Raw genomic sequence first — 52,871 nt, 5'->3', positions numbered from 1 at the left:
ACATTCTCATTCCAGATATCGGTGATCGCCCGCAAGCTGTCGTCGACGCTGTTCAGGTAGCAGCTGATCGGGAGGCCGCGGCCGGTGCCGCCGTTCGACAGCACGGGCGTCGCCGGCATGAACCACAGCTTGGAAATATAATCGTAGACGCGTTGCGCATGGCCGGCGTCGTCCGAGTAAGCGGCGGCGACGCGGGCGAACAGGTCCTGGTAGGATTCGCCGGGCAGCAAATAGCGGTCGCGCAGCGTTTCCTTGCCGAACTCGGTCAGCCGCGAATCACGCTCCGAATCGGTGGCGACGTCGAACTTCTTGGCATCGACGGTCTTGCTGTCGCGCTTGGTCTCGGCGTGCGAGACGTCGTCGGAGCTTACTTCGCTCGTGGTTGCAAAATCCATCGTACTTCCCCGTTCCTGCGGCCGTTCGATGACGGCTTGTTCTACTTCTGTTCGACTCGGTGCCATGGCCCCGAACCTACTCCATTTTCAAGCGCCGCGGGGGTTTTTCGTGGCCCGTTTCCCCGATATCCACAGGGCACGAGCGGGCGCATACGGAAGATAGTCATCTTCCGTCCCAACCACAATAGATTGAGTAACCCCCCAACGTTGAAACCAGATATTGTGTCTAAACGGGGCTGGGACGCAAGATATAAATTAATGCGATGTGAAAATTTATGAGCCCCCAGAGAGGGGCTGTGACCTTTGAGTCACGAACATTGGGAGACCCGTTGCGGTGAGCCACGGATCGCTCGGTTAACGGTCCATCCGCGAAACGATCGGCCTTACGGCGCGATCACCTTCAGCGCGCCTGGCCGGATCCGGAATATGAGCGGCGGCTTGATCGCCAGCGTTTCGCCATCCAGCGCCACGGTGACCGCCGAGCGGGCGCTATCGACGGCAAGGCTGGAGACAGTGTCGAGGCGTACCATGTCGTCGGGCCGCGGAATGCCAAGCAGCGCGCGCATGACCGCGGCGAGGAATCCGGGAACGCCCTTCTTGCGCATCACCATCACGCATAATTGCCCGTCATCGAGCCGGTCGCGCTGGCCGGCGGCGGGAAGCGCCAGCTGATAATCATTATTGCCCACGAACAGCAGCGGGGTATCGATCCGGGCTTCGCCGCCATCGGCGCCGATCCGCAGCCTTTGGTGATGAAACCGGGTGAGCGTCCTCAATGAGGCGACCAGCATCGCCAGCCGCTTCGACCGGCCAAGCCGCTGCTGCTGAAGCTCGCGGTCCATCACCATCAGCGGATAGAGGCCGATCGCGGCATTGTTGACGAAGATGCGGCCATTGACCTCGGCGACGTCGATCGCACGCGCTTGCCCGCCGGCAATTACGTCGACCGACTTGGCCAGATCGAATGGAATGCCGAGGTCGCGCGCCAGATGATTGAGGGTCCCCAGCGGCAGGATGCCGAGCGTGGCATCCGTCCCGGCCACCGCCTGGGCCGCGCTGCTGACGCTGCCGTCGCCGCCGCCGACGATGATCAGCTTGCTCCCGGCCTTGACGGCGGCCTCGACGCGGTCCGCGATCAGGTCGCCGTCGACCGCGTCGACCTTCGCCTCAATACCGGCCGCGCGCAGGGCCGCCGCGACCTCGTCGAGGCCGCATCTGTTGCGATTCAGGATGACGGACGCTTCCATTCAGGAAGCGGAAACTCCTATGCGGCCGGTCCGATGCAAAAGGCCGCCAGCTTATTTCCATCGGGATCGCGGAAATAGGCGCCGTAGAAGGCCTGTGGCCCTTCATCGCCGCGCACGCCGGGAGGGCCTTCGCATGTCCCGCCCAGTTCCAGCGCCTTGCCGTAGATCTGGTCGACCTTGTCGCGGCTGTTCATCGCGATCGCAGTCATGTTGCCGTTGCCGGCCACCGCCGGCTCCTTGTTGTTGGGGGTGGTGACGGCCAGCCCCGGCTTGTCGAAACCCGTGCCCCACATGGTGAAGCCTCCCGTCTCGTCGCCGAATTCCATGATCCGCTTGGCGCCGATCGTGCTGCCCAGCAGCTCGTCGTAGAAAGCCCGCGCGCGAGGCATATTGTCGCTGCCCAAGGTGACGTAACCGATCATGCGAGTCGCTCCCTTCGTCAGTTAGAGACGGAACATAGCAGGAACGATTGGGCTGGCAAGTCGGCGAATTGGCCTTGTGAAGCCTAGTTGGCGGCGACCGGCGTATCGCCGCCTTTGCACTCGCCGACCCGCTTCGCCTCGACCTTCATCGTCATCACCATGTCGCCGGACTCGGTCGCGGCATTGTTGGTGCTGGTCATGGTCAGCACATAATTGTCCGGCGAATAGGTGCCGGCCATCGCCATGGTAGTGACCGCCTGTTCATGCTTGCAGATCAGCTTGAGGTCGATCTTGCCGTCGCCCCAGTTGAAATGCTCGTAAGTGCAATTCTTGTCGGCCCCGGTGAAGAAATCCTCGCGCGGATTTTCGGCCTGCTCCTTGCTCAGGCAGACATTGTGCACCTGCGCCGTGCCCATCGCTCGCTGCATATATTCCCTGGCTTCCGGCGGCATTCCCGGCGCCTCGATCTTGAGCAGGCTGACGGTCTGCTCCCACTGGCCGGGGCGAACGAAGCTGCCCTTGCCGGCGGCGTCGCGCATCTTGGCGGCAACCTCGGAGGGCTTGGCATTGTCGGCCTTGACCTCGGGATCGGAACCGCACGCCGCGAGACAGAATAAAGGCAAAGCCAGGATCAAGCGCTTCATGCCATTTCCCCCTGTTGGCCACGCCGGACAGGCGCCGGGCCTCGGCCGTGCAGCATATGGCAGTTGGGCCTCATTGCAATCGTCGCCGAACCAGCGCGTGCAAACCAGACTTGCTGAAAAACGATAAATAACTTATCGTTTATCAATAAGTGATTCGGGAGTTACCGTAATGAGCCGCTCGTCAGCCCTGCCTGTCGCCTATGTCTTCCTGCGCATCCTGATCGTCCTCAACTGGCTGTTCGGGGCGTGCGTGCTGGGCCTGCTCGCCTTCACCTTCATCAATCAGCCCTGGACGATGCGCGCATTGGGCGTGGCCGGCATGTCGGATGCCGCAACCGTGATGTGGGCGATGCGCGGCATCGCGGCACTCGGGGTAGCCGCGGTCCCGCTAAGCTACATGATCCTGAAGCGGCTGCTGGCAATGGTTGAAACGGTCCGCGCCGGCGATCCGTTCGTGGCGGCCAATGCATACCGGCTGCATGCGATCGCCTGGCTGCTGGTGGCAATGCAACTGATCAGCATAACCATCGGCGGTATCGGCAAGATCATCTCGACGCCCGAGCATCCATTTCACCTCGACGCCGGATTCTCGATCAACAGCTGGCTGGCGATCATCCTGACCTTTGTGCTGGCCCGGGTCTTCGCCGAAGGCACGCTGATGCGTGAGGATCTGGAAGGGACAGTTTGACATGGCGATCGCCGTCAAGCTCGACGATCTGCTTCACGACCGGCGGATGACGCTGACCGAGCTTGCCGAGCGGATCGACATCACGCTTGCCAACCTGTCGATCCTCAAGACCGGCAAGGCGCGTGCGATCCGCTTCTCCACTCTCGAGGCGATCTGCGCCGTGCTTCAGTGCCAGCCCGGCGACCTGCTCGAATTCCAATCCGACTAGCTTGAGCGATCAGGGCCGGCCGACCCTATCGGCCGATTCCCCCGGCCTTCATCTCGGCAGGTGAGACATAACCGTCCTTGTCGGCATCGAGCCGATCGAAATTGACCAGCGTGGACGCGCGATATTCAATCTGGCTGACCTGGTTATCCCGGTTTGAATCCATGCGGGTCAGCATTTGCTGGGCGCCGGCGGTCGGCGGTGGCGGGGTAAGCTTGGCAAATTCCGCCTGGCTGAGCTGGCCGTTGCGGTCCGCATCCAACTGGGCAAACAGGGAGCGGTTGCGCGACTGGGCCTGGGCTATGGCCTGCAGCTTCTGGAATTGATCGATTTCGATGCGAGACAATTGCCGATTCTTGTCCGCGTCGATCTTGTTGAATTCGGTGTCCATCTCTCGGATGAACTGAGCCCGGGCGATCGGCTGCTGGACGGCCGGAGCAGGTGCCGGCGCAACTGCCGCTTTTTGCTGGCTGTGCGCCGTGCCGGCGGACATTGCGCCGAACAGGGCAATCGTGACCCAGGTCGTTCGTGACATGGTCATCCTCCCGCTCAATTGGTCCGAAGACTAATCCGACAGGCGCGAATTTCAAGGCAAGGGCAGACCCAAAACGGTCAGGCAACCGAGCGCCCATGGCCGCATGAATCGCGGCGTCATGCAAGTGCGGCAACGATGCGGGAAGCGATCCGACTCGGCCTGGCGATGCGCCGGCATCGGCGGCGTCCGCTATGGGATTCCGGAAGGCCAAGTGGTTGCGGTTCGTCGCACTATTTCGCCATTCGGCGCATCCAATCACCAATCACCGCAACATAGGCCGCTTTCCCTCAATCCATATCCATTTTGCTCACCAGGAGAGTCATTCGCCTTCCTGTTCACGCGGCGACCAATAGTGGCTGGCCGACGTGGCCACGGAGGAAAATTCAATGATTAAGCTCGGCAAATCTTTGCTTCTGTGCGCGTTGCTGGTCTCGACCGGCGCTCATGCCACGGTCGCCCCGGCGGCCAAGCCGGCCGCGCCGGCGCTCAAATTTGCTGCCAAGTCGGTCGCGCAAGCGATCGCTAGCACCAGGGCCGTGATCACCGGCAACGGCCTCAAGCCCGCCACCGTCGCGGTCGCCCCGAAGAGCATCCGCCTGATGAACGGCCTGAAGCCCGCCACCGTCGCGGTCGCCCCGAAGAGCATCCGCCTGATGAACGGCCTCAAGCCCACCACCGTCGCGGTCGCTCCGAAGAGCATCCGCCTGATGAACGGCCTCAAGCCGGCCACGGTCGCGGTCGCTCCGAAGAGCATCCGTCTGATGAACGGCCTCAAGCCCGCCACGATCGCGGTTGCCCCGAAGAGCATCCGCCTGATGAACGGCCTGAAGCCCGCCACGGTCGCGGTCGCTCCCAAGAGCATCCGCCTGATGAACGGCCTCAAGCCCGCCACCGTCGCCAAGGCTGCCGCGGTCCAGGTGAAGGCTGGTGCAATCCAGGCCAAGCCGGCCACGCTGAGCCTGGTCGAGATCCGGCGTGCCGAAGAGCTCAACCGCCGCTTCCCCTGCGGCTTCTCGCCGATCGACTAACCAGCAATCGTAACCGATCAGCGAGTGTGAGGAGGGCGTGGCCGCCAAAAGCGGTCACGCCCTTTTCGTTGCGGGCGAGCGATCAGTCCTGAACCGAACGCGCAATTCGTCGCGTCATCGCGCCGTTCGTCGGTCCGGCATGTTGACCGCTGAGCGCCGATTACGTTCCAGCAAAGTAATGAACATCATGGCTCAACCCGATCGCCGGGATCGCCCGACAAGATTGGCGTCGCAGCTGGTCCAGCTGCGCCGATGGAGAGCGGAAGTCTTGCCGGGCGGCCTCAACAAGGAACCGTCCTGGGAGATATTGCTGATCCTCTATGCCGGCAGGGCATTGCCGTCGCCAACCGTGACCGAGCTCACCCGTTCGACCAATGCCACCTTCAGTACCGCGCTGCGCTGGGTCCATACGCTTAAGGATCGCGGAATGGTCGAGCTTACTCCGGGCGGGCGCGGCACCAATCGCATTTTCGTCAAGCTGACCAGCCGCGGCGAGGCGCTCATGACGTCCTGCCTCGACGGGTTTGGAATGTCCGAGATCGCCGCCGACGCGATTCCGGCGGTTTGAAATCTTGTTGAGTTGAAGGAACCACTGCCAATGAATTTGAAGCTGCAGCCAGTGATGCTCTGCATGACTGCCATATTTTCCCTCGGCCTTTCCGCCTGCGATCGGAGCAAGGCCGCGTCGGGGAATTTGTCCGACAAGCCCGACCTTGCCGCCGGTGCTGCCGAGGAAGGCTCGGCGGGCTCGCAGGTCAGTAGCGTTGTCGGTGAAAGGGAGCTTTCGCTGGCCGCGGGCCCGGATGTTTGCTTCCGCGCGGCGGCGGAGCAGCTTGGCGCGGACACCAAGGTTTCGGAGATCACGTCATTCTTCAGCGCCGGCAAAGACATCGACAGCAATGCCCGGGAGCCGGAGGGCATGATGACGATCTGCACGGTCGAATATCAGGATCCCAAGGATCCGCGGAAACTGGTCAGCGTCCAGATGGATGTCAGCAGCGGGACGTTCGGCGATCCGCAACCGGTCGATATCACCGTGGCAGGCGGGGACGCGGCGACGTTCAAGCTCGAAGATTATCTCATCCCACTGTCGCAGGTGAATGCGGCGGAGCTGAAGTCGGTCATGGCTGCCCAGAAGGCGAAGCTTGGCGGAGTCTACAGCCGCTACGCCTGGTCGGGGGTTCGGCTGTCCGCTCCCGGCGCCTTCAACAGCACCCACACCTTGCGCCTTGATTTGACGGGCCGCCTTGCAGCCAACGACATCAGGCAGGAAGGCTATGCGTCAGTTACGACCGACGGCAAGACGATCAAGACCAACAATCTGATGTAGCTCAGAGCATGGCCTCAAGCGATTTGAAGTCGGCAATGCCGAGCGGGATGGCGATCTCCTTCTCCCAGATCGCGTCAATCCTCTCGGCGACGGAGGCGGGAATCTCGGACTTGTGATCGCCGTCGGTTCCGGGGCGCACCTGGGCCCTGTCGTTTCCCAGCATCCTGCCCGCTGCCATTTGCGGGAGCAATGCCACGTCGAAATGGTCGACATGTTCCAGCATGTAGGCGCGGCTGGTCCGTTCAAGCGTCAGGTCCAGCAATACGTCGTCAAGCGCTATGCCGGCGAAATCGGCCATCCGCTTAATGCATGCTGCCCGATCGCGTACTAAGTCGGCATACGAGAGCAGCAATACGTTCGGTTCGTGCCTGACGGCCCACCAACTTTTGAGGTGCCGCCAATATCCCTCTCCGCCCGGGCCGCCGCCCAACACCCAAGCCTCGAAGAAATCCTCCAGGGAAATTGCGCCGGGTTCGATCATGAAGCCGACCATGAAATGGTACATGGAAACGAAGGCGTCCTTCGGATCCCGCAGCGAAACCACATATCGCGCGCCCTTGGGTATCGTATCGTAGCTCAAGTGGCTCTTGAATCCGCGGGGAGAGGCACGTTGCGGCGCGTTCAGGTCGACACCCACCAATTGCGAAGTTTCGATCCACGGAACGACGCGCGAGATATCGTCGAAGTCCATGTCGCCGCGGGTACGCAAGGTGTGGAACATCCATACGCCGGTTCGCTGATTATGGCGAGGTCCGGGCGCCTGGCGCGAAGTCATTGCGGAGTGTTTGAGCTACCCGCATCTGACCGCCCAGAAAACCATTCATATTCAATGATATGATTGGTGACCCCTACGGGAATCGAACCCGTGTTTCAGCCGTGAAAGGGCCGATAAATAGGTGCTTGCCTGTGATCGGTCGTAAGCCTACGTTTGGCAACCCTCAGAAAACAGCCAGAAACCGTAAGCTATCGTAAGCAATCGTAAGCCAGCGGATATTAGGGAAATTGAGGGGGACGTCTTTGAAGGAGCGATTTTGTGGCGAGAACGGTGAAGGATGCGAGGCTAGACAGCCGGGCCGCGCGGGAGCGATTGGAGCCGCGCAAGAAGCCCTATTATCGATCGATCGAGAGCGGTCGACATGTCGGCTATTACAAGGGGCCGCGTGGCGGGACGTGGTTCGCCCGCACCGGGGAGCCGGGCAGCTACCGAGAGAAGCGGCTAGGGACGGCAGATGACGTCCTGGACGCCAACGGCACCGACGTCCTCAGCTTCGCTCAGGCTCAGGCCGCCGCTCGCGATTGGTTCGACAAGCTGGCGAACGAGGCCGACGCTCTAGGCGAGGGAGCCGCGTCGACCGTGCGCGCCGCCGTGGAGCGCTACATCAAGGCGATGGACGCGCGGCTCACCAAGCGAGAGGGCCGCGCCGTGAAGTCAGGCGCGTCGCAGAAGCTAAAGCGCCACGTCCTCGACAACGACGACTTCGCGGACAGGGAGCTTCACACCCTCACCGTCGCCCTGCTTCGCGGCTGGCGATCCAAGCTATCGGTTGCGCCGGCCACTCGCCAGCGCGTCACCAACGACTTGAAGGCCGCGCTCAATGAGGCCGCTCCCAGCGCCGCTCTGAAACTCGTCATCAAGGAAGGCTTGGCTTCGCCCAAGGGTGAGAGCCACGAACCGGCTGAGGAAGCCGCCGACGCGAGCAAGCTCCTAACCGACGACGAGACGCGCAAGCTCCTGAAGGCGATCCACGACAGCGACCCGGACGGCGACCTTTACCGCCTGTCCCTGCTAATGGCCGCGACCGGAGCGCGCTTTGCCCAGCTGCGTCGATTGACCGTTGGCGACGTACAGGCCGCCCGGCTTCGCATCATGGTTCCCGCTTCCCGCAAAGGCCGTGTTGGCAGCGCCCAGCGCGCCGCTGTCCCTGTCCCCGTCGGCCAAGACGTGATCGACGCCCTGCTTCCTATCACCAAGGGCCGCAAGGCGAGCGAGCCGTTGCTAGAGCGCTGGCGTCATGTTCAGGTGAAGGGCCAGCTCTGGGAGCGCGAGAGCCGTGGACCGTGGCAGTCAGCCGCGGAAATGTCCCGGCCGTTCCGAGCCGCCGTCCAGGCCGCCAAGCTGGGCAGCGCCATATCGGCATACAGCTTCCGTCATAGTTCGATTGTCCGCGCCCTGAAGGAAGGCTTGCCGGTTCGCCTTGTCGCCCAGCTGCACGATACCAGCGTGGCGATGATCGAGCGCAACTACACCCGCTTCATGGCCGACGCCCTTGAGGACCTAGCCCGCCGCGCCGTTGTGCCTATGGCCGCGCAGCCGACCGGCGAGAACGTGGTTCCGATCCGCCGCGCCTGATGATGAAGGAGAGAACATGACCCGATATTTAGTCAGATGGGAAATTGTAGTGGATGCCGACAGCGCCGAAAACGCGGCCCGGAAGGCGCTTGAGGTTCAATTCGACCCCTTTAGCAAGGCCGTCGCCTTCGACGTCACGGACGAGCAGGGCGACGTTCAACACATCGACCTTGCCGAAATAGACGGCTGGGACGACGCAGACTGACAGGGCAAGCCGCATAGGAGCCAATTAGAAGCGATTTGGGAGGGGTGAGGGCCGTCGCGCTACATGGGTAGCGGGCGGCCTGCCCATTGAATCCCATGACTCGCTTCCGCTCGATTGCGGAGTCATCGACAGGCAGGGCGAGGGGTGGCGCTATTGGCCGCCAAGTCCTGAGGCCGGTAGTACAGCCACACCCGCTTTTGCGCCCGGCCAGGATGAGCAACTTTCAGCCAACGATTAGGCCAGTGATGCGTCACCTTGACCTTCATGCGCGCTAATTCGCCCTTGCCGACTAGCCGCCTAAGGCGTGAGGCGACCTTGCCGGATGAGAGGCGCGTTGCTTCCTCAATGGCGCGCGCTCTGAACGGGCCGGGCATAGCCGCCACGCCAGCCCGCACTCTGTCGAGAACGTATGGCTCGCTGATCCAGCCGTCTAAGTGATGCGTCTCGCCCGCCATGTCCCAGCCCCTAGAATTGCCGCGCATTGAGCGTCAGCTTTTGGAGCGCCAATTAGCTCCACTGCCACATTATGTTAAATCCTGCGCATCTGCCAGCGTCTCTTTCGCTGCCTCTCTGCTTTCCACTGGCAACGATCCACCTAACCGCCCTGTCCCCCGATCAGCCGCGCCGATCCGCTTGGCCGGCTGGCTGTCCCTTTTCCCTCGCCCTCGCTCTCGATCGACACCCTTTAGCTCTCCTCTCATTCCCGGCCATGCCCCGCATCCTCTATCCCGAACAATAGCAGGCAGGGGCGGGGGGGAGTCCTAACGACCCCTCCCCCTACCTATGTATGTATATAGGGGAACGGGAACGGGAACGGTTACAGAAATCCTTGTAAAACAAACACATGGGTCAAAAGCGGCCAAAGTCGTCCCCAAGCAGCCGGGAACGAGAAACGGCGGAAAACTACCATTCTTGTTCGAGCGTTCCCGAGGGCTCCATTCCCGCCGGGAACGATGACCGGGAACGGCGGATTTCTGCCAATAATCGGCTTATTCGGGGCCAAAAGCGGCTCTCGTTCCCGAGCGCGTCCCCGACCGGGAACGGCTCAACCCCGGCCGCAATGACGCGGCGAAACGGCCTGCGCGACAGTTACGTTCCTTTAACGATTTCGAAACATTTCATTGTGCAACCGATCCGGGCAGAAGAAGGAATCCGACAATATGCGTAAGTTGATTTTGGCCCTGGCGTTGGCCAGCGCGTCCGTGCCTGTCTTTGCCGACACCGGCTTCGACTTCGACACAGCCAAGCAGGGTGTCACTGATAGGTATAGCCGCGGCGTCATCACTAAGCAGCGCGACGACGAGCTGGTCACCGTCACCGTCACTCCAACCGGCGAGCAATGGGGACGCTTCATTTTCTCCGTGGCCGTGTTCAACAAGGCGGGCCAGCCGATCACCGTCGGCTCGGAAAGCATCACGGCGCAGCTGCCGGATGGAACCACAGTCGCCTCCTTGCCTGAGCATGAAGTCCTGAAGATCGCGAACAGCCGCGCCAATTGGGCCAAGTTCGGAGCCGCCATGGCAGGTGCCATGGCGTCGGCCAACTCCTATGGAAGCTACAGTGGAAGCACCTACGGCTCCGGAAGTGGCAACGTGTACGGCTACGGAGGCTATGGGCGATACACTTACAGCGGAAGCAGCTACACGAGTGGGACCTATTACGATCCGACGGCGGCGGCCATTAAGCAGCAGCAGACAACCTATCAGATCAACAACATCCAAGCCGGCCTGGACAATTTGGTTGCCAATGTAGGTAACACCTATTTCGAAACGACGACGATTGATCCGGGAACCGGGTTTGCCGGGCAAGTGATGATCGACAAGCTGAAATTCAGGAGAGCTGGCGGCGACAGTGCCAAACGCAAGGAGTTCATTGTCGTTGTGACCTTGAACGGACGGCCATATCAATTTCCCTTCCACGTGGAGGGCTAAACTGAGGGAAGGGTGCTGAATGAAAAGCAAGTTAATCGCACAAACACAGCTTGGTAGGGCCTTCCTGGTGATTCAGATCCTCGGAATAGGCATGAAAGGAACCATCCGGATGGAAAACCCAACAGGCCAGTACGGCGGACGGCTCTCAGTCGCCTAGGCGAACCGGCTCGCCTTGTTCATGAACGTATAATGCATCGAAACTCGTAACCCACCGACCAACTAAGATATTCTTTTTGTATTACGGTTGCTTCTCGTCGCTCAGCTCTCCCATCTTCGTCTCCACTATTAGGCTGCCGTAAACCGAGCATCTCCCGATTACGGCAAACCGGAGTGCCATGACAGCTTACCGAAGCTTAAAGCGGCTCAGTGGCGGGGGATCGTTGAAAGCTCGCCCCTCCGCTCGACCGGACACCGGCCCGCACGTTCCGCATCATGAACCCGTTTTGGGTCGAAACTCGTCAAAAGCGTGCAGTCTAGTTACCGCATCAACGTGCGTTGTAAGGAGACTTAGTCACCGCCATACCGCCATCCGCACTGCAGGTGACGATCACTGAACCATCGGTTGTCGGGAAGCGCGCCATTTTTAGCGCCCCCGTCTCAACAATTGATACCGGCTCGACGCCTAGCTCGTTGGCCGTCCTCTTAATTGTGGCGGCACAATCATCCATATCCATCCGAACCGTGGCCGTTTTAACGTCGGAATTCCCACCACCAACGGCCAACCCAACAATAAGCCAGACAACAAGAAGGCCTAGGCAGCCGATCCCTAGTTTCTTGGGCAGTGAGATGTCTGAAAGGGAGAAGCCCTTTCCATCATAATCACCGTCATGTGCACTCTGCGAGTACCTGGACATATTGTCGTTGATAAGGCGTAATGGCCTGCCAATCAATTTCGCATGGACCCTGAGCATTTCGACATCTGCTGGCGAAACATCCTGCCTTGCTAGTCGCTAGCCCGACCGTCTTGCTATGACCGCAATGGGTGGAAAGCGGACATCAGCGTCCGGCTCGGCAGGCTCATTCCAAGCCCACTTCGCGCCGATAATCAGTCCGACCCACGATACGAGGAAGAAAGGTAGACCTTGGTTAGGGGGAGTGGGCGAAGAGCCAGAGTCCTCTTTGTTCTATCTCCTCGACGCCGTGCTCGCCCACTTGGTCCGCGTCTAGATGCGTGGCCAGCGTCCAGTCGTCGGGGTTGATCTCGGGGGGAAGGACGCGATCCCGCCACACGATCAAGCGCAAGCTCGCGTTCTTCGCACCCGTGTAAATCGAGTATTTCGGGTCCTTCATCATCGCCCCGCGCTGCAAGCCCAATCAACCTAGCGCATTTCGTCCGGCTGCTCTAGCGCTGGGCGTTACTTTCCATTCCGTATGGCGTCTTCATTGGCTTCAAACCAGTCACCGAAGCGGTGCACTAGAATTTGCCCCTCGATTGACTCAGAACGCTTCGCAGGTTCGTTTCCGGCCTCAACAATCATAGCAAGACCTTCAATAAACTCATTCTTGAAATGGTCGCCAAAGCCAGGATGTTGTCTATTCAAGTCTAGAATATCGGCTTGTCGAGCTTCGCTAAGCGCCCTCTCGTAGTAGCTATAAATGGCGTCCCAATCTTCCTGAGACGGGGTGCACGCAACACCGGGTCCGCACACCTTGTTTTCTATTGTTGCCGCTTCATTGCGATAATTGAGGGCCGCTATGACGTGGGAAGCGGAATGTTTCGACGGCAACAACGGCGACCAATTTAAGGCGATGAAAATTCCGACGGCCAGACAGCCAGCCAAAAGGGCGAATTCGCGTCGACGATTCATGCTGCGCGTCTCCTGCCAGATGGAAGTGCATGTTGCCGACCCCCCAGCAACGGGAGTGAGCCTAACAGACGAGCTTGGGTCCGCAATGGGTCGTTTGTGGCCGGAATGGGTGGAAAGCGGACATTAGATCGTAAACAGCAGAACCGTACTGGCTACAGTCCCGGCCGCTTGGAACAAGACGCTAAACCAGAAAAGCCTGGGCTCGGATTCCCGACACGCGGGCTTCGGCATAGAAGTTACGCCCGTCAGAAGGCTACCCACGAGAAACCCGGCAAACACGAGGGTCATAACTCCACACATCAGTTGGTTACCGGTCATGGCGCACTCGACAAGATGGGTGGAAAGCGGACACTCGGAGACGGGGGCTAGAGCTTACGAACGAGAAGCACCATCGGCAGGGCAGCGATCAATACCAGTAGGCCTATCCAAATGTCTTTCGGAGTAGCGCCTTCTCCCCAGCCCCAAAAGTAATCCAGCGCGTTCCACCCCGTTATCAGCAGACCCATAACCATATAGATCGCCAACACGGAAATGAGCCCGCCTTTCACGATCTGGGTCCAGGTCTTCATGCTCATCGGTGAAGAATACGATCAAACCCAATGACCGCAATGGGTCGAAAACGGTCATTAGAATATCGCGATTCACAGCGATGATTGCGCTTAGCATAGTCGGCGGTCTGATTGCGCTTGATTGCTGTTAGATGCACAACTCGTTCGCCGAATCGCGCCTGGGGGGTTTGTAATGCGCGTGTTCCTGTTCGCGGCGTTTGCCGCTTTTTCTCTGACTGGCGCTCAGCCGCTTACGGCGCCCGCCGTTTCCCATCCGGGTGGCCTCAATGCTGAGGGCTGCCACAACAACCGCAAGACCGGCGGCTACCATTGCCATCGAGGCTCGGCCTCGTCGCCGCAACGCGCGCTTCAGGCAGTGTCATCCAGCCCCGGCCGGGAATTCGCCAATTGCTCGCAAGCTAGGGCGGCTGGTGCCGCGCCCATTCGTGCTGGCGATCCCGGCTACGGACGCCACCTGGACCGCGACGGGGATGGGGTGGGCTGCGAATGAGGGCCTGCCCGGAATGCGCTGAGAATATTCAGTCTGCCGCAAAGGTCTGTCGCTTCTGCGGTCATCGCTTTTCCGCAGTTGAAGTGTTGGATGGCGAACGCGCGCAGCGAAGCGAAGACATGCAAGGCACTCTGACCAAGGCCATTCCGGTCGTCCTTATCCTTCTATTCGTTTGGTTCTGCTCTCAGCAGCAGCCGACAGCAACGTCGACCAAACCTGAAAAAATTGTTGCGGCCAAAGAGCCGATTATGATTCGCACGATCGCTGGCGAGCCAGAAACACAGGCGTTTCTCGTCGAGCCGCGCAAGCACGTATCGTTAAGCGACCTAGCTGACGGAGTTCGTGACGCGGGATACAGATGTGAGGCGGCTAAGGCATTCCATCAGATCGAGGAAAATGGCGAAGTGATGGACGTCTACAAACTCGATTGCCTGAAGGAGTCCTACCAGCTGACGCTCGTTGCCGGTAACGCGCACATCAAACCTTGGACGGGCAATATCTTCGGCCCATGATTGTGATGCTTTCACTCGCGGTACAAATCGTCACCGCCGGCCAATCATTCACTTGCACCCCAACTGCTGTTTGGGATGGCGACGGCCCGATATGGTGTGCTGAAGGTCCGCGCGTCCGCCTGGCCGGGATCGCTGCTCGCGAGATGGATGGCAGTTGCAGTCCGGGCCAGCCGTGCCCCAACGCCTCAGCAGAAGCAGCGAGAGACCAACTTGTCGGCCTGTTAGGCGGCCCGAGAGGAAGGCTGGCAACTGGCCACATTCGGGTCGCCGCTCGACCAATGAATTGCCGATCGAATGGCAGCGCGGGCGGCAGCCGAACCGCAGCATGGTGCATCCTCGCAAATGGCGTCGACCTAAATTGCGCGATGATCCGTTCCGGCTTGGCGCTTCGATGGGATCGCTATTGGCGGAGCCACAGGTGCATTTAATCGATGTTCCGACAGCAGCAGCGCTGGGAACGGACTCACTTTTGACTCATTGGTTACCTATGTCGGCCACAATAGGCCGTTCATCGAGGCGATATTGCAAAGGCGCTAAGACGAGCGCAATGAACGTTCATCACCGGTTCGGCACCACAGGTGACAGGGGTTATTCTGGCCATGCCTACTGAGATCAAGACTGACGCGAAGCTGCTCGCACGGCTGGCTGCGTCTACAAAAACAAAGGCTTCCAAGGCCCGCCTGCGCAAGCAGCGCGTATCATTCATCTATGGTGCGCTGCCGAGCGACAGCACCATTACCCGCGACCAGATTGAATCAGTCCTAGGCAAGCTGGAAGCCTAAGCACCATCCCCACCATTGGCGGTATGTTCGTCGAGCAAGCGACTAAGCATCGAATGTAGCGGCGCAAGATCGGGAGGGTTGCCCGCTGCTAGGACAGCGTCCGCGTGCTTGAGTGCGGCGACATATTCGTCACGGTTTGCCCTGATTAGCTCGGGTAGCAGTGTGTCCATGTCGATCCACCCGCCGACCCTGAGACAGAGGACAAAGAAGCACGTAACTCTGGCGGTGCGTCCATTCCCGTTCACGAACGGGTGTATGTGATTGAGCCGCCAAAGGACGTAGGCCGCTAAATATACCGCATCGGTCTCGGCCCAGAAGCGGTTCACCTCATCCACGAACATGTTCATTAGGCCGGGCACGGACCAAGATGGAGGCGGCTGGAATGCCCCTTCGCCAGTTCCCACGTGAACTTCGCAAGGCCGCCAAACTCCGCAACTGGAGTGTAGGCAGGCAATTGCGTGATAGTTAAGCGCCTTGATGACCTCCAACGAAAGCATAGGTCGGTTTAATTGCACCGAAGCGTCAACGAGCGAGCGCAGAAGGCCATACTGCCGCGACAGATTCGAGATAGTTAGTTCCTGATAGACAGGCCCATTCTCGTCCGGGACTATATCGAATACGTGCATTGGCCCTCCACCTATTTGACCATGGGTCAAAATTTCTACCGGTCAACCGAGTCGTAACATTATTTGGGCGCGGCTCTTAGGTTCGCCTGTGGACAGAGTTGCCCTCAAACAGGCCGTCCAGCGCGTCGGCTTAGAGCGACGGCCGCGCCCTTCTGCTGTGCCACTGGCATTGGAGCATCGAGCGAGCCGGGGAACACTCACTAGACCGGGGATTCACAACGTGGCTCGGCTCTCCTACATGCAGCCCGAGAGAGGGAGCGGACACTATGCCATTGATAATCGCGCTTGCCTTGGCCGTTGCCGGGGAGCCTGTCAGCGCCACGCCGGCCACCTACGAAAACTGCCTAGCGATTGCATCTGGCGAGGTCGCCGCCCGGCACCCTGCCGACCCAGCCAGAGACATTGCCGAACTCGTAGTCGACTACTGCGAGGATGCTACCCGACCGGCCGGGAGCGGTACGCTGTCGGATGAAGCCGCGAAGATCAGCGCCGACGCCGATGTTGCCGATATCGTTGAGGTCTATCGCCTGTTGCGCGAGGTTGCCCATGGGGTCCACGCTCAGGACGTGGACGACACCGCTGCGGTCATTGAGAAGAATTGGCCGCGCACCCCACAAGGAGCCGCGAAGTGACCAACGAAGCACAATCCGCGACCCAGCTGCGCCGCAACCTCGGCATCATCGGCAAAGCGGTCACCGGCACGTTCGGAGCCACTATGTTCGCGTGGAACGCAGCCGTGCTTTGGGGCGACCTTTACGGCAAGCCGAAATGGTGGAGCGGCTTCTACGCGGCTCACGGCTGGATGCTGACAGCCTGGACGCGCCTTGCCGTTGGCTCGTTCGTCGCCATGGCCGCCGCCCTGTTCCTCTACGACACCGCCTTCAGCGACCGGAGCGGCTGACAGCCACTCCCCTATTCCGCGTCGACCGCTACCAGCCCCAGCGCCGCCTTCGCGTCGTCCTGAATCTCGCCCTTCAGGTCTTTGAACCAAGCGACTTGCTGCTTCCGCGCGGCCTCGGCTTCCTCAGGTGAGCCGTTCTTCTGCACGTCCGTTAGCTCGCGCCATTCAGGCGTCTCGATCATCGCGGCGAATTCCACCGGCAGCCGCTCCCCGACCTTGGCCCGATAGTCGTACTTCTGCCGATCGGTTGGCCGCCCGCCGTTCGCCTTGCGAAGCTCGCTCTCGACACCCAGACCCAGCCGCACCGCTTCTGCGTTGATCGCCTCGCCCTTGCCCGTGCGACGCTCGACAGGCGACACAAGCCGCTCTGCCGTGCTGCCTTCCTTGGCGATCGATCGACCCCACACATCAAGTTTGCCCGGCAAGTCGTCCGCCGCGCCCGGCACTCTCGCCCTGATCGCATCCGTGACGCTCTTCGCCTCGCGCGGGCTATCGTCGACAGCCTGGGCGACTTGCGCCAGCCCTTGCGGCACCGCGATTGTAGCAATGGCCTTGCGAACCCATTGTGGCCCGTAGCGCTCAGGGTCGCTCAGAATCTCGCCCATGTCGGCCAAGCCCTGAAGCCACGTCTCGTCACCAAGATTGCTGATGACCGAACCCAGCATTGTCCAAGCGTACTGCTCGCGCTGCCGATCCGTCATGGCCGACTGCTTTTCCACGAAGTCCGCGACCATGCCGGGGATAGTCGTGAGCGGATCGAGCCGGGCATAGCTGTAATACTTGCCGCCGACCTTGACGCTGTACGGTTGCCAGCCGTCCGCCTGAAGCGCCTTGCGCGCCTTTTCATCAGCTGGACCGCCGCCGGTAATCATGCCGTCCTTGGCATAGGCCCACGTCCCGGCCAGCACCGAATTGCCGACCATGAACCGGGCAATCGCCTGATCCGCACGAGCGCCGCCGGCCAACAAGTCGGCTCGCCATTCCTTGACCAACGGCGCAGCCGGGGAGCGCTCGCCAGCAAATTTGACGAGGTTCACCGGAGTCTTGAGGAACGGCAGGAACAGCTTAGCCGCTGGCGTTTCATTCACCCACCGGGACAGCGCGGCCATGCCAGGCTGAAGCCGACGCTGGAACGTCACGTAGCGCGCATGTTCAGCCGCCGCTTCAACGACCCCTTCCGGCGGGTTGTCGGTAAGCTCGACAATACGCCGCTTCAGAGCATCGCCCTTCAGCCATTCATTCTTCGCCAGCCGCACGGCCCGCGACGCGACTTCGCCGCTATAGGCCATCGACTTAAAGAATTCGTCCGACGCCGACAGGAGCCGCGTCGGCACCCTGATGACCTTGCCCTTGGTTCCCCTGATAGCGCCCTCAATGGCCGCCTCAGTCTTGCCGGAGCCGTCCGACGTCTCGCCGGTGCGCAGAGCCCGGCCAGCTGCCTTCAAGCCAGCCGTGAAGCCTTGCAACGTGCCGACCGTGCGAGCGCTTATCTCGCCAGCATAAACCCGGTCGCCAGCTTCCTTGCCCGCGAGCTTGCGAGCAGTCGTCCGAACCGCGCCGACACCCGCCGCCACAATCGTTTCGGGGATCTGTGTCGCTTGCGTCACCGCGTTCGAGAAGAAGTTGACCACATGGGTTCTCGGGCCGGAGAGCAGCGCGTTGATGTAATATTCGTTGAACTTGTCGCGGAGCCGTGGAGCCGCCGCGGCTTTGACCGCCTTCGCTACCTTGGCCTTGTCGCCATTGGCCGCAATCTCGACCAACTGGCCCGCCAAGACGTCGATGCGCCCATGCCCGCCGCTCCGGCTCAATAGCTCGGCAACGGCTTCCCGGCTTCCAGCGCTCGCCTTCGCCAGCATCCGGTACTGCGAGAGCGCGCGACCGGCCTCAGCCGCCGCGCCAATGGCATGATCCTGAAGGGCCGCCGTCTGTTGCAACGACTTCAGGAACGCGGCCTTGTCCGCGTCGCTGCCACCCTGAGCCTTCTTCGCCAGTGCAATCGTCTGTTCGAGCGAGGCCGCGTGGAGATTGCGAAGCCCGTACGCCTCGACATGGGATAGCGGCTTGCCGCCGCGACGCTTCAGGAAGTCGTCAGGCGTGAAGCCCATCGCCTCCGCAAGCTCGGCGGTTTCCTCGTGACCAACCGGGCGACGTGACGGGCTCGGCCCGCTCGCCTCGTGGATCGCCTTGACCGCTTGCCCAATGTCGTCGGCGCTTTCGATCTTATCCATGCGGACATTCGCGACCTTCAGCACCTTGGCCGCTTCGTTCTCATAGGCTTCGACCGGCGGTTGGTTCGCAGCCAGGTCGGCCTCAGTCGCCGGAGAGCCGCGCTCGGTAGCCAACGGCATACCCGCTTGCTCGGCTTGCTCAACAAGGTAGCGCTCGTCGCGCGTCGCTTCGTGCGTGGCGACTTCTTCCATGTCGTCGGGGTGGAACCGGCGAGCGCGCCCGCTATGCGTCTCTTCCAGCGCATCGAGGAATTCAGCAACCGTTGGCCGCTCGGCATGATCCGGGAAGTACCCGGCTTCCCATGCTAGCTCTGCCGCGTCGTCCAGCGTCATGCCGTCGCGCTTCACCAATCCACCAAGGAAGCCCTCGCCCCCGGCGAAGTCCTCGCCCTTGCGTGGCTTGTTCGTGATGCCAAGGTGACGAAGCTCGCCGCCTTCGTCCTGGACGCCGCCCTTGGAGCGCAGGAAGCCCACGAGGTCGAGCGGCCCGCGTTGATTGCGCGCCCCGGTTGGCGTCGATACCTTGCGCGTCGTTAGCGTCTCGTTCTCGTCGGGAGCCTCGACCTTTTCAAAGCGCGACGGCTGGGCCGCCTCCGCCTCTGCTAGCGTCTCGACCCGGTTCGACGGCTTCGCCAGCACGTCACCCGGCTTCAGGTCTTTGACCGCTTCCCGCACTTCAGCAGGGCGCGCGGCCTCGGCTACCGGCACCGCGTCGTCGCCCGGTCGAACAGTCCGAACCGGCTCGCTAATCTCGGGAGCCTTGTCGCCCTCGACAGCCATTGCCGCACGAGGCTCGCGATCAGGACTCGCCACAGCGTCGTTTGCAGCCGTTGGCTTATCCGCGCCCGGCTCGACACCGCGACGCGCTGTAGCCCCCGTTTCCGGCGGCTGGGGAGTCGATTGCTCCACGACGTCATCAGCGACCGAGCCCAGCGCGTCGGCCTCGGCCTTCGTGAGCTTGCGATACAGGGAGCCGCCGACGTTGATGACGCCGCCGAACGTACCGCCGACAGCAGCCCCGCCGACACCGCCAACCGCAGCGCTCGGCAATCGATCGATCGCGCCACCCTCGCCAGCGCCTTCACCGGCAACCGCGCCTTCAATAGCACCGGCCTTCGCGCCGGCCTTCACCGCCGCCGCCAAGCCTTCCTCAGCTTTGACCGCTGCGCCGCCCGGCAACGCCAAGCCCGACACCAGCTGTCCACCCAGCCGCATGTACGGATGATCGCGCTCGTCGGCTGCGAGGATGCCCCGGTTCAGATCGATGTTGCTGTCAAGAATATCACCAAAGGAGCGCTCGCTATTCCAAACGCTCTCGCGACCGTCGGTGCCGCCCAATGCGTCGACCACACCCCCGGCTTCATCAAGGAAGTTAACCGGATCAGCGAAGCCGCGAAGCGCCGCGCCTGTTGCGCCGTCCGCGTTCGCTTTCGGCACCGGCAACTTATAGACCACATCGCTGCCAACTTGGCCGCTCTTGCTAATGCTGTCGGCAACGTCTGCCGCGTTGGCGACGTCGAAACCGAACGAGCCGAACAGATCAGTGATTTGTTGCGCCGACGGCTTTGACTTGGCGAGCGCGACCCATTGCCCCAGCTGTTCGTTGGTTAGCTTTTGGCGCACCCCTTCCGGCAACTCGTCGGCGAAGCCGCCAATCGCTTCCCGGTTGTCGGTGACCTGGACAGCTGGGCCGCCGTCGCCGGTAATGGCCCCAGCAATCCGGTTGATAGTCGGAGCTATGCCGACGCCTTCCGTTGGCGGCTGGGGAGCCGGATCGGCCGCGACAGCCACGTTGGCCGGCGCAGGGATCGCAGCAGACGGAGCCTCAGCCTCAAAGCCTTCCGGCAACGCCTCGATTTCAAAGCCTTCCGGCAAACCATCGGAGACAACGGGCGCGCCGGGAGCGCCGCCCCAGCCGGGAAGCTGGACGTGAACGTGCGGTTTCGCTGTGCCGGTTTCGTCGATCAGCTTCGCGCCGTTGCCCCATTGCTCGACAGCGTGGCGAGCCGCCTTGCGAACGTCGCCCCAGCTTTGACCCTCACTCGGCACTAGGTCGACAGCATCCCCCTCTAGGTGAAGGCTGTTAGGCGCTGGCGTGTACCCCTGTCGCCGCATGTCAGCCTGATGCTCTGCCGTCCGATAGCCGCTCGTGACCGTGACCCCCGCGTTCGCGAAGAAACCACCCGGATCGAAGGTTGACCCGGCCACCGCACCACCGGATTGAGAGGATTGGTAAGGTGCAGCAGCCGGGCCAGGGACGCCCCCGGATGCGGTCGGGGGAACTTCAATCTCAAAGCCTTCAGGAAGGCTCTCGACTTCAAAGCCAGCGGGAAGATCGCGGAACATTAGAGGCGCACCCACTGACCGCCACGGCGAACCATACGGACGCCTTGCGGGTTCTTAATCACCATGCCCTCAGGATAGCCGCCGGAAGCAGCCACCGCCGGAGCGGGGCGCGAGCCGGGCCGCGCCTTCCCGTCGCTGCCGCCGTGCTGATAGCTGTAGCCGCCGCGCGTCGTCGCATTGGTGGCCGCGTTGTTCGCAGCCGACGTCTCCGTAGTGCGCCGATTGTTCGCAGCCGATGTGTCAGCTGCATAGACGCGGCCTTCATAACCCCGGTCGGCCCCGTAGCGCCGCGCGTCAGCGCCGATGCGAGCCTTGCTCAATTCGTTGTCATAGTCCTGTTGGCGAATGTCGTCGGCTTGCTCAGGAGTGAAGGCCGAATCCTGCGTCGGGATATGACCGGCATAGGTCGCGCCGCGCATCATGTCGGCAATCGTCCCGCCCAGGACGAGCGGAGCAGAGCCGACGTCTTGCGCGTTGATCGCCTCATTCGCAGCCGCCGCATGCAGAGCGTTGCCATAGGCAAGACGCTGCGCCGCGTTCATGCCGGAAACGAGCTGCGCAAGCGGACTCATTTTCTGCGGCACTGGCAAAGCCGCCAAAGGATCAACGCCCGGCGCGGGCTCTTGCGGCCTAGTGGGGTCGACATAGGCGACGTAATTGGGATTACCCTCGGTCATCATGTCGAAGGCAGCGCTGTTGGCATCGATCAACGCTTGCCGCTGCGCCGTCCGTAGCTGCCTATCGGCTGTGCTGGCTTCATTGGTGCCAATCTGGCTTTGCATGTACCGGCGCTTCAGCTCGGCATCCTCGCGAGCCTGTTGACGAGCCGGGCCGCCAAAAACGAGCTCGCCAATGACGGAGCCAAGGTTGCCCAACATTTCCTGATTGCCGCTGTCCCCGGCGTAATACTGACTTGATCGCATCATGTGTCCGTCCCCCTCTCGATTAGCGCACCAACGGGAGTAGGCGCTGGAACATGCTGCTGCCGTTCGCGCCGATTGCGCTGCCGAACCCAGCCGCCGTCCCCGCCGTGCCGCCGCCAGCCGCCGCTCCCGCGCCAGCTGCGCCGCTGCCAAGGCCGCCGCTAATTGCCGCCATACCGGCTTGCTGCATCAGCGAGCCGAGCCCTTTGAGGGTTCGTCCCTTTTGAGCCGCCGCTTGCATTTCAGCGTCCAGCACACCCATCGAGCCGCGCCTGAAGCTGCTAATCCGGTCGACTTCCTGAGCGTTGCGAGCCGTGCGAATACTGTTGCGAAGCATCTGATCCGTGGTGCCGCCCAAGCGACCAAGAGCGGTAGCAAAAGCAGCGGTGCGATTGTCAGCCGTCGCACCAGCCTTGGCCGCAGCATCGGCCACAATGGACGGCGCGTTGGACGAGCCAGGCAAGTAACCCTCTGCCGCCGGAGCCGCAGATACCGCCACATCATTGAGAGCCGCCGTGTTAGCCGCAGCTGCCGCGTCTATCGCGTCAGCGTTCGTCAAGTCGCCAGCCGAGTTAAGACTATCCTCGAACCGGCCCTGTTGCTCGGCATCGAACGCCTTTTGACGGCGACGTTCCGCGTTGAATGTGTGTTTCATGGCGCTGTCGGCCTTGCGCTGTCCAAGCATGGACGCGCCGGTTCCCGCCGCCGCGAGAATCGCCCCGATTGCTAATGCCGGAAGGCACATAGGCTAACCCCCTCTCATGTCGAGGGGCCAAGCCGCTTCGCATCCCCCTCAGGGAAATGTCATACGAATCCCGATACTTCCGTCACGACTAAATCGACCGTCCGCCGCACACTTGGCAAAGAAAAAGGGGGCGCTTCGCAGCACCCCCTCAATCGATCGATTGGCAGTCAGACCTTAGGCATAAATGGTCTTGGTTTCGCCGGGCTTCAGGTGATGGTTGACGCTGAAGATCGGCAGCACATTGGCCGGTGCCGACTTCGCCCAGCGCGACAGCGATTCCAAGTACGTCTCGCCCTCAATATAAGCAATCGAGTGAAGGGCTTTTTGCCCATGATACCGGGGAACATTCAGCGGACGGCAAGGGTCGTTGTTGACTTCGCGAGTTGCGGTTTTGGGCATGGGGCGATTTGCTCCTTTTGGTGCAGCGACGGGGAAGGGCCGCGGCTTAACATAATGCCGGGCTTGCAGGGAAGCGGTCGCTGCCACCGCTCCCCACAATTTCTAACAGTCAGGCCGCCTCGGCTTCACCGCCTTCCGGCCGGACGACGAACAGGCCGTTGCCAGTAACGGCAAGCTCGCCGTCATCTATCAGGCCGCCAATGGCCGCTTCGAGCGCGTTGCGACCGATACCCGCGACTTCAGGCGCGTTCAGCTTGTGAAGGCCGCTCTTGCCGCTCTTGTTGACGCGGACACCCTCACCGGTAACCCGGGCAATCGCGGCCAGGACGCGCGGCTCAATGTCCGCCTCGCCTTCGTCGTTCGCAACCGCCGCGTCCTCAATCGGCATGAGCCTCAGCGTGGCGTCATCGGTAGAGAACAACCGGCTCTGATCCTTTGGCAACCACACTTGGCCGGGGAGAAGATTGTGCTTCACCGTCGTCACCTTGCGGCGACCATCGCGCATCGCTTCAAGCGCCATGACCATGCGCGGCAGATTGATGAAAGCGCGAGAGCCGGAAATGCGGTCGAGCAGCGCGCCGCGTCCTTGGCTGAAATGGTGCAGCACCAACACCGCCCACTTTTTCCGCTGTGCAAAGTCCTTGAGGGGTTGAAGGAATCGAGCGACTTCCGCGCCGTCAATGTGACTGCCGCCAGCAAGCGACGTCACGCTGTCGACGACCAGGACGCCGTATTCGTCCAGCTCTTCAAATGCGGCTAGCGCACTCTTGTAGAACGCGGGACCGCTGCCAGCCCTGAGCTTCAAATTCGGCTCGCCCCACGTCCCGCCGAACGCGGCTTGCCGATCCGCGATTTCTTCCTCACTTTCCTCGCCCGTAATCAGCGCAACCGGATAGGTCCCGGTCACCAGCTGCCCAAGGAATTCCTTAGGGCCGGTCGACGATCCAGCCGCCATGAGCAGCGCATGGGCCGCGCTCGTTTTGCCAACACCGCCCTCGCCGGCCAGCATCGCCAGCGCGCCAAATGGCAGCATCCCCTCGACAGCATAGCGCGAGCCGCTCCGGTCAACTTCCTCAGGCGCGAACACCATCGGAAACAAATCCAGCCGATGACCGACGTTCGCTAGCCGCGAAAGCCGCCGCTCCATTGTCTCAGCCGGGACCGCGATACGCGCCACCAAAACGGCCAAGCTCTCGCCGGTTTGCACCAAGTCAGCATAGCACTCGGCCAGGTCGCCCGGTTCCAACCATACAACCGAAGCGTCCCATTCGCCCGGCAACAAGCCCAACGACGGCGCGGCAGGAGCGCCCTGATCCCGGTTTAGCAGCGGGAATTCAACGTCGCCGTCGACAACCAGCCAGCCAGCCAACACACCAATCCGGGAAAGCGCGTCGAAGTCGGCACGCTCCAGCCCATCGTCAAGCGAGACGCGGAACACCTTGAACCGATCGACGAACGGCGCAGCTTCAGCGACTTCCTGAGCTTTCAATTCTTCCGCCTTGGCAAGCATCGCCTCGTGCGCCGCTTGGGCTGCCTCGAAGGCTTCGACCTCAGCAACATGTACCGCGCGCGCCTCGACAACCTTGCCGTCCCACTCGGCAATCGCCTCCGGTAAATAGGCCGCGCGAGCCTCGATCCGCTCAAGCTCGCGCTTTGCATCCTTCAGCCCGCTCTCTGCCTGTTGCTTGACCGGCAGAGCCTTGGCCGCTTCGTCCCGGATCGCCCCGAGCCGTTCCCACGCCGCTGCTATGCGAGCCCTGAGGAAATCGCGGAACGAGCCTTCAGCATCACCTTCGGCTTCGCGTTGCATCGCTTCCGGCAAGTCGTCATCCGGCCACAGCGCGTCGCTCTGCTGCAGATGCGCCGTCACTTGCTCGGCAATCTCGACAGGATCATGGCCCTGCACCGCATACTGAAACGCCTTAGCCAGAACCGTGTCCCGATTGCGCGTGTCGGCCTCGGCAACGAGCACATCAGGCACCGTCACATTGGCCGCCGCCTCGAACGCGTCGACCTTGGCTTTAGCCGCGGCTCGCAGCGCCGGGATTTCCTCAGCTTCCCCAGCCAGATTGCCAGCTATGCGCTCCGCATTGGCAACCGCCTTTTGCGCGGCATGAACCACGCCCTCGGCGCGCTGCGCCTTGCTTTTCAATCCAACCGCAAGCCGACGCGCCTCGCGCGAATTCGTCACTTCATCAATGTCAGTCATGTCCCCGCACCCCCTCAATCACTCAGCAGCCGGGCCGCCGCCCTTGGCCGCGTACGCCTCCACCGTCCGCAACAGCTTCGCCGCGTTCCGCCTGAATTGCCCGGCCTCGCTCATGCGTTGCCGCGCCGCCCGCTCAATCCGCTCGGCATAGTCCCCGGTCGGCAACATCGCCGCCCTCGCCTTGGCCGCGTCGCTGATCGCGAGCGCCAAACCCTCAGGACGCGACAGCGCTACCAACCCAGCCGTGAACGCAATCGCAACCGCCACGTCAGTCGGATCGCTCGCTTCCGCAAAGTCCGCATCAAGCGAAGCCGTCGTTGCTTGCTGCGTCGAAAAGTCGAAGCCGTTGGCAAACTTACGCTGCACAAAGAGCAGCACCCGCTCGGCCAAATCATTAGCCTGGATGCCCGCCGCTACCTCGCGAACTTCGCCACGCGCAGCCAGCCAATCAGCTCTCGCGCTGTCGAACTCCCGTGACGCCTCAGCCGCAATCTCACGAGCCCGCTCGACCGCCTTGGCCGTCTGCGCCGCGTCAGACATTGGACACCAGCCGCTCGTACGTGGCTTGAGCCGCGCGCACATCGACCCGCAAAAAGGCTAGCCGCCTCCACGCAGCCCTGATCCGCCGCTGCCTGAGCCACGTATGAAACCGGGGAGCCGCCCGCCGCATCAGGCGCTCCATTACGACACCGCGCCGACAGAGAGGGGGCGCGGATCGATTACCGTCCCCTGCGCCGCCCTCAGCCAACGCTCCATTTCAGTTCGAGTGAACAGCGTGCGCCTGCCGACCTTGCACGGAAACAAGCGGCCCGCGTTAATCTCAGCGTAAAGCGTGAACCGGCTAATCCCCAGCATCCGGCAGGTATCTTCTATCCTGAAAGCCAGCTGCTCCACCGGATTCGTTTCAATCATCATCGTTCGCCAACCCCCGTTTGCTGGTGTTTGTGTGCGTTTGTTATGAACAGCAAATATGCGGGCGGACTCGGCAATCAATACTAAATTTTACAGTCAAGCGACTGAAATGACTAAGTAATGCCGACAATCTGTAGGAACGCGGAAGGCGAGATTGGCTGAAAAGCGCGGGATGATTTGTGCGCTCGACTACAAGTTGTCGGAGACACACTTGCGCGAAAAAAAATTAGAGCGGGGGTCCGATACGCCCGCGCGGCACGGCGCTGGGGTGGTGGCGGGGGGTCAACCGCCGCGTGACCGGGGAAGGGGGGGGCTGATTTGTCGGTTGTTGTCTGTCGCAATCTTCACTGGTGACAGACAGTAATCGAGGGCGATAGTTCGACGGCTCCACGCAAAAGGAGACCACCCCATGAACACCGATATGACGCTCACCGTGAGAGAGCCCAGCACCCCGCCTCGGCAGCGCGAGTTGTATTGGTCCAGGGCGATTGACGAGGCCGAAACCATTGGCCGCGAGCTGCTTGTGACCGATGACCGGAAGGGCTGGGTAAAGCGCCTAGATCGCCTTCAGGCTAGGATAGATCGCCTACACCGGCGGCAGTATGACGTCGACGCGCTGGTTGTCCTTCACCCGCTCAACGGCGTTCAGATGCTAGTGCCGCTATGCGAAGCGCCGACCGCCCTCCGCGCCTTGCTTGAGGCATCCCAAGTCTGATATTCAAATGATGGAACCCGCTGGGGTGGCGTACCGGTTTTGTCCGGGCGACCTATCTGCACTAGCAGCGACCGAAGCGGGTTCCAACTGCCTCGCGGTCGGGGGAGCCGTCCCGGTCTTTAAGCGCTGCCACGTCTGTCGTCCGGTAGCGTCGAGGCTTTCTGCCGCCGCTTCGCTTCCTTGTCGATCATTACGAGAATCGACCGCGCCGTGGCCTTTGCCTCAGGGAACGCGAGAGGGTGAGCGATGATGCGCTCGCATGCCGCCTTCAGCTTGGGATCAGCCAGCTTGTTCGCAATGTCGAGCAACGTCGCCACGCCCGGCAGCTTACCGGCAATCGGTCGACCGGCAACCGGCCTGTTTCAGACCCGCTTATTAGGGAGATTGAGGGGGAAGTTTTGCGGGAGCACCGCTAAGTCATTGAAAACACTGGTGACCCCTACGGGAATCGAACCCGTGTTTCAGCCGTGAAAGGGCCGCGTCCTAACCGCTAGACGAAGGGGCCACATGACGTGGTGCGTGGCGCGCCTAGGCGATGCTCCAGATTCGGTCAAGCCGCAGCGGCATCCTCCAGGTGCATTTCCGCCGCATTGCCGCCGTTCCATTCGTCGCGCTTGATCGTCCCGGCCAGCCACCAGCGCTTGTCGGCCGGCGACGCCAGCAGTGCCTGGCCAAGCTCTGTTTCCGCGGCGCGGAAGGCGATCAGCTTGAACGACTTGCCGTCATCGCCGACGGCAATTGCCCGGACATGGCCATTGCCGACAATCCCTGGCCGCATCAGCCGCGCGGGCCCGGCTGCGACACGGGGGGCTGGCCAACCGGCGCCATAGGGACCGGCGGCATCGAGCGCGTCGCACAGGCTCGCCGCGACGCCACCTGGGGCCAGCAGCGCGTCCAGCAACAGCGCACGTCCGCCGCGGGCAGCTTCGACATCCGCGGCCATTCGCTCGGCCAAGAAGGTTCGCAGTGGCTCGATACCGCCAGGCGCCACCGTCAGCCCCGCCGCCATGGCATGTCCGCCCCCCGCGAGCAGCAGGCCACTATCCTTCGCTGCAAGAACCGCGGCTCCAAGATCGACTCCGGAGATCGAGCGGCCCGAGCCCTTGCCTGTACCGTCCTCCTCCTCGGCGATGACGATGGCGGGGTAGCCGAATCGCTCCTTCAACCGGCTGGCAACGATGCCGATCACGCCAGGGTGCCAGCCGCGCCCCGAGACCAGAACCAGCGGGCCGCCCGACTGAGCGCCGGCCGCTTCGCCGGCTTGCTCTGCAACCAGCATCTCAATTGCCCGCCGCTCCTCGTTCAACCTGTCGAGCTCGGCGGCGATGGCCCGTGCTTCTTCAAGGTCGGTCGACGTCAGGAGACGGACGCCAAGGTCGGACTTGCCGACGCGGCCGCCGGCGTTGATCCGTGGACCCAATGCGAAACCGAGATCGCGCGCGGTCGGCGGCTTCACCAGCCGGGCGGCCTCGGCCAGGGCGTTGAGACCGATGTTGCGCCGCTCGGCCATCACCTTGAGGCCTTGGGTCACGAAGGCGCGGTTGAGCGTCTTCAGCCGCGCGACGTCCGCCACGGTTCCGAGTGCGACGATGTCGAGCAGATCGATGATTTTTGGTTCTGGCTGGCTGTCAAAGCGGCCGCGGCTGCGAAGCTCACGAAGCAAGGCGACGCCGAGCAGGAACGCCATGCCGACCGCAGCGACATGGCCGTGCGCGGCGCCGATCTCGCTTTCATCGAGTCGGTTGGGGTTGATTAGCGCATGTGCCGTCGGCAGCAGGGTCGCACATTGGTGATGATCGCAAACGATCACCTCAAGGCCAACATCGGCCGCTTCCTGAAGCGCGTCAAAGGCCTGCGCTCCGCAGTCGACGGTGATCGCCAGGCTGGCCCCGCGCCGCTTCAGCTCGACCAGGGCAGCACCCGACGGGCCATAGCCTTCCATCAGCCGGTCCGGGATATAGATCATCGGCTCGACCCCCAGCCGGCGAAGCAAAAGGGTGAGAAGCGCCGCCGAGGTCGCTCCATCGACATCATAGTCGCCGAAGATGGCAATGGCCTCGCCTCCTTCGATCGCGTCGGCGATTCGAGCGGCCGCCTTGTCCATGTCCTGGAACGATGACGGGTCGGGCAGGAAGTCGCGGATGGTCGGCGCGCGATGGCGGGCGAGGTCTGCCTCTTCTATGCCGCGCCCCAGAAGCAGCTGGTCGGTGAGATCGCGGCCGAGATCGTCACCGCCAGCACGCCGCCAGCGCCACGGCTGGCCGGTCAGGCTCCGCTCGACGCCGCAGGCAAACATTTCGGTCATGCCAGAAGCTCGGCGCGCAGCGCTTCTGCCGCGGGGCGCGCAAGTGCCGGTACGTGATGATCGGCAAAGCCGCTCCCGCCGGCGACGCCAAGCCGCAGCGTGCAAATTCCGAACAGGCGGCTCCACCAGCTCTCGGTCAGGTCGACGCTCTGGATTTTGCGCGTGGGCACGATGTTGCGACGATGTCGCCACCAGCCTGTTTCGACAAACAGCGAGCCGTGGTCCAGCGCATAGCGCGTCCGTCTCCACGCCAGCCAGCGCATCGCGATCATGGCCGCGCCGACCGCTATGCCAAGCAATCCGATGGGCCCAAGCGCGATCAAGGTCGCGACCGTCGCAATGGCCACCGGCACCAGCGCAATCAAATGAGAATTGACATAGGCCTTGGACACGGTCCGCCATGTTCCTGTGGTCGGCACGATCGGCCAGCCGAGGGAATCAAGGATTGATGCCGCTTCGCCGTCGTCGGCGAGGGGTGCAACCACATGATCGCCCCTACCGCCGTCCTGGGCGAGGCTCTGCAATTTCAGGACCCACCAGCCGAAGTGTTGCCGAACCGGACCATTGGCGAGGATTGCCGCTTGCGCCCGCTTCGCGGGTATCGAGACATCGGTAAGGGTCAGCAGGCCCCGGCGCCGGCGAAAGCCCGTCTCGGTCCGGTCGAGCCGGAAGCCATGCTCGCGCAACGTGGTGCGGACCAGCCCGGTGCCGACCCCGAGCAGGATCAGCAGCAGCGAGCCACCGATGACGGCAATCATCTGGTGCGCCATCACCAAATTTTGCAACGGGCTCGATCGAGCAAGCAGGTCGGTCCAGAATCGCGGTTCGAACGGGTCGAATCCCAGCGCATCGCCCATCGTCTGGGTGAGGCCGAACAGGCCTGCGATGACCGCCAGGGAAAAGTTGAAAAGCCCAGCGATGAGGATCCTGCGGGAGTTCATCGCATATATCGCTCGCGGTTCCGTCGCCGGGCGAGTGGCCGCGTGGGGTCCCGCGAACCCGCGGCGCGCCCGGATATGCTCGCGCAATGCCTCGGCCCGTTCCAGCGCAATGGTGTGAAGGACTCCTTCCTCCTCCTTGCTGCCGGCGGACGCGCCAGTCTCAAGCTTGACGCGGGCGAGGCCGAACAGCCGCTGGACAGGATCTTGCTCCAGGTCGACGTCGGTTATCCGGTCGAACGGAATCGCCCGGCTGGTGCGATTGAGAAAACCGCTGTCGATTCGAATTTCATGGTCCCCGACGCGATATTCGAGCTTGAGCCAGCGCAGATAAAGCGCGCCAATTGAAAAGGCCCCGAACAGCACGGTCATCATAATCAGGGCCCACCAACGTCCCTGGCTGGCGAACAAGGCGCCGAGTGCCAGCATGCCCCAGGCGCCCCGCAATGACCGCCCGAGCCCGGTAAGCAGGTAGAGCGGATGGAGCCGCTCGGCCGGGCCGAGCCCGTCATGTGATGTGCCTAGGGCGATCGCCTCGCTCATTCGGCGTCAGCGCGAATTTCGGAACGAATCGCTTCGCGGATCTCGGCTGCCCGCTCCGGCGACAGGCCAGGCAGGACGACGACGCTATTGTGCGTGCCGGCGGTGTGGACGACCAGGCTGGCCGTTCCGAACAGCTTGTCGACCGGCCCGCGGGTCACGTCGATATGCTGGACGCGGACGAATGGGACGACGGTGTCGGTGTGGAACAGCCAGCCGCGAACGGTACGAAGTCGCCGCCCATCCATCGCATAGCCAAGGCGGCGATAGATCCGGTCGGGCGCCACGATGATCGCACTCAGTCCAACCGCAACTGCGAGTGCCGGAAGCAAGCCTGCAAATGATGTGATCGCCAGGAAATTCCGATCGACCACCAGCGATGCAATGAATACCGGGACCCAAAATATTGCCGCCCTTACTCTTAGGGCGCTGCGATAGGCTGGTTCTACCGGCTGCAGGTCGGCCGGAATGGCAAGGGCTGTCATGCACCGATAATATGGTGCTTCGGCGCGCTCACAAGGGTTTGTGATATTCGGTTGTAACCCTTCGAACGGTGCCAGTGCTGGCCCGCATGACGATGCTCTCGGTAGTTGTGCACCCGCCCTTCCGGCGCTTGACCCCATTCAGCAGCGACCCGTCGGTGACGCCGGTAGCGGCGAAGATACAGTCGCCCTTGGCCATATCTTCCATCGAATAGATGCGGTCGAGATCGGTAATGCCCCAGCGATGCGCGCGATCGCGCTCGTCGTCGTTGCGGAAAATCAGCCGGCCCTGCATCTGACCTCCGACGCAGCGCAGCGCGGCCGCGGCAAGCACGCCCTCCGGTGCTCCGCCGCTGCCGAGATAAATGTCGACGCCGGTATCCGGGTCGGTGGTGGCGATCACCCCGGCGACATCGCCGTCGGGAATCAATTTGATGCCGCAGCCGAGCGCCCGAAGCTCGGCGACGATCGCGTCATGGCGCGGCCGGTCAAGCACGCAGGCCGTGATGTCGCTTGGCAGCACATTCTTGGCCGCGGCCAATGCGCGGACATTGTCGGTAACCGATTTCGCCAGGCTGATCGTGCCTTCGGGGAAGCCGGGACCGATCGCGATCTTGTCCATATAGGTGTCGGGTGCGTTGAGCAGGCAGCCCTGCTCGGCGATTGCCAGTACGGCCAGCGCATTGGGGCCCGCCTTGGCGGTAATGGTCGTGCCTTCCAGCGGATCGAGAGCGATATCGATCGCCGGGCCATCGCCATCGGCCGACCCGACCTTCTCGCCGATGTAAAGCATTGGCGCCTCGTCACGCTCGCCCTCGCCGATGACGACGGTGCCGTCCATCGGCAGCTCGTTCAGCGCGGCGCGCATCGCTTCGACGGCGGCGGCGTCGGCGGCGTCATTGTCGCCTCGCCCAATCCATTTCGAAGCGGCAATCGCGGCGGCCTCGGTCACGCGGACCATTTCCAGGACGAGGACGCGGTCCAGGACGTGACTGGCTCGAACGTGGCTGGCGCTGCTCATGATGTGACGGACTTCCCATGGTGTTGAATCGTTTGGCCGCCGATAGGATTCATCAGGGGCGCGCGCAACCGCTCGTGTCAGTCCTCGTCAGCTTGATGTTCCAGGATGTGCGCGCGGACCTGGATCGAGCGGATGCCAAGCCGTGTCTCGTGCAGGAAAATGGCAAAGCCGAGCCCGGTGCAAATCATCGCGGCAATGAACAGCAGGGCGATCGCCGTTCCGTACCGGTAACCCGTAAGGAAGGCCATGAAGAGCAGTACGACGACCAGGGAAATCAGGACGGCCGCAAGTACCGTGGTGAAGATCGCCGTGCTGACGACCCGGCTGCGGCGGTCGAGCAGCCTGACTTCGCCAAGCAGCCGGTCGTGTTCCTCGCCACGGCTGCCCAATATGCGCGGTTCGAGTGTCCGCATCCGATCGACAATCCGCGCCAGGCGTCCGGCGCAAACGTTGAGGAAGGCGCCAAGTCCGGCAAGCAGGAACACGGGCGCGACCGCCAGCTGGATAATCTGGGCGAGGTAGCGCAGGTCCGGCGTGTGCGGCAGGATCGAGCTGGTGTCCATTTGCCTCTGTTAGCGTGGCGGCGAAAAATAGCGATACGGGAGGCATCGCATGGACGCCTCCCGCACGTTATCGACTATTGCTTAGTCGACCAGTTCGACCAGGCTGGCCGCTTCCTCGATCGCCAAGACCGTCGCATCCGGCTGCGAGACGTAAATGCTGTGGCTGCCTTTGGCTTCGACGATCTTGGCGCCTGCACGAGCGGCCATCATCTGCTGCGCGGGTGGCGGGATCATCTTGTCCTCGGTCGCGACCAGATAAGTCGCCGGTTTCGACTTCCACGCCGGGAAGCTGACCTTGCCAGCAAGCGCGGCGACGCCCCAGGGAACCTGGGAGTCGGCCATGAAGCGGGCGGTGTCCTCATCAAGGTCGGCTGCAAAGGAAGCATGGAATTGGTCGCGATCGAGTGACAGGAAGCCGTCCGCGCTGGGGACGATCGGCGGGACCGGCGCACCGGGCGGAGGATTGGCGATCAGCGTTTCGACCGACTCCCCGGCATCGGGGGCGAAGGCGGCGATATAGGCCAGGCTCTTTACCTTTGGATCGTTGCCCGCTTCGCTGATCACCACGCCGCCATAGCTGTGGCCAACGAGGACGACCGGATGCTTGGCGGTGGCGATGGCGCGTCTGGTGACGCCGACATCATCGTCCAGTGAGAGGGTCGGGTTCTGGACGACTATCACTTCATAGCCCTTTCCGGCGAGCCGCTTGTGAACTGCCTGCCAGCCGGAGCCGTCTACGAAACCGCCATGGACCAGGACGATGCTGAGGTTCTGGGTCGACATCTTCAATCTCCTTATGTGTGCGATAATGATTATCGCGATAAGTAGTCTATGCGACTCAACGCCAACCCTTGTCAAGCGATTATTTATCGCGATATATAAAAGCAGGAGACGCTCATATGGCCAGGCCGCTTACTCTCGACGAACATCTCTGCTTTTCCCTCTACGGCGCCAGCATCGCCGTGAACAGAATTTATAAGCCCGTGCTCGATCGGCTTGGGCTGACTTACCCGCAATATCTGGTGCTGACGGCGCTGTCCGAGGAAGATGGCCAGACGGTGTCGGGCATTGCCGACCGACTCGCGCTCGAGTCGAGTACGGTGACACCGCTTGTAAAGCGGCTCGAGGCGGCAAAGCTGGTAACTCGTACCCGCAACCCGCGGGATGAGCGGCAGGTCAATGTTGCGCTAACCGATAAGGGCAAGAAGCTTCGCATCGACGCCCAATGCCTGACCAACGAGCTGCTCAAATCAGGCTTGAAGCCCCCGCAACTGATCGCGCTCAATAAACAAGTGGCGGATCTGCGCGACCGACTGGCGAAGGCCCTATGACGTGCTCGGCCAATCCCGCGAACTAGCCTGCGCGCATCACCCCTCGATCACGACCTTATTGCCGGGCTTGGTCAGCTCGTAGAGCTGCTTGGCAAAGGCCATCGGCAGGCGGATGCAGCCGTGGCTGGCCGGATATCCCGGGGTCACGCCGCCGTGAATCGCGATGCCCTTGTCGTCGATATTCTGCATGAAAGGCATCGGCGCATTGTCGTATTTCCTCGAGCGGTACATCGGCCGCTTCCAGTTGATCGTCCAGAAGCCGAGCGGGGTCGGATGCCCCTTCTTGCCGGTCGAGATGTTGGTCACGCCGATCAGCTGCGAGCCCTTGAACACGAAGGCGATCTGGTTAGCGGTGTCGATGGTGATGGCGACATCGCCGTCGACCGGGAAATTGGGCGCCCAATGGAACTCGGCCGGGCGCAGCGTGGTGCGGCCGATCATCTGGTGCATCGCCTCGAAGCCCGAAGCGGAGAAGCCGTTGGTCCAGCGATAATTAGTGTCGGGCGGCACGAACACCGGCCGCGCAATCCGTGGCTGGGCCGGAGGTGGCGGGGGACCCATCGAGCAGCCGGCAAGAACGGCAAGGATGCCCGCCGCCACAACAGTACGAATTTTCATCATCCCCGGAGTCCCGCCTGCAAAAACCGTTGTCGATCAAGTGCATGAGCAATGGCGCAAGCACAAGCTGGCGCGGATAACTCCCAATGGCGGCCGAACGTTCCAAAGGCTCGCTTGGCCGATAACCCTCACTTTGGTTAACCGTTCTTATCGCCGGCGCCTGTGCTAGCGTATCGGGCCTGTTCGATAAGGGGGGATGCATGGCAACTTTGGCAGCTACGCTGGGCGGCGGCACTCGGCGCGACGATGTGCTGACGGGCACGCCCAGGGCAAAGACGATCGATCGCTGGATCTTCGTCATCATGGCCGGCAGCTTCCTGCTTTACACAATGTTTGGCTTCATCCCGGACTCGCTGGCCAAGATCGCCGCGCTCGAGGCGGGACAGCGGCCGCCATTCCCATTGATCCTCCACGTTCACGCGGTGCTGATGGGATCGTTCCTGCTGCTGCTCTTCAGTCAAACCTGGCTGATGGCCACCGGGCGACGAGATTCGCACAAGCAGCTCGGGATGCTCGGCATGGTACTTGCCCCGACTCTGGTCGTCGTCGGCTTCATCCTCATTCCGACCAACTATCATCTGCTGTGGAATTTCGCCCAGGCGGCACCAGCCGCGGAGCAGCCAAAGGTCCAGCAGGTGGTCGCCATCTGGGAAAATATCATGCTGCTGCAGATCAGGATCGGCATCCTGTTCTCGCTGTTCATGGCGATCGGGCTAAGCGCGCGACTTCGCGATTCCGGAATGCACAAGCGGATGATGATCATCGCCGTCGCAATGGCGATGCCGGCTTCTATCGATCGCATCCAATGGATACCGCAAACCATGCCCGGCAGCCCGCTGACGGTGGATATTTATACGATGCTGGCGCTGTCCCCGATGTTCCTGTGGGACGTCATTCGCAACCGCTACGTCCACCGCGCCTATTGGATATTGGCCGCAGCCTATTTGCCGCTCGCGATCGCGATCCATGCGCTGTGGGACACGCCCTGGTGGCATTCGACGGCGCGGCAGCTGATGGGCGTCTAGCTGGCGGCCAGCATCTTCCTGACCCCTCGCGCCGCCTGGCGGAGCCGTTGCTCATTCTCGACCAGCGCGAGGCGGACAAAGCCTTCGCCTTCCTCGCCGAAGCCGACACCCGGGGCGACCGCGACTTGGGCTTCGGTGAGCAGCCGCTTGGAAAATTCCATGCTGCCGAGATGCCGATATTGCTCGGGGATCGGGGCCCAGGCGAACATGCTGGCCATCGGCACCGGGATATCCCAGCCTGCGCGGCCGAAGCATTCGACCAACACGTCGCGACGCTTCTTGTACAGCTGGCGGTTGGCTTCGACGCAATCCTGAGGGCCATTGAGGGCGGCAACCGCCGCGGCCTGGATCGGGGTGAAGGCGCCATAATCCAGGTAGCTTTTCACCCGGGTCAGCGCGCCGATCAGCTTTTCGTTGCCGACCGCGAACCCCATCCGCCAGCCGGCCATCGAGTAGGTCTTGGACATCGACGTGAACTCGACCGCCACTTCCTTCGCTCCCGGCACCTGCAGGACCGAGGGGGTGGGAGTGTCACCGAAATAAATCTCTGCATAGGCGAGGTCGGAGATTAGCCACAGGCCTTCGCTTCGCGCGAATTCGACCAGCTGTCTGTAGAAGTCGAGATCGACGACTTGTGCGGTCGGATTGCTGGGATAGCCGATCACCAGCACCTTGGGCCGCGGCACGGTGTAGCGCATTGCCCGGTCGAGCCGTTCGAAGAAGTCCGGACCGGGGACGGCAGGGATCGAGCGGATCGATGCGCCGGCGATGATGAAGCCGAAATGATGGATCGGGTAGCTTGGGTTGGGAGTCAGCACGACGTCGCCCGGGGCCGTGATCGCCTGGGCGAGGTTGGCGAGCCCTTCCTTGGATCCCAGGGTGACGATGACTTCGCGGTCTGGATCGAGCTCCACTCCGAACCGCCGCTGGTAATAGGCCGCCTGCGCCTTCCTCAGCCCCGGAATCCCTTTGGACGCCGAATAGCGATGCGCGGTCGGCTTGGCCGCGACCTCGGCCAACTTGTCGATGACGTGGCGTGGCGGTGCGCCGTCGGGATTGCCCATGCCAAGATCGACGATGTCTTCGCCCCTCGCCCGCGCCGCGGCCTTCATCGCGTTGACTTCGGCAAAGACGTAGGGCGGCAGGCGCTGGATGCGGTAGAATTCGTCGGACATGGAACTAGCATGGCGGCCATGCTGCGGTGCGGCAAGGGGCCATCTCGCCTTGCCGCAGGACAGTCTGCGAGCGGCGCTATCGGTTATAGAGGGGCAAGGTTAGCCGGCGGGTTATCGCCAGCGCCCGCAGGACGAACCCCGCAAGTGCCGCGATCGATGCCGCCAAGAATGCGGGGAAGCCCAGCACGGTGAATGCGACGAACAGGCCGGACGCAAGCGCAGCGGGCGTGATGTAAAGCTCGCGGCGAAGCAGGATCGTCGGCTCATTGGCAAGCACGTCGCGGAGGATGCCTCCGGCGCAGGCGGTCAGGACCCCCATCACGAATGCCGGTACGGGCGCCACTCCGTATGTCAGCGCTTTGGACGCGCCATAAGCCGCGTAAGCGGCCATGCCGATCGCGTCGAACCAAAGCACCGCTCGTTCGGCGATTGCCCGGCGCGACAGGAACCAGACACCCAAGGCCGCACCGATACAGATCAGGAGCGTCGCATTGGTGTTGACCCAGAACACCGGCGCCCCAATCAGCAGGTCGCGCAGCGTGCCGCCGCCGACGCCGGTCACCACCGCGAAAAAGACGAAGGTTACGAAATCGAGCTTCCGCTCCGCGGCGGCCAATGCACCCGACACCGCGAACACGGCGATGCCGACATAGTCGAGCATTACCAGTGCGTCGGGGAGGATGGTCGGGGGCGTCATGAACCGCTCTTCGATCGACGATCGACTCAATGCAACCCGCAACCGTCGTCCCGGCCTTGAGCCGGGACCCGCCTTGTCTTGCTGCCTAAGAAACAGGCAGACCCCGGATCAAGTCCGGGGTGACGACTTTGTGCCGCCAAACGGGTATGTGGCCGACATGAGCGAAGAAACGACCACCACCATTCCAAGCCTTGAGGACTGGCAGCATTGGGCGCTGGTCATGGCGCGGGCCAACCAAATGATCATGGAGGCGTGGGCCGACAATCTGGCGCAGGGCAAGTCGATGCCGGGCTTCGGACTGCCGGTGGCGCATGCCACCAATGACCCGATGGCCTGGATGACCGCAGGCGCGGACGCCTGGTCGAAGGGGATGGAAGCCTGGAGCCAGATGCTTGGCCAATATACGGCCGCCGGCGAACAGAAGGACCGTCGCTTCTCCTCGCCCGAATGGCGTGAAAGCCCGATCTTCGACACGGTGCGGCAAAGCTATCTGGCGATCAGCGACAAGCTGCTCGGAACCGTCGAGGACCTGGACGGGATCGACGATGAGGCGCGCGACCGGCTGCGCTTCGCCACCAAGGGCTTCGTCGAAGCGATGAGCCCGGCCAACTTCATGGCCACCAATCCGGACGTGATGAAGCGGACGGTGGAGACCAAGGGCGAAAATTTGTTGTCCGGGCTCAAGAACATGCTTGGCGACATCACCCGCGGGCAAGTCACCCAAAGCCCGGAAGGCGCGTTCGAGCTGGGCCGCAACCTTGCAACGACGCCGGGCAAGGTGATCTACGAGACCAAGCTATTCCAGCTGATTCAATATGATCCGACCACCGACGAAGTGCTGGAAACGCCGCTGGTGATCTTCCCGCCCTGGATCAATCGCTTCTACATCCTCGATCTCACGCCCGAAAAAAGCTTCGTCAAATGGACCGTCGACCAGGGGGTCACCCTGTTCATGGTAAGCTGGAAGTCGGCCGATGAGAGTATCCGCGACATTGGCATGGACGATTATGTCGCGGCGCAGGAAGAGGCAGTCGACGTCATCCGCGACCTGCTGGGCGTCGATAAGGTCCATACCATCGGCTATTGCGTGGCCGGGACCACCATGGCGGCGACGCTGGCCTATCTGGCCGGCAAGGGCGAAGCGGACAAGGTCGCCAGCGCGACCTTCTTTACCGCACAGGTCGATTTCGAGGATCCGGGCGATCTCAAGATGTTCGTCGGCGACGATACGCTGGCGACGCTGAAGCAGCTGACCGCCGAAACCGGCGTGCTCGACGGGCGAGTGATGGCCGCGACCTTCAACCTGCTGCGCGGCAAGGACCTCATCTGGAATTACGTCGTCAACAACTATCTGATGGGCAACGACCCGACGCCGTTCGACCTGCTTCACTGGAATGGCGACGTCACCAATCTTCCGGGCGAGTGGCACCGCGACTATCTTGAGCGGCTCTATCGCCAAAACCTGATGATGACGCCCGGCGCGCTGAGCGTGAAGGGCGTTCCGATCGATCTCGGCAGCATCGAAACACCGGCCTATATCCAGGCCGGGCGGGAGGATCATATCGCGCCGGCGCCGAGCGTGTGGAAACTTACCCGCGTGCTTAAGGGGCCCAAGCGGTTCATCCTCGCCGGGTCGGGTCATATCGCCGGGGTGGTCAACCCGCCGGCGGCCAACAAATATCAATATTGGACCAGCGACGAGCCGGCGACGACGTTGCAGGAATTCATTGCCTACTCGACCGAGCATAAGGGCAGCTGGTGGCCGGACTGGATTCAATGGCTGAACGGGCAGGGCCATGGGAAGGTCAAGGCGACCGGCGCCCGGGTACCGGGCAAGGGCAAGCTGAAACCGATCGAGGATGCGCCGGGCCGCTATGTCCGGACCCGCTGAGCTTCAGATCAGGCTCGCCAAACCCGAGGAACGTGAGAAGTTGGAATCGCTCCAGCGGCGGGCATCGCTCGCCAATGGAAACGACCGGCCGCACCTCGAGGCCCATCCCGATGCGATCCACCTGCCGATGGATCAGATCGAGCGGGGAGAGGTTTACGTCGCCGAGCTTGGCGGGCGGGCCGTCGGATTTTCCGCGATATTGGCCGAGGAAGGCCATATCGAGCTCGACGGGCTGTTCGTCGAGCCGGAGCTTTGGGGCAGGGGGATCGGGGCGGCATTGGTTGACGTCGCCGTGCACGAGGCCCGCCGGCAGGGCCTGGCGATGATGGTGGTCGCCAATCCCGCGGCGCAAGGATTCTACGAAAGATGCGGCTTTACCATCGAAGGCGATGCGGAAACGAGGTTCGGCCCGGCGCTCAGAATGTCGCGCTAGCTAGCATTTTTCATACTTCCACATCCGGCGCTTGCCTTCGGACAGCCATTCCACTGCATCGGCAATGCGCTTTTCGCGGGTCTTGTCCTGCTTCGCTTCGGTGATCCAATCGAGATATTCCCGCTGGGCGGATGGCGGGAAGCCGTCGAGGGTGGCCTTGGCTTTGGGATTGGCGTTGAGCGCCCTGGCGAATTCCGGGTGAAGCTCCGCCGGCGGCTTGGGCTCATGCTTGACCTTGCGAGGCGCGGGAGCGGTCTTGGCCAGCGCCGCCGCCTCGCGGATCAGCACATCCAATTCCCTGTCCCCCGGCAAGTCCGCGACGGAGGTCAGCTTGCCGAATTGACCCATTGCCCCGGCCTTGGGACTGCCGTCGCCTATCTCCTGGCCGCGCCAGAAGTTGAGCGCGGCATGCTGCTTGAATGCGGCCATCATCAACAGGATCTTGCCGCCGACCGTGAAGCCGGGCGCGCTCCATTTCATCGTTTCCTCGGCTTCCGGCGCCGCGGCATGGACCCGCTCGCGAACTTTTTCGAGGATCGGCTGCGCGAACGGCGCCGCCTTGGCGATGTAAGCGTCGATGCGGGGATCGCGTTTCACAGGATTCCTCCGCCCAGCATCAGCCGCACAATCCCGACGACGATCACGAACAGGTTGAGGTTTCTGCCGCTCTTGCTTCCAGACACCGCGCCAATGCCGGCGCCGAGTACCGCAAGGGGAATGATCAGCCAGTTCGCCCAGCCCAGCAAGGGAATGAAGGCGATTGCGACGCAGACCAGCGCAACTGCGCCGATGACCAACGAAACAAGGTTCAGCAAGGCGCGGCTCCTCTTGTTAGGCGCTGCTCCTTAGCATCGACCTCAGGCCTCTGCCATCTCGTCGCACTCGCGTTGCTGGCTGGCCCGGCGATCGCGGATCATCGCTCCAAGATAGAGGGCGAGCGCCGTCCAGATGCAGCCGAACGCGATGCCGTGGGCCCAGGTAAATGGCTCGTCGTAAATGGCGACGGCCAGCAGGAACTGCAGGGTCGGCGCGATAAACTGCAACATTCCGACCGTCGAATAGGCCAGCCGGCGGGCGGCGGCGGTGAAGCACAGCAAAGGCACGGTCGAAACGACGCCGGCGGAAATCAGCAGCGCCGTTTCCTGTCCGCCCAGACCGAACATCGGCCTGCCCTCCGATCCGCCAAGCAGCAACCAGCCCAGGGCAATCGGAAACAATAGCGCGGTCTCGATCGCCAGGCCGGCAAGCGATTCGACATGGACGATTTTCCGCAGCAGGCCGTAGGTGGCGAAGCTGAAGCACAGGGTCAGGCTGATCCACAGCGTGCCGAGCGCGCCAGCGGCGAGAACGGCAATCCCCGCCGCGGCGATCGCCACCGCTGCCCATTGCAGCCTGGTCAAGCGCTCCTTCAGGATGAATCGGCCGAGCAGGATATTGGCCAGTGGGTTGAGATAGTAGCCGAGGCTTCCGGCGAGGATGTGCCCGCTGTTGATCGCATAGACGTAGAGCAGCCAATTGGTGCCGATGAGGACGGACGTCACGAACAATATTGGCAATGTCTTGCGGCTGCGGACTGCCGCGCCGATCTGGCCCCAGGCCTTGGCCATGGTGGCGAGGAAGACCAGGACCACCAGCGACCAGACGATCCGATGGGCGACAATGTCGATCGACGGCACCGCCTTCAGCAGCTTGAAGTAGATCGGCATGACGCCCCACAGGCCGTAGGCGGCGAGACCGAACAGCAGTCCGGCGCGGGCTCGGGCGTCGGCGTCAGCCTGATCGGTGAGGGGCACGTTCACTGGCCTGCGCCTAGCGGTTGCACCGGGGCAGTCAATCGAGCATGCCGCTCTCCCCGATCAGAAATTCGAACAATGTGATTTGGTGAACTTATCGTTAGTTGAAAGCATCGCGCGGCTTTGTCACCCTAGGGGCAGCGGGGTTCGCATAATTCGGAGTCGCAACTTGAGGCCCATTCGGTCTGCCATGTTGTTGGTCGCGCTGGCCGCGAGCGGTTGCACGCCGCCCGCCAAGGAACCGCCGCGCCCGATCGTGGTCGCCGCTCCACCTACCCGGGCCGATGTTTGGCAGGCGAAGGCAAGCGCCGCCGACATCAACCGCATCCGCCGGGTCGCGACCGGCTGGTCGACTGGCCTGGCCGAAGCGCGCTCGGCGGGTTTCGGCAACGAGATGAAGACCGAGGGCAAGCTGCTCGATCCCGATGCCAGCCTGCCTCGCCCGGCGCCGACCCCCGGCATCTATAACTGCCGGATGATCAAGCTCGGCCGCGAAAAGCCGAAGGCTCCGGCCTATGAGAAATTCAAGCCATTCTTTTGCCATGTCGGGGTCGACCACAACACCTTCACCATCATCAAGCTGACCGGAAGCCAGCGGCCTGCCGGACGGATGTGGGAGGATGATGCACCGACACGCCTGGTTTTCCTTGGCAGCCTCGGCCTCGGCAGTGAGGATGAAGTGCTCAATTATGGCGACGATCCCAAGCGCGACATGGCCGGCGTCTTCGAACGGATCGGCCCGTTCCGCTGGCGGCTGGTGATCCCCTATCCGCAATCCGGTGCGCAGCTGCTGGTGTTCGAACTGACCCCGGTACCAGACCAGCCGAAGGAATGACCTTAGGCGACGCTTCGGAGGTTCGCGCCCATCTGGTCGCGGCCGCGGCTGCTGGCCATTCGTTGAGTTACTCGGAGCTTCTCGAACATCTCGGTTATGGTTTTTCCCGGCCGAAAATGCGGGCGCTGTGCAAAACCTTGGGGGTGGTCGACGAGGAAGCTGCTGCGCATGGCGAACCGGAGCTGGCGGTGCTGGTCGTTCGACAATCCGATGGGCTGCCTGGGCAGGGCTGGTGGGTTGCCGGCGGCGGCAAGGCACATGGATATGAGGGACCGTGGGAAGGCCCAAGGGCAGCGAAATTCATCCGTCAGCTGCAGCAAAAGACCTTCGATTATTGGGCAATGGCGCACGAGGGCATGACCGGCTAAGGGGCGGCCATGGCCCAGCCTTCCAGCGATAGCGTTCGGACGTTTACCGTCGGCGAGGACGATGACGGCATCCGGCTCGACCGCTGGTTCAAGCGCAACCTACCCGATGTCAGCTTCAACACTGTGTCGCGTTGGGCACGGACCGGCCAGCTTCGCATCGATGGCAAGCGCGCTTCTCCCGGCGACCGGCTGGAAACCGGCCAGAATTTGCGCATTCCGCCGGCGGAGGCCGCTCCGGCCGAAGGTCCGGGTGGCCGGCCCCAGCGCGATGTCCAGCCGCTGACCGAGGACGAGGCCGCCTATGTGCAAGACATGGTGCTGGCCCGGGCGCGCGACTGGTTCATGCTGAACAAGCCTCCCGGCCTGGCGACCCAAGGAGGCACCAAGACGGTGCAGCATCTCGACCGGCTGCTCGATGGGCTGGCGGATGAGAAGGGGCAGCGGCCCAAGCTGGTCCATCGGCTCGACAAGGACACCAGCGGCGTGCTGCTGGTCGCCCGCTCGGCCAGGGCAGCGGCGCACTTCACCAGGGCCTTCGCCGGGCGGACTGCGCGGAAGGTCTATTGGGCGCTGATCACCGGTGTTCCGTCGCTCGAGGAGGGGTTGATCGATGCGCCGCTTGCCAAGCAACCGGGGACCGGCGGCGAGAAGATGCACGTCGACGAGGAAAACGGGCTTCCCGCCAAGACCCGCTATCGGCTGATCGAACGTGCCGGCAACCGCGCCGCCTGGGTCGAGCTGCAGCCGCTAACCGGCCGCACCCACCAGCTCCGCGCCCATATGGCGGCGATCGGCCATCCGATCGTGGGCGATGCCAAATATGGCGGTGCGGAGGCCTTCCTGACTGGCGGAATTAGCCGCAAGCTTCATCTCCATGCCCGGCGACTGAAGCTTGAAGGTCTCGACGGGAAGCCGATCGATTATCAGGCCGAGCTGCCGGATCATTTCGCCGAAAGCCTGGCGACCTTGGGGTTCGACCGGATGCTGGGCGACATGCTGCCACTGGACAATCCCGATCCCGCCAAATTGCCGGAAACCAAGGCCAGGCGCGCGGCTGCTGCGGCCAAGTCAGCCCGCAAGGCGAGAAAGGGCGAACGCCGCGCTAGGGGCGGCCAGCCGACCAAACCGGCAAGGCGGCCAAGGCGAAAGAGCTGATGCACCCCAATCAAGTCTTCGACTGGAACGACCGGCAGGAAATGCTCGGCTTTGCGGCCGAACGCAGTTTCGCCCATATTTTTGCCGCTTCGGACGATGGGCTTTTCGTCGTCCACGTGCCCATCCTCGTTACCCAGCAGGGAAAGATCCAATTTCACGTCGCGCGGCGGAATCGCATTGCTCCTTATCTGGCGGGCAATCGCCTCCTGGTCAGCCTGTCGGGCCGCGACGCCTTTCAAAGCGCCAACTGGTACGTCGCCGACAACCAGGTCCCGACCTGGCACTATGAGACGGTCGAGATAGAAGGCGAGGCGAGGGAGCTGCCGGAAAGCGAGCTGGTAGGGCTGCTCGACGCGCTCAGCGACCGGTTCGAGCGGCAGCATTCGCCGGACAAGCCATGGACAAGGGCCAAGATGGGCCCAGGCAAGTTCGAAGCCATGATCAAGGCCATCGTCGGCTTCGAGCTTGACCTGGTTGAAGTCCGCGGCACTCGGAAGTTCAATCAGCACAAGTCGGGTGACGATCTCGCGGCGACCATCGCGGGTCAGGAAGGGGCCGGCCGCGACGACATCGTCGCCGCGATCAGGGAGGTCAGCGGCAAATGAGCGACGACGAGCTTTGGAAGAAGCGCTTCCACATGTTCATGGTGATCAGGTTGATCGGATTGGCGATCTTCCTGTTGGGCATTGCCATCGCCTTTACTGACCTGCTCCGCCCGGGTGGCTGGACCACGCTTGGCGGATTGCTAGCCGTCATGGGCGCGCTCGACGCCGTCCTTGCGCCGCGAATCCTGAAGCGCAGCTGGGAGCGCCAGGACCGGTGAAACGCTTTTGGACGTCGGCCGAAATCGCCGAGACGGAGGGTGGATTTGGAGTTGCGCTGGACGGCCGCGGGGTAAAGACCCCGGCGCGCGCCGAGCTCTTCTTGCCGACGCGCGCGCTGGCGGATGCGATTGCGGCCGAATGGAATGATTGCGGCGAGAAGGTCGATCCTCGGGCCATGCCGCTTACCGGCCTTGCCAATGCCGCGATCGACCGGGTTACGGCGGATAGGGACGGCTTCGCGGCAAGCCTCGCCAGCTACGGCGAGAGCGACCTTACCTGCTATCGTGCGGAGGGGCCGGAGATGCTGGTCGCGCGCCAGGCCGATAGCTGGGATGCGCTGCTAGCCTGGGCTCGGCGGCGCTACGATGTCGATTTTACCTGTGTTTCGGGTGTGATGCATGTGTCCCAGCCGGAGGAAACGGTTCGTAAGCTGGGCCACGCGGTCGCGACGCTCGATCCCTTTCGGCTCGCGGGCTTGGCGCCGCTGGTGACGATCGGCGGATCGCTGGTCGCCGGGCTGGCTGTCCTGGAACAGGTGCTGCCGGCCGAAGAAGCCTGGGAAGCGGTCAGCCTCGACGATCGCTGGCAGCTTGAGCAATGGGGCGATGACGCCGAGGCGCGTGCGGCGCTCGATATCCGCCGCCGCGACTTTCTCGCCGCGGCGCGCTTCCTCGAACTGCTTAATTAGGTCGCGCGACCAGCTCCCGGACGAAGCCGAGCAGATAGGGCTGCCGTTCCCGGCGCAACCGCTCCGCCGCGATTATAGCCCGGACGTCGTCGAGGCATTTCGACATGTCCTCGTTGATCAGCACATAATCATATTCGGCCCAATGGCCGATCTCCGAGGCTGCCCGGCGCATCCGCCCGGCGATGATCTCTTCGCTGTCAGTCCCGCGCTGGTGGAGGCGGCGCTGCAGCTCCGCCATCGACGGAGGCAGGATGAAGATCAGCACCAGGTCGGTGCGGAAGGCATATTCGAGCTGTTGGGTGCCCTGCCAGTCGATGTCGAACAGCGTATCCCGGCCATCCTTGAGCGCCTCTTTGATCGGCTCCTTGGGGCTGCCGTAGAGGTGGTCGAAGACATAGGCCCATTCGGCAAACTCGTCGGCCTCGATCTGCCGGTTGAATTCCGCCTCGTCGACGAAATGATAGTCGATGCCGTCAACCTCGCCCGGGCGCGCCGGCCGGGTGGTGGCGCTCACGGAAATGGTGATGTTGGGGTCCGCTTCCAGCAGCATTCGGCTGATGGTCGACTTTCCCGCCCCTGACGGCGAGGACAGAACGATAAGCAGGCCGCGGCGGCGGCGGTGAGGCGAAAGACTGGTCGGATCGGCCATGGCCGCACTTGCCTTGGCCCATGGCAGTCCGTCAAGCGCAGGCCCAAATCCGTTTTATTGTGCAATGCACAAAAAATGCTTGAAACCCATGTCGCACTGCACTATGTTGCACCGCAGCAAAGGAGTTTTGACGTGGCTGACGAGACCAAGGTCGAAGAGAAGATTGAAGCGGTCGTCGAGACCGTCGCGGCGCCGGTGAAGGCCGTTGCCGAGAAGGTTGAAGAGGTTGCCGCACCGGTCGTCGCTAAGGCGAAGCCGGTCGCCAAGAAGGCCGTTCGCCGTGTCCGTAAGGCCCCGGCCAAGGTCGTCGAAACCGTCAAGCAAGTGAAACAGCGCGCTGCCAAGAAGGTGAAGCGCGCCCGTAAGGCGGCTCCGGCCGCCCGCGTCAACAAGATCGAAGGGAATAAGACCATGACCTATGATTTCAACCAGCTGTTCGCTGGGTTCCAGATCCCGGGCGCCGACAAGGCTCAGGAGCTGTTCGCTGACGCCAGCGAGCGTAGCCAGAAGCTCGCCGCCAAGTCGCAGAAGACCGCCGAGGAGTTCGCCGAGCTCGCCAAGGCCAATGTCGAAGCGATCGTCGAAGCCGGCCGCATCTATGCCGGCGGCGCCAAGGCGATTGGCCAGGACGCGATTGCGTCGGGCCGCGAGGGCATCGAGCAGGCTTCGGACGCCGTGAAGACCCTGGCCGAGGCGAAGTCGCCGGCCGAGTTCTTCCAGATCCAGTCGGAACTGGCCCGCGCGTCGTTCGACCGCTTCGTCGCCGAGACGTCGAAGCTGACCGAGCGCGTCGTGAAGCTCGCCGGCGAGACGGTTGAGCCGCTCCAGACCCGCGCCAGCATCAATGCCGAGCGCATCAACACTTTGGTTGCCTAATCTCTCCCCCTCTTTGAGTAGGCAACCCTGTTCGCGGCCGTCCCCTTCACCGGGGGCGGCCGCTTTTCTTTTCGGGACAGCCGGAATTTCTTTTCGGGACAAGCGGAGCGGACTGTCTTGCGGTGAGTTGCCGCCTTGCCATATTTTAGGCCGAACATGATGGACGACCTGATTCTGATGGCCGGCGACGAGCCGGGGCAAGGCGACGGGCTCGACGAGATCGAGCGCGGCGTCGTCACCCGTACCCGGCCGAAGACAAAGAAGCCGAGCAATTACAAGGTGCTGATGCTCAACGACGACTATACGCCGATGGAATTCGTCGTGCTCGTCCTGCAGCGCTATTTCACGATGGATCTCGAAGATGCCACCCGCGTCATGCTGCAGGTCCATCAGCAGGGCGTCGCTGTGTGCGGCGTCTTCACTTACGAAGTGGCCGAAACCAAGGTCAGCCAGGTGATCGATTTCGCCCGGGAGAACCAGCACCCGCTCCAGTGCACGCTGGAGAAGGCTTAGCCTGCTCATTGTCATTGCGAGGAGCCGAAGGCGACGTGGCAATCCACATTGGATTGCGTCGCTTCGCTCGCAATGACGGCTGCTTGTGAGTCGCGCAGGAAGCGCTAAAGCGCGGCGATGGACTCCATTCGCATTACCGGTGGCAAGCGCCTCGAAGGCAAGATCCCGATTTCGGGTGCCAAGAACAGCGCGTTGACGCTGCTGCCTTGCGCGCTGCTGACCGATGAGAAGCTGACGCTGGGCAATCTTCCGCGACTGGCCGACGTCGACAATTTCTCCCACCTCTTGAACCAGCTCGGCGTTTCGACCTCCGTTGCAGGGGTCAAAAAGGGCGAAGTCGGGCGCAAGATGACGCTGGAGGCGAAGGAGATCGCCTCGACCGTCGCGCCCTACGACATGGTCCGCAAGATGCGCGCCTCGATCCTGGTGCTGGGGCCAATGCTGGCACGGGCCGGCGAATCGACCGTCTCGCTGCCGGGCGGCTGCGCGATCGGCGACCGGCCGATCGATCTGCACCTGAAGGCGCTCGAAGCGATGGGCGCCGAGATCGAGCTCGCCGCCGGCTATGTGAAGGCGACTGCACCCAAAGGCCGGCTGCCAGGCGGGGATTTCAGCTTCCCGGTGGTCTCGGTCGGAGCGACCGAGAATGCGGTGATGGCAGCGGTCCTGGCTACCGGACGCACCCAGCTGTTCAACGCCGCGCGTGAGCCGGAAATCGTCGACCTCTGCAATCTATTGGTGGCGATGGGCGCCAAAATTGAAGGGATCGGCTCGTCGCACCTGATCATCGACGGCGTCGAGGGCCTGCACGGCTGCAACTATGAAGTCATGCCCGACCGGATCGAGGCGGGCAGCTATGCCTGTGCCGCGGGGATCACCGGCGGCTCGATCGAACTGGTCGGCGCCCGGCCGCACGACATGCTGGCGATTACCAACGGCCTTGCCGCGGCCGGCCTGGCGATCGAGTTCACCGATGCGGGCATGAAGGTTTCCGCCCACCAGCCGCTCCGCCCGCTGGCCATTTCGACTGCGCCATATCCGGGTTTTCCGACCGATATGCAGGCGCAGTTCATGGCCATGCTGTCCGTCGCGGACGGGCAGAGCTTCCTTGAAGAAACGATCTTCGAGAACCGCTACATGCACGTCCCCGAGCTCCGCCGCATGGGCGCGGATATCGAGGTCCATGGCCGCTCCGCGATCGTCAAGGGCGGGCTGCCGCTGACCGGCGCCCAGGTGATGGCGACCGACCTTCGCGCCTCGATGAGCCTGGTACTCGCCGGCCTCGCCGCCGAAGGCGATACGGAAGTGCTGCGGGTCTACCACCTCGATCGCGGTTATGAGCGGCTGGAAGAGAAGTTGAGCGCCGTCGGCGCGACCATTGAGCGGGTTTCCGCAGGTTAGGGCTGTCCGGGGGACAGCCTGCCTGCGGGAAGCAGGCTAGAGCTGTTTGGCGAAGCGCTTGCTGGTCTGTTCGTAGCCGATCGTCTTGTAAAAGCGATGCGCCTCGACCAGCCAATCGTTGCTGGTCAGCTCGATCATCGCGCATCCCGCTGCCCTGAATCGCTCCTCCGCCGCCTCGACCAGCTGCCGCCCGACCCCTCGGCCGCGCGCACTTTCCGCAACCACCAATATGGTGATCCGGCCGACCGGCTTTTCCCGATGAATGGCGGTCATCCGGTGCAGGCCGCAGAGGCCGATGACCGCGCCATGCTCGATCGCCACCAGCTGGGGAAAGTCACTCACCGGCAGCTGTTCGATTCGTCCGCGCACGCCCTCGGTCGTGACCTTGTGCGGCAGGAGCTCGATCAGCGGGACCAATTGCTCCGCGTCGTCAGGCTGCGCCTCGCGGATTTCGACCGTCATAGCGCATCAAGCGCATGCAGGCCGAGCCCGACGAGCCCGCCGACCAGCGTTCCGTTGATGCGGATATATTGAAGGTCGCGGCCGACCGCGGTTTCAAGCCGGTCGGTGATGGTTTGCGCATCCCAGCGCCTGACCGTCTCGCTGACCAGCTTGACGATCGACGAGCCATAGCTGGCGGCCATGCCGGCTACCGCGCGCCGGGCGAACATATTGATCGCGCCCTTCATCCGCGGGTCATGCTCCAGGTTCTGGCCCATCGACTGCAGCACTTCGCCCAGCTTGCCGGCCATCGCCGCGTCGGGATTGCGGGCGGCGCGGATCATCGCCTCGCGGCCCTTTTGCCATAAGGTATCGAGCCACAGCGACACCGACTGGTTGTCGAGCAGTTCGACCTTCATCGCTTCGACCCGCTCGCGCGTTTCGAGCTTGGTCTGGAGGTCGTTGGCAAGATCGGCGAGCGCCTGCTCGATCTTGATCCGCACCGGATGAGCCGGGTCGGTATGCATGTCGGCGGTAAGTTTGCGCAGCCCGTCGACAATCGCGTCGGCCAGCTTGGCATCGAGCCCCGCCAGCTTCAGCACCCAATTGGCCCGCTTGTGGACCATGTCGCGGATCAGTCCTTCATTGGCGTCGAGCGCTCGAGCGGTCCAGCGGATCGCCGCTTCGAGCATCGGCACATGGCGGTCCTCGTTGATCGCGCTGGCCAGCGCATGGCCGAGGAGCGGTGATACTTCCATCTTGCGGATTCGGTTGGCGATCGAGCTTTTGACCAGGCCGCCCAGCCGCTCGTCGTCGAGGCTTTCGAACAGGTCGGCGATCAACCGGCTCGCGCCGCGCCGAATCCGCGTCTCCTCGCCCTGCGGCGCCTGGAGAAAACGCCCGACAGCGCCGGCCAGGTCGATGTTGCGCATCCGCCGCGCCACGACCGTTGCAACCAGGAAATTCTCCTTGAGGAAATTGGCCAGCGCCTCGCCGATCCGGTCCTTGTTGCGCGGAATGATCGCCGTGTGCGGGATCGGCAGGCCCAGCGGATGGCGAAATAGCGCGGTTACCGCGAACCAGTCGGCCAGCCCGCCGACCATCGCGGCCTCGGCAAAGGATTTGAGATAACCGACCCACGGGTAAGCAGCTTCGAATTGCCGGGCGACGACGAACACGATCGCCATCGCCACCAGCAGGCCCGTCGCGGCCACTTTCATGCCGGCGGCCCCCGGTTGGGCCGGATTGAAACGCGCCAGGGCAGGGGGCGGCGGCTTGGTCATCGCCGCCACTCTAGTTCCACTGGCGGCGATGTCACTCCGCCGGAAGCGGTGCCTGGCCCGTGGGACTCGCCTCATGCGCTCCGGCGCCGACGAAGCGATGGAACAGTTTCCCGATCCTGCTTTCGATCGAAATTGCGATCGAGAAGTAGGACGGTACCAGCAGCAGCGTCAGTACCGTCGAGAAGATCAGGCCACCGATCACGGTGATTCCCATCGGCGCGCGCCAGCTGTTGTCGCCACTGATCGAGATGGCGGTGGGCAACATGCCCGCAACCATCGCCACGGTCGTCATGACGATCGGCTGCGCGCGCTTGTGGCCCGCCTCCCAGATCGCCTCGTTCTTGGGCATCCCGTGGTTCATCATCTCGACCGCGAAATCGACCAGCAAGATCGAGTTTTTGGCGACGATTCCGAACAGCATCAGGATGCCGATCAGAACGAACAGCGACACTGGCTGGTCGGCGATATGCAGCGCTACCGCGGCCCCGAGCGGAGCAAGCAGCAGGGATCCCATGTTGACGAACGGTGCGAGGAACCGGCGATAGAGCAGGACCAGCACGGCGAACACCAGCAGCACGCCCGAAATCAGCGCGACGGCGAAGTTGAACAGTAGCTCGGCCTGCCACTTCTGGTCGCCGAGGTTCATCTGCTGAACGCCCTGCGGCAGATTCTTGTAGCTCGGAAGCTCGCGAACCTTCGCCCAGACGTCACCCTCGACCACGCCCGGCGCCAGATCCGCACCGACGGCCAGCCGGCGCAGCTGGTTCGACCGCTGCACCGTGGTCGGGCCGGAACCGAAGCCGACGTCGGCGACTGCCTTCAGCGGAACCGAGCCGCCACCGGTCGTCGGCACCGGAAGATTTTCCAGCGTGGCGAGGTCACGCCGCGCACTTTCAGGCAAGGATACCTGGATCGGCACCTGGCGATCGGAAAGCGAGAATTTCGCGCTGTTCTGCTCGATGTCGCCCAGCGTCGCGATGCGGATCGTCTGGCTCAACGCGGTTGTGGTGACGCCAAGGTCGGCTGCCAGGTCGAAGCGGGGCTTGATCGTGATTTCCGGCTGGGCCAGCTGGCTGCCGACGCGCGGAGCGCGAAGACCGGGGACAGTCTGCATCTCCTTGGCTATCCGGGTGGCGACGTCCTTCAACGTCTCCGGATTGTCGCCGCCCAGATACAGCATGATATCGCGCGCTTCGGCGTCCGGGCCGCCGCCATTCTGGGTCTGGAAGCTGATGCGCCCGTCCGGAATGGCCGCCAGGGTCGGCGAAAGATTGCGTTCGAACTCGGTGCTGGTGACCTCGCGGTCTTTCTTCAGCACGATGCTGACTCGGCCGCTACCGACATTGACGCGCTCGAACACCCGCTCGACGCTTGGGTCCTTGGCGACGATCGCCGCGACCTTGTCGACCACGACTTCGGTCTGCTTGAGGGTGGTGCCTGGGGCCAGGGTGATGTTCACCCGCGCGAAGTCATCGTTCTGCGGCGGGAAGAAGGACTGCGACAGCGTCCCGAACAGTACGATGCTGAGAAGCAGAGTGACGATGCCGGCACCGACCATTGTCAGGCGATGGTCGTGCAATCGGGCGTCCCAGCGCTCGGCGACGATACCGTGCCACTCGGCGTATCCGCGGCTGCCGACCCACCGAACGATGAGGCCAATCAGCTTGGCCGCGCCATATGCGACGGCTCCGCCAAGGATGAGGGCGAGCGTCAGCGTAACGCCGCCATTCCATTCCAGCTTGCCTAGGCCGGCCATCGCCGCGCCCGTCCCGACGAAGAAGGCCGCGATCACGAGCAACAGCAGGATCGAACCCAGGACGTAGTAGCCGGCTTTCCGCGCGGGCTTTGGGAGCCTGGCGAGCAGGGCGTCCGCCTTGC

The 52,871-nt window shown here is 62.8% G+C and carries 63 protein-coding genes and 2 tRNA genes (2 of these 65 running past the window's edge); 28 read left to right on the top strand and 37 right to left on the bottom strand.

Features of this window, described 5'->3' with window-relative positions; translation table 11 throughout:
- From LZ518_RS08590 to LZ518_RS08575, 4 genes are all read right to left on the bottom strand, one after another.
- Positions 1 to 395: the 5' end (the start) of a ribonucleoside-diphosphate reductase subunit alpha gene (locus tag LZ518_RS08590; RefSeq protein WP_249915587.1), read on the bottom strand. Its footprint begins 1,483 nt before the window's first position; 395 of the gene's 1,878 nt are visible here — the first part of the coding sequence; it begins with the start codon at positions 393 to 395; its stop codon lies beyond the left edge, outside the window.
- A 383-nt stretch (positions 396 to 778) separates the two neighbouring features.
- Positions 779 to 1,642 (bottom strand): diacylglycerol/lipid kinase family protein, encoded by an 864-nt coding sequence (locus LZ518_RS08585; protein ID WP_249915586.1) that lies wholly within the window; start codon positions 1,640 to 1,642, stop codon positions 779 to 781.
- 17 nt (positions 1,643 to 1,659) lie between these two features.
- A complete protein-coding gene (locus LZ518_RS08580) occupies positions 1,660 to 2,064 on the bottom strand; it encodes a VOC family protein (protein ID WP_249915585.1) in 405 nt (134 codons plus the stop codon).
- 83 nt (positions 2,065 to 2,147) lie between these two features.
- Entirely contained in the window at positions 2,148 to 2,708 is a 561-nt protein-coding gene (locus LZ518_RS08575) for a DUF3617 domain-containing protein (RefSeq protein WP_249915584.1), read from the bottom strand.
- A gap of 169 nt (positions 2,709 to 2,877) precedes the next feature.
- Here LZ518_RS08575 and LZ518_RS08570 point away from each other — a divergent pair, with 169 nt between their 5' ends.
- The gene (locus tag LZ518_RS08570; protein WP_249915583.1) at positions 2,878 to 3,396 is read left to right on the top strand and encodes a DUF2975 domain-containing protein; all 519 of its coding nucleotides are present in this window, start codon (positions 2,878 to 2,880) and stop codon (positions 3,394 to 3,396) included.
- Between the two features lies 1 nt (position 3,397).
- Positions 3,398 to 3,604 (top strand): helix-turn-helix domain-containing protein, encoded by a 207-nt coding sequence (locus LZ518_RS08565; protein ID WP_249915582.1) that lies wholly within the window; start codon positions 3,398 to 3,400, stop codon positions 3,602 to 3,604.
- A gap of 25 nt (positions 3,605 to 3,629) precedes the next feature.
- On the opposite strand, the gene LZ518_RS08560 is transcribed toward LZ518_RS08565, so the two are convergent.
- Positions 3,630 to 4,136, bottom strand: a complete 507-nt coding sequence (locus tag LZ518_RS08560) for a CREC-EF hand family protein (RefSeq protein ID WP_249915581.1) — start codon at positions 4,134 to 4,136, stop codon at positions 3,630 to 3,632.
- 386 nt (positions 4,137 to 4,522) lie between these two features.
- Between LZ518_RS08560 and LZ518_RS08555 the strand changes: the two genes are divergently transcribed.
- From LZ518_RS08555 to LZ518_RS08545, 3 genes are all read left to right on the top strand, one after another.
- Positions 4,523 to 5,164: a hypothetical protein gene (locus LZ518_RS08555; protein WP_249915580.1), complete on the top strand. Its 642-nt coding sequence runs from the start codon at positions 4,523 to 4,525 to the stop codon at positions 5,162 to 5,164.
- Between the two features lie 178 nt (positions 5,165 to 5,342).
- Positions 5,343 to 5,732 (top strand): helix-turn-helix domain-containing protein, encoded by a 390-nt coding sequence (locus LZ518_RS08550; protein ID WP_249915579.1) that lies wholly within the window; start codon positions 5,343 to 5,345, stop codon positions 5,730 to 5,732.
- Between the two features lie 30 nt (positions 5,733 to 5,762).
- Positions 5,763 to 6,494 carry a hypothetical protein gene (locus tag LZ518_RS08545; RefSeq protein ID WP_249915578.1) on the top strand — a complete coding sequence of 244 codons (732 nt, stop codon included), beginning with the start codon at positions 5,763 to 5,765 and terminating at the stop codon, positions 6,492 to 6,494.
- Position 6,495: 1 nt separating this feature from the next.
- Here LZ518_RS08545 and LZ518_RS08540 read toward each other — a convergent pair whose 3' ends face one another.
- The gene (locus tag LZ518_RS08540) at positions 6,496 to 7,269 is read right to left on the bottom strand and encodes a sulfotransferase domain-containing protein (protein ID WP_249915577.1); all 774 of its coding nucleotides are present in this window, start codon (positions 7,267 to 7,269) and stop codon (positions 6,496 to 6,498) included.
- A 64-nt stretch (positions 7,270 to 7,333) separates the two neighbouring features.
- Positions 7,334 to 7,417 (bottom strand) — tRNA-Ser (locus LZ518_RS08535).
- Between the two features lie 110 nt (positions 7,418 to 7,527).
- Here LZ518_RS08535 and LZ518_RS08530 point away from each other — a divergent pair.
- The 3 genes from LZ518_RS08530 (at position 7,528) to LZ518_RS08520 (ending at position 10,980) form a co-directional block, all read left to right on the top strand.
- Positions 7,528 to 8,844, top strand: coding sequence for a tyrosine-type recombinase/integrase (locus tag LZ518_RS08530; protein ID WP_249915576.1), 1,317 nt, complete (start codon positions 7,528 to 7,530; stop codon positions 8,842 to 8,844).
- 16 nt (positions 8,845 to 8,860) lie between these two features.
- Entirely contained in the window at positions 8,861 to 9,049 is a 189-nt protein-coding gene (locus LZ518_RS08525; protein WP_249915575.1) for a hypothetical protein, read from the top strand.
- Between the two features lie 1,160 nt (positions 9,050 to 10,209).
- Positions 10,210 to 10,980 carry a hypothetical protein gene (locus LZ518_RS08520; protein WP_249915574.1) on the top strand — a complete coding sequence of 257 codons (771 nt, stop codon included), beginning with the start codon at positions 10,210 to 10,212 and terminating at the stop codon, positions 10,978 to 10,980.
- Between the two features lie 485 nt (positions 10,981 to 11,465).
- Here the strand turns inward: LZ518_RS08520 and LZ518_RS08515 are convergent, their stop codons facing one another.
- From LZ518_RS08515 to LZ518_RS08500, 4 genes are all read right to left on the bottom strand, one after another.
- The gene (locus LZ518_RS08515) at positions 11,466 to 11,891 is read right to left on the bottom strand and encodes a hypothetical protein (protein ID WP_249915573.1); all 426 of its coding nucleotides are present in this window, start codon (positions 11,889 to 11,891) and stop codon (positions 11,466 to 11,468) included.
- Positions 11,892 to 12,066: 175 nt separating this feature from the next.
- Positions 12,067 to 12,273: a hypothetical protein gene (locus LZ518_RS08510; protein WP_249915572.1), complete on the bottom strand. Its 207-nt coding sequence runs from the start codon at positions 12,271 to 12,273 to the stop codon at positions 12,067 to 12,069.
- Between the two features lie 62 nt (positions 12,274 to 12,335).
- Positions 12,336 to 12,788: a hypothetical protein gene (locus LZ518_RS08505; RefSeq protein ID WP_249915571.1), complete on the bottom strand. Its 453-nt coding sequence runs from the start codon at positions 12,786 to 12,788 to the stop codon at positions 12,336 to 12,338.
- Between the two features lie 365 nt (positions 12,789 to 13,153).
- Positions 13,154 to 13,363, bottom strand: coding sequence for a hypothetical protein (locus LZ518_RS08500; RefSeq protein WP_249915570.1), 210 nt, complete (start codon positions 13,361 to 13,363; stop codon positions 13,154 to 13,156).
- A gap of 166 nt (positions 13,364 to 13,529) precedes the next feature.
- Between LZ518_RS08500 and LZ518_RS08495 the strand changes: the two genes are divergently transcribed.
- The 4 genes from LZ518_RS08495 to LZ518_RS08480 all read left to right on the top strand — a co-directional run bounded on the left by LZ518_RS08495 (position 13,530) and on the right by LZ518_RS08480 (position 15,141).
- A complete protein-coding gene (locus LZ518_RS08495; RefSeq protein WP_249915569.1) occupies positions 13,530 to 13,847 on the top strand; it encodes an excalibur calcium-binding domain-containing protein in 318 nt (105 codons plus the stop codon).
- Positions 13,844 to 14,359 carry a zinc ribbon domain-containing protein gene (locus LZ518_RS08490; protein WP_249915568.1) on the top strand — a complete coding sequence of 172 codons (516 nt, stop codon included), beginning with the start codon at positions 13,844 to 13,846 and terminating at the stop codon, positions 14,357 to 14,359. The genes LZ518_RS08495 and LZ518_RS08490 overlap by 4 nt, the downstream gene beginning before the upstream one ends.
- A complete protein-coding gene (locus LZ518_RS08485) occupies positions 14,356 to 14,787 on the top strand; it encodes a thermonuclease family protein (protein WP_249915567.1) in 432 nt (143 codons plus the stop codon). Before LZ518_RS08490 ends, LZ518_RS08485 begins: the two co-directional genes overlap by 4 nt.
- A 171-nt stretch (positions 14,788 to 14,958) precedes the next feature.
- A complete protein-coding gene (locus LZ518_RS08480; protein WP_249915566.1) occupies positions 14,959 to 15,141 on the top strand; it encodes a hypothetical protein in 183 nt (60 codons plus the stop codon).
- Here the strand turns inward: LZ518_RS08480 and LZ518_RS13615 are convergent.
- A complete protein-coding gene (locus tag LZ518_RS13615; RefSeq protein WP_431358233.1) occupies positions 15,138 to 15,638 on the bottom strand; it encodes a Fic family protein in 501 nt (166 codons plus the stop codon). The genes LZ518_RS08480 and LZ518_RS13615 overlap by 4 nt on opposite strands.
- Before the next feature lie 395 nt (positions 15,639 to 16,033).
- Here LZ518_RS13615 and LZ518_RS08475 point away from each other — a divergent pair, with 395 nt between their 5' ends.
- Both LZ518_RS08475 and LZ518_RS08470 read left to right on the top strand, forming a co-directional pair.
- Positions 16,034 to 16,399, top strand: coding sequence for a hypothetical protein (locus tag LZ518_RS08475; protein ID WP_249915565.1), 366 nt, complete (start codon positions 16,034 to 16,036; stop codon positions 16,397 to 16,399).
- Positions 16,396 to 16,668 carry a hypothetical protein gene (locus LZ518_RS08470; protein ID WP_249915564.1) on the top strand — a complete coding sequence of 91 codons (273 nt, stop codon included), beginning with the start codon at positions 16,396 to 16,398 and terminating at the stop codon, positions 16,666 to 16,668. The genes LZ518_RS08475 and LZ518_RS08470 overlap by 4 nt, the downstream gene beginning before the upstream one ends.
- 11 nt (positions 16,669 to 16,679) lie before the next feature.
- Here the strand turns inward: LZ518_RS08470 and LZ518_RS08465 are convergent, their stop codons facing one another.
- The 7 genes from LZ518_RS08465 to LZ518_RS08435 all read right to left on the bottom strand — a co-directional run bounded on the left by LZ518_RS08465 (position 16,680) and on the right by LZ518_RS08435 (position 26,436).
- Positions 16,680 to 21,245, bottom strand: a complete 4,566-nt coding sequence (locus tag LZ518_RS08465) for a M15 family metallopeptidase domain-containing protein (RefSeq protein ID WP_249915563.1) — start codon at positions 21,243 to 21,245, stop codon at positions 16,680 to 16,682.
- The gene (locus tag LZ518_RS08460; RefSeq protein WP_249915562.1) at positions 21,245 to 22,171 is read right to left on the bottom strand and encodes a hypothetical protein; all 927 of its coding nucleotides are present in this window, start codon (positions 22,169 to 22,171) and stop codon (positions 21,245 to 21,247) included. The genes LZ518_RS08465 and LZ518_RS08460 overlap by 1 nt, the downstream gene beginning before the upstream one ends.
- 19 nt (positions 22,172 to 22,190) lie before the next feature.
- On the bottom strand, positions 22,191 to 22,823 hold the full coding sequence (locus LZ518_RS08455) for a hypothetical protein (RefSeq protein ID WP_249915561.1): 633 nt from the start codon (positions 22,821 to 22,823) through the stop codon (positions 22,191 to 22,193).
- A gap of 264 nt (positions 22,824 to 23,087) precedes the next feature.
- Complete coding sequence (locus LZ518_RS08450; RefSeq protein WP_249915560.1) at positions 23,088 to 23,312, bottom strand: hypothetical protein; 225 nt, start codon at positions 23,310 to 23,312, stop codon at positions 23,088 to 23,090.
- Positions 23,313 to 23,421: 109 nt separating this feature from the next.
- On the bottom strand, positions 23,422 to 25,521 hold the full coding sequence (locus LZ518_RS08445) for an AAA family ATPase (protein ID WP_249915559.1): 2,100 nt from the start codon (positions 25,519 to 25,521) through the stop codon (positions 23,422 to 23,424).
- An 18-nt stretch (positions 25,522 to 25,539) separates the two neighbouring features.
- Positions 25,540 to 26,061 (bottom strand): hypothetical protein, encoded by a 522-nt coding sequence (locus tag LZ518_RS08440; protein WP_249915558.1) that lies wholly within the window; start codon positions 26,059 to 26,061, stop codon positions 25,540 to 25,542.
- A gap of 141 nt (positions 26,062 to 26,202) precedes the next feature.
- Positions 26,203 to 26,436 (bottom strand): helix-turn-helix domain-containing protein, encoded by a 234-nt coding sequence (locus tag LZ518_RS08435; protein WP_249915557.1) that lies wholly within the window; start codon positions 26,434 to 26,436, stop codon positions 26,203 to 26,205.
- A gap of 406 nt (positions 26,437 to 26,842) precedes the next feature.
- Here LZ518_RS08435 and LZ518_RS08430 point away from each other — a divergent pair, with 406 nt between their 5' ends.
- Entirely contained in the window at positions 26,843 to 27,148 is a 306-nt protein-coding gene (locus tag LZ518_RS08430; protein WP_249915556.1) for a hypothetical protein, read from the top strand.
- A gap of 119 nt (positions 27,149 to 27,267) precedes the next feature.
- Here the strand turns inward: LZ518_RS08430 and LZ518_RS08425 are convergent, their stop codons facing one another.
- The 8 genes from LZ518_RS08425 to LZ518_RS08390 form a co-directional block, all read right to left on the bottom strand.
- Positions 27,268 to 27,465, bottom strand: coding sequence for a hypothetical protein (locus tag LZ518_RS08425; RefSeq protein ID WP_249915555.1), 198 nt, complete (start codon positions 27,463 to 27,465; stop codon positions 27,268 to 27,270).
- 113 nt (positions 27,466 to 27,578) lie between these two features.
- Positions 27,579 to 27,653, bottom strand: a tRNA-Glu gene (locus tag LZ518_RS08420).
- Positions 27,654 to 27,698: 45 nt separating this feature from the next.
- Positions 27,699 to 29,453 (bottom strand): single-stranded-DNA-specific exonuclease RecJ, encoded by a 1,755-nt coding sequence (gene recJ / locus LZ518_RS08415; RefSeq protein WP_249915554.1) that lies wholly within the window; start codon positions 29,451 to 29,453, stop codon positions 27,699 to 27,701.
- The gene (locus LZ518_RS08410) at positions 29,450 to 30,934 is read right to left on the bottom strand and encodes a PH domain-containing protein (RefSeq protein WP_249915553.1); all 1,485 of its coding nucleotides are present in this window, start codon (positions 30,932 to 30,934) and stop codon (positions 29,450 to 29,452) included. The genes recJ and LZ518_RS08410 overlap by 4 nt, the downstream gene beginning before the upstream one ends.
- Positions 30,931 to 31,416 carry a PH domain-containing protein gene (locus tag LZ518_RS08405; protein ID WP_249915552.1) on the bottom strand — a complete coding sequence of 162 codons (486 nt, stop codon included), beginning with the start codon at positions 31,414 to 31,416 and terminating at the stop codon, positions 30,931 to 30,933. Before LZ518_RS08405 ends, LZ518_RS08410 begins: the two co-directional genes overlap by 4 nt.
- 28 nt (positions 31,417 to 31,444) lie before the next feature.
- Positions 31,445 to 32,434, bottom strand: coding sequence for a class II fructose-bisphosphatase (gene glpX / locus LZ518_RS08400; protein WP_249915551.1), 990 nt, complete (start codon positions 32,432 to 32,434; stop codon positions 31,445 to 31,447).
- Between the two features lie 77 nt (positions 32,435 to 32,511).
- Positions 32,512 to 32,997 carry a DUF2721 domain-containing protein gene (locus LZ518_RS08395; RefSeq protein WP_249915550.1) on the bottom strand — a complete coding sequence of 162 codons (486 nt, stop codon included), beginning with the start codon at positions 32,995 to 32,997 and terminating at the stop codon, positions 32,512 to 32,514.
- A gap of 81 nt (positions 32,998 to 33,078) precedes the next feature.
- The gene (locus LZ518_RS08390; protein WP_249915549.1) at positions 33,079 to 33,780 is read right to left on the bottom strand and encodes an alpha/beta fold hydrolase; all 702 of its coding nucleotides are present in this window, start codon (positions 33,778 to 33,780) and stop codon (positions 33,079 to 33,081) included.
- 116 nt (positions 33,781 to 33,896) lie between these two features.
- On the opposite strand from LZ518_RS08390, the gene LZ518_RS08385 reads away from it, so the two are divergent.
- Positions 33,897 to 34,328, top strand: a complete 432-nt coding sequence (locus LZ518_RS08385) for a MarR family winged helix-turn-helix transcriptional regulator (protein WP_249915548.1) — start codon at positions 33,897 to 33,899, stop codon at positions 34,326 to 34,328.
- Positions 34,329 to 34,364: 36 nt separating this feature from the next.
- On the opposite strand, the gene LZ518_RS08380 is transcribed toward LZ518_RS08385, so the two are convergent.
- On the bottom strand, positions 34,365 to 34,949 hold the full coding sequence (locus LZ518_RS08380) for a L,D-transpeptidase family protein (RefSeq protein ID WP_249915547.1): 585 nt from the start codon (positions 34,947 to 34,949) through the stop codon (positions 34,365 to 34,367).
- A 197-nt stretch (positions 34,950 to 35,146) separates the two neighbouring features.
- On the opposite strand from LZ518_RS08380, the gene LZ518_RS08375 reads away from it, so the two are divergent.
- Entirely contained in the window at positions 35,147 to 35,971 is an 825-nt protein-coding gene (locus LZ518_RS08375) for a hypothetical protein (protein ID WP_249915546.1), read from the top strand.
- On the opposite strand, the gene LZ518_RS08370 is transcribed toward LZ518_RS08375, so the two are convergent.
- Together LZ518_RS08370 and LZ518_RS08365 are read right to left on the bottom strand one after the other, a co-directional pair.
- A complete protein-coding gene (locus LZ518_RS08370; RefSeq protein WP_249915545.1) occupies positions 35,968 to 37,146 on the bottom strand; it encodes an LL-diaminopimelate aminotransferase in 1,179 nt (392 codons plus the stop codon). The genes LZ518_RS08375 and LZ518_RS08370 overlap by 4 nt on opposite strands.
- 76 nt (positions 37,147 to 37,222) lie before the next feature.
- On the bottom strand, positions 37,223 to 37,843 hold the full coding sequence (locus LZ518_RS08365; RefSeq protein WP_249915544.1) for a trimeric intracellular cation channel family protein: 621 nt from the start codon (positions 37,841 to 37,843) through the stop codon (positions 37,223 to 37,225).
- Positions 37,844 to 38,000: 157 nt separating this feature from the next.
- Between LZ518_RS08365 and LZ518_RS08360 the strand changes: the two genes are divergently transcribed.
- Positions 38,001 to 39,734: a PHA/PHB synthase family protein gene (locus LZ518_RS08360; protein WP_249915543.1), complete on the top strand. Its 1,734-nt coding sequence runs from the start codon at positions 38,001 to 38,003 to the stop codon at positions 39,732 to 39,734.
- On the top strand, positions 39,718 to 40,167 hold the full coding sequence (locus tag LZ518_RS08355) for a GNAT family N-acetyltransferase (RefSeq protein ID WP_249915542.1): 450 nt from the start codon (positions 39,718 to 39,720) through the stop codon (positions 40,165 to 40,167). The genes LZ518_RS08360 and LZ518_RS08355 overlap by 17 nt, the downstream gene beginning before the upstream one ends.
- On the opposite strand, the gene LZ518_RS13555 is transcribed toward LZ518_RS08355, so the two are convergent.
- The 3 genes from LZ518_RS13555 to rarD are packed head-to-tail and all read right to left on the bottom strand — an operon-like array spanning position 40,168 to position 41,966.
- A complete protein-coding gene (locus LZ518_RS13555) occupies positions 40,168 to 40,764 on the bottom strand; it encodes a YdeI/OmpD-associated family protein (RefSeq protein WP_249915541.1) in 597 nt (198 codons plus the stop codon).
- Positions 40,761 to 40,982, bottom strand: coding sequence for a hypothetical protein (locus tag LZ518_RS08345; RefSeq protein WP_249915540.1), 222 nt, complete (start codon positions 40,980 to 40,982; stop codon positions 40,761 to 40,763). The genes LZ518_RS13555 and LZ518_RS08345 overlap by 4 nt, the downstream gene beginning before the upstream one ends.
- A gap of 42 nt (positions 40,983 to 41,024) precedes the next feature.
- Entirely contained in the window at positions 41,025 to 41,966 is a 942-nt protein-coding gene (rarD, locus tag LZ518_RS08340; protein WP_249915539.1) for an EamA family transporter RarD, read from the bottom strand.
- Positions 41,967 to 42,150: 184 nt separating this feature from the next.
- Here rarD and LZ518_RS08335 point away from each other — a divergent pair, with 184 nt between their 5' ends.
- The 6 genes from LZ518_RS08335 to LZ518_RS08310 are packed head-to-tail and all read left to right on the top strand — an operon-like array spanning position 42,151 to position 45,830.
- Positions 42,151 to 42,795, top strand: a complete 645-nt coding sequence (locus LZ518_RS08335; protein ID WP_249915538.1) for a DUF4893 domain-containing protein — start codon at positions 42,151 to 42,153, stop codon at positions 42,793 to 42,795.
- The gene (locus LZ518_RS08330; RefSeq protein ID WP_249915537.1) at positions 42,792 to 43,163 is read left to right on the top strand and encodes a ribose-phosphate pyrophosphokinase; all 372 of its coding nucleotides are present in this window, start codon (positions 42,792 to 42,794) and stop codon (positions 43,161 to 43,163) included. The genes LZ518_RS08335 and LZ518_RS08330 overlap by 4 nt, the downstream gene beginning before the upstream one ends.
- 9 nt (positions 43,164 to 43,172) lie before the next feature.
- Positions 43,173 to 44,318 carry an RluA family pseudouridine synthase gene (locus LZ518_RS08325; RefSeq protein WP_249915536.1) on the top strand — a complete coding sequence of 382 codons (1,146 nt, stop codon included), beginning with the start codon at positions 43,173 to 43,175 and terminating at the stop codon, positions 44,316 to 44,318.
- Positions 44,318 to 44,923, top strand: a complete 606-nt coding sequence (locus tag LZ518_RS08320; protein WP_249915535.1) for an FMN-binding negative transcriptional regulator — start codon at positions 44,318 to 44,320, stop codon at positions 44,921 to 44,923. The genes LZ518_RS08325 and LZ518_RS08320 overlap by 1 nt, the downstream gene beginning before the upstream one ends.
- Positions 44,920 to 45,141 carry a hypothetical protein gene (locus tag LZ518_RS08315; RefSeq protein WP_249915534.1) on the top strand — a complete coding sequence of 74 codons (222 nt, stop codon included), beginning with the start codon at positions 44,920 to 44,922 and terminating at the stop codon, positions 45,139 to 45,141. The genes LZ518_RS08320 and LZ518_RS08315 overlap by 4 nt, the downstream gene beginning before the upstream one ends.
- Positions 45,138 to 45,830 carry an ATP12 family chaperone protein gene (locus tag LZ518_RS08310; RefSeq protein WP_249915533.1) on the top strand — a complete coding sequence of 231 codons (693 nt, stop codon included), beginning with the start codon at positions 45,138 to 45,140 and terminating at the stop codon, positions 45,828 to 45,830. The genes LZ518_RS08315 and LZ518_RS08310 overlap by 4 nt, the downstream gene beginning before the upstream one ends.
- On the opposite strand, the gene gmk is transcribed toward LZ518_RS08310, so the two are convergent.
- The gene (gene gmk, locus LZ518_RS08305; protein WP_249915532.1) at positions 45,823 to 46,479 is read right to left on the bottom strand and encodes a guanylate kinase; all 657 of its coding nucleotides are present in this window, start codon (positions 46,477 to 46,479) and stop codon (positions 45,823 to 45,825) included. The genes LZ518_RS08310 and gmk overlap by 8 nt on opposite strands.
- A gap of 132 nt (positions 46,480 to 46,611) precedes the next feature.
- Between gmk and LZ518_RS13550 the strand changes: the two genes are divergently transcribed.
- From LZ518_RS13550 to murA, 3 genes are all read left to right on the top strand, one after another.
- Positions 46,612 to 47,355 (top strand): phasin family protein, encoded by a 744-nt coding sequence (locus LZ518_RS13550; protein WP_249915531.1) that lies wholly within the window; start codon positions 46,612 to 46,614, stop codon positions 47,353 to 47,355.
- Between the two features lie 177 nt (positions 47,356 to 47,532).
- On the top strand, positions 47,533 to 47,868 hold the full coding sequence (gene clpS / locus LZ518_RS08295) for an ATP-dependent Clp protease adapter ClpS (RefSeq protein WP_249916530.1): 336 nt from the start codon (positions 47,533 to 47,535) through the stop codon (positions 47,866 to 47,868).
- A 117-nt stretch (positions 47,869 to 47,985) separates the two neighbouring features.
- On the top strand, positions 47,986 to 49,269 hold the full coding sequence (gene murA / locus LZ518_RS08290; protein ID WP_249915530.1) for a UDP-N-acetylglucosamine 1-carboxyvinyltransferase: 1,284 nt from the start codon (positions 47,986 to 47,988) through the stop codon (positions 49,267 to 49,269).
- 36 nt (positions 49,270 to 49,305) lie between these two features.
- Here murA and LZ518_RS08285 read toward each other — a convergent pair whose 3' ends face one another.
- The 3 genes in view from LZ518_RS08285 to LZ518_RS08275 are tightly spaced (at most 31 nt apart) and all read right to left on the bottom strand, a layout consistent with a single transcriptional unit that may run on beyond the window.
- A complete protein-coding gene (locus LZ518_RS08285) occupies positions 49,306 to 49,731 on the bottom strand; it encodes a GNAT family N-acetyltransferase (RefSeq protein WP_249915529.1) in 426 nt (141 codons plus the stop codon).
- The gene (locus tag LZ518_RS08280; RefSeq protein ID WP_431358216.1) at positions 49,728 to 50,993 is read right to left on the bottom strand and encodes a DUF445 domain-containing protein; all 1,266 of its coding nucleotides are present in this window, start codon (positions 50,991 to 50,993) and stop codon (positions 49,728 to 49,730) included. The genes LZ518_RS08285 and LZ518_RS08280 overlap by 4 nt, the downstream gene beginning before the upstream one ends.
- A 31-nt stretch (positions 50,994 to 51,024) precedes the next feature.
- Positions 51,025 to 52,871: the 3' portion of an efflux RND transporter permease subunit gene (locus tag LZ518_RS08275; RefSeq protein WP_249915528.1), read on the bottom strand. It continues 1,555 nt past the right edge of the window; the window shows 1,847 of its 3,402 coding nt (coding positions 1,556-3,402); its start codon lies beyond the right edge, outside the window; its stop codon occupies positions 51,025 to 51,027.

The organism is Sphingomonas brevis (assembly GCF_023516505.1).
Lineage (GTDB): Bacteria > Pseudomonadota > Alphaproteobacteria > Sphingomonadales > Sphingomonadaceae > Sphingomicrobium > Sphingomicrobium breve.
This window is presented reverse-complemented; position numbering and strand designations above follow the sequence as displayed.

What these genes read in the sequence shown, in the direction of transcription:
- LZ518_RS08585 (WP_249915586.1), bottom strand. Translation starts at nt 1,642, where the DNA reads ATGGAAGCGTCCGTCATCCTGAATCGCAACAGATGCGGCCTCGACGAG.
- LZ518_RS08580 (WP_249915585.1), bottom strand. Translation starts at nt 2,064, where the DNA reads ATGATCGGTTACGTCACCTTGGGCAGCGACAATATGCCTCGCGCGCGG.
- LZ518_RS08575 (WP_249915584.1), bottom strand. Translation starts at nt 2,708, where the DNA reads ATGAAGCGCTTGATCCTGGCTTTGCCTTTATTCTGTCTCGCGGCGTGC.
- LZ518_RS08570 (WP_249915583.1), top strand. Translation starts at nt 2,878, where the DNA reads ATGAGCCGCTCGTCAGCCCTGCCTGTCGCCTATGTCTTCCTGCGCATC.
- LZ518_RS08565 (WP_249915582.1), top strand. Translation starts at nt 3,398, where the DNA reads ATGGCGATCGCCGTCAAGCTCGACGATCTGCTTCACGACCGGCGGATG.
- LZ518_RS08560 (WP_249915581.1), bottom strand. Translation starts at nt 4,136, where the DNA reads ATGTCACGAACGACCTGGGTCACGATTGCCCTGTTCGGCGCAATGTCC.
- LZ518_RS08555 (WP_249915580.1), top strand. Translation starts at nt 4,523, where the DNA reads ATGATTAAGCTCGGCAAATCTTTGCTTCTGTGCGCGTTGCTGGTCTCG.
- LZ518_RS08550 (WP_249915579.1), top strand. Translation starts at nt 5,343, where the DNA reads ATGAACATCATGGCTCAACCCGATCGCCGGGATCGCCCGACAAGATTG.
- LZ518_RS08545 (WP_249915578.1), top strand. Translation starts at nt 5,763, where the DNA reads ATGAATTTGAAGCTGCAGCCAGTGATGCTCTGCATGACTGCCATATTT.
- LZ518_RS08540 (WP_249915577.1), bottom strand. Translation starts at nt 7,269, where the DNA reads ATGACTTCGCGCCAGGCGCCCGGACCTCGCCATAATCAGCGAACCGGC.
- LZ518_RS08525 (WP_249915575.1), top strand. Translation starts at nt 8,861, where the DNA reads ATGACCCGATATTTAGTCAGATGGGAAATTGTAGTGGATGCCGACAGC.
- LZ518_RS08520 (WP_249915574.1), top strand. Translation starts at nt 10,210, where the DNA reads ATGCGTAAGTTGATTTTGGCCCTGGCGTTGGCCAGCGCGTCCGTGCCT.
- LZ518_RS08515 (WP_249915573.1), bottom strand. Translation starts at nt 11,891, where the DNA reads ATGCTCAGGGTCCATGCGAAATTGATTGGCAGGCCATTACGCCTTATC.
- LZ518_RS08510 (WP_249915572.1), bottom strand. Translation starts at nt 12,273, where the DNA reads ATGATGAAGGACCCGAAATACTCGATTTACACGGGTGCGAAGAACGCG.
- LZ518_RS08505 (WP_249915571.1), bottom strand. Translation starts at nt 12,788, where the DNA reads ATGAATCGTCGACGCGAATTCGCCCTTTTGGCTGGCTGTCTGGCCGTC.
- LZ518_RS08500 (WP_249915570.1), bottom strand. Translation starts at nt 13,363, where the DNA reads ATGAGCATGAAGACCTGGACCCAGATCGTGAAAGGCGGGCTCATTTCC.
- LZ518_RS08495 (WP_249915569.1), top strand. Translation starts at nt 13,530, where the DNA reads ATGCGCGTGTTCCTGTTCGCGGCGTTTGCCGCTTTTTCTCTGACTGGC.
- LZ518_RS08490 (WP_249915568.1), top strand. Translation starts at nt 13,844, where the DNA reads ATGAGGGCCTGCCCGGAATGCGCTGAGAATATTCAGTCTGCCGCAAAG.
- LZ518_RS08485 (WP_249915567.1), top strand. Translation starts at nt 14,356, where the DNA reads ATGATTGTGATGCTTTCACTCGCGGTACAAATCGTCACCGCCGGCCAA.
- LZ518_RS08480 (WP_249915566.1), top strand. Translation starts at nt 14,959, where the DNA reads ATGCCTACTGAGATCAAGACTGACGCGAAGCTGCTCGCACGGCTGGCT.
- LZ518_RS13615 (WP_431358233.1), bottom strand. Translation starts at nt 15,638, where the DNA reads ATGCTTTCGTTGGAGGTCATCAAGGCGCTTAACTATCACGCAATTGCC.
- LZ518_RS08475 (WP_249915565.1), top strand. Translation starts at nt 16,034, where the DNA reads ATGCCATTGATAATCGCGCTTGCCTTGGCCGTTGCCGGGGAGCCTGTC.
- LZ518_RS08465 (WP_249915563.1), bottom strand. Translation starts at nt 21,245, where the DNA reads ATGTTCCGCGATCTTCCCGCTGGCTTTGAAGTCGAGAGCCTTCCTGAA.
- LZ518_RS08460 (WP_249915562.1), bottom strand. Translation starts at nt 22,171, where the DNA reads ATGATGCGATCAAGTCAGTATTACGCCGGGGACAGCGGCAATCAGGAA.
- LZ518_RS08455 (WP_249915561.1), bottom strand. Translation starts at nt 22,823, where the DNA reads ATGAAACACACATTCAACGCGGAACGTCGCCGTCAAAAGGCGTTCGAT.
- LZ518_RS08450 (WP_249915560.1), bottom strand. Translation starts at nt 23,312, where the DNA reads ATGCCCAAAACCGCAACTCGCGAAGTCAACAACGACCCTTGCCGTCCG.
- LZ518_RS08445 (WP_249915559.1), bottom strand. Translation starts at nt 25,521, where the DNA reads ATGACTGACATTGATGAAGTGACGAATTCGCGCGAGGCGCGTCGGCTT.
- LZ518_RS08440 (WP_249915558.1), bottom strand. Translation starts at nt 26,061, where the DNA reads ATGTCTGACGCGGCGCAGACGGCCAAGGCGGTCGAGCGGGCTCGTGAG.
- LZ518_RS08435 (WP_249915557.1), bottom strand. Translation starts at nt 26,436, where the DNA reads ATGATGATTGAAACGAATCCGGTGGAGCAGCTGGCTTTCAGGATAGAA.
- LZ518_RS08430 (WP_249915556.1), top strand. Translation starts at nt 26,843, where the DNA reads ATGAACACCGATATGACGCTCACCGTGAGAGAGCCCAGCACCCCGCCT.
- recJ (WP_249915554.1), bottom strand. Translation starts at nt 29,453, where the DNA reads ATGACCGAAATGTTTGCCTGCGGCGTCGAGCGGAGCCTGACCGGCCAG.
- LZ518_RS08410 (WP_249915553.1), bottom strand. Translation starts at nt 30,934, where the DNA reads ATGAGCGAGGCGATCGCCCTAGGCACATCACATGACGGGCTCGGCCCG.
- LZ518_RS08405 (WP_249915552.1), bottom strand. Translation starts at nt 31,416, where the DNA reads ATGACAGCCCTTGCCATTCCGGCCGACCTGCAGCCGGTAGAACCAGCC.
- glpX (WP_249915551.1), bottom strand. Translation starts at nt 32,434, where the DNA reads ATGAGCAGCGCCAGCCACGTTCGAGCCAGTCACGTCCTGGACCGCGTC.
- LZ518_RS08395 (WP_249915550.1), bottom strand. Translation starts at nt 32,997, where the DNA reads ATGGACACCAGCTCGATCCTGCCGCACACGCCGGACCTGCGCTACCTC.
- LZ518_RS08390 (WP_249915549.1), bottom strand. Translation starts at nt 33,780, where the DNA reads ATGTCGACCCAGAACCTCAGCATCGTCCTGGTCCATGGCGGTTTCGTA.
- LZ518_RS08385 (WP_249915548.1), top strand. Translation starts at nt 33,897, where the DNA reads ATGGCCAGGCCGCTTACTCTCGACGAACATCTCTGCTTTTCCCTCTAC.
- LZ518_RS08380 (WP_249915547.1), bottom strand. Translation starts at nt 34,949, where the DNA reads ATGATGAAAATTCGTACTGTTGTGGCGGCGGGCATCCTTGCCGTTCTT.
- LZ518_RS08375 (WP_249915546.1), top strand. Translation starts at nt 35,147, where the DNA reads ATGGCAACTTTGGCAGCTACGCTGGGCGGCGGCACTCGGCGCGACGAT.
- LZ518_RS08370 (WP_249915545.1), bottom strand. Translation starts at nt 37,146, where the DNA reads ATGTCCGACGAATTCTACCGCATCCAGCGCCTGCCGCCCTACGTCTTT.
- LZ518_RS08365 (WP_249915544.1), bottom strand. Translation starts at nt 37,843, where the DNA reads ATGACGCCCCCGACCATCCTCCCCGACGCACTGGTAATGCTCGACTAT.
- LZ518_RS08360 (WP_249915543.1), top strand. Translation starts at nt 38,001, where the DNA reads ATGAGCGAAGAAACGACCACCACCATTCCAAGCCTTGAGGACTGGCAG.
- LZ518_RS08355 (WP_249915542.1), top strand. Translation starts at nt 39,718, where the DNA reads ATGTCCGGACCCGCTGAGCTTCAGATCAGGCTCGCCAAACCCGAGGAA.
- LZ518_RS08335 (WP_249915538.1), top strand. Translation starts at nt 42,151, where the DNA reads ATGTTGTTGGTCGCGCTGGCCGCGAGCGGTTGCACGCCGCCCGCCAAG.
- LZ518_RS08330 (WP_249915537.1), top strand. Translation starts at nt 42,792, where the DNA reads ATGACCTTAGGCGACGCTTCGGAGGTTCGCGCCCATCTGGTCGCGGCC.
- LZ518_RS08325 (WP_249915536.1), top strand. Translation starts at nt 43,173, where the DNA reads ATGGCCCAGCCTTCCAGCGATAGCGTTCGGACGTTTACCGTCGGCGAG.
- LZ518_RS08320 (WP_249915535.1), top strand. Translation starts at nt 44,318, where the DNA reads ATGCACCCCAATCAAGTCTTCGACTGGAACGACCGGCAGGAAATGCTC.
- LZ518_RS08315 (WP_249915534.1), top strand. Translation starts at nt 44,920, where the DNA reads ATGAGCGACGACGAGCTTTGGAAGAAGCGCTTCCACATGTTCATGGTG.
- gmk (WP_249915532.1), bottom strand. Translation starts at nt 46,479, where the DNA reads ATGGCCGATCCGACCAGTCTTTCGCCTCACCGCCGCCGCCGCGGCCTG.
- clpS (WP_249916530.1), top strand. Translation starts at nt 47,533, where the DNA reads ATGGCCGGCGACGAGCCGGGGCAAGGCGACGGGCTCGACGAGATCGAG.
- murA (WP_249915530.1), top strand. Translation starts at nt 47,986, where the DNA reads ATGGACTCCATTCGCATTACCGGTGGCAAGCGCCTCGAAGGCAAGATC.
- LZ518_RS08285 (WP_249915529.1), bottom strand. Translation starts at nt 49,731, where the DNA reads ATGACGGTCGAAATCCGCGAGGCGCAGCCTGACGACGCGGAGCAATTG.
- LZ518_RS08280 (WP_431358216.1), bottom strand. Translation starts at nt 50,993, where the DNA reads ATGACCAAGCCGCCGCCCCCTGCCCTGGCGCGTTTCAATCCGGCCCAA.